Annotated in this window: 56 protein-coding genes and 1 riboswitch (1 of these 57 cut by a window edge); of the genes, 46 read left to right on the top strand and 10 right to left on the bottom strand. The window is 62.0% G+C overall.

The genetic code is table 11. The features are described from left to right. The first annotated feature begins 149 nt into the window (after nt 1-149). A riboswitch (glycine riboswitch) is annotated at nt 150-239 on the top strand. Between the two features lie 156 nt (nt 240-395). From gcvT to GOB87_RS02945, 4 genes are all read left to right on the top strand, one after another. After that, nucleotides 396-1,529, top strand: coding sequence for a glycine cleavage system aminomethyltransferase GcvT (gcvT, locus tag GOB87_RS02930; protein WP_166313062.1), 1,134 nt, complete (start codon nt 396-398; stop codon nt 1,527-1,529). A gap of 82 nt (nt 1,530-1,611) precedes the next feature. Continuing rightward, nucleotides 1,612-1,977: a glycine cleavage system protein GcvH gene (gcvH, locus tag GOB87_RS02935; protein WP_166313063.1), complete on the top strand. Its 366-nt coding sequence runs from the start codon at nt 1,612-1,614 to the stop codon at nt 1,975-1,977. A 72-nt stretch (nt 1,978-2,049) separates the two neighbouring features. Next, nucleotides 2,050-4,914: an aminomethyl-transferring glycine dehydrogenase gene (gene gcvP, locus GOB87_RS02940; protein WP_166313064.1), complete on the top strand. Its 2,865-nt coding sequence runs from the start codon at nt 2,050-2,052 to the stop codon at nt 4,912-4,914. 56 nt (nt 4,915-4,970) lie between these two features. Beyond that, nucleotides 4,971-5,354, top strand: a complete 384-nt coding sequence (locus tag GOB87_RS02945; protein ID WP_166313065.1) for a helix-turn-helix transcriptional regulator — start codon at nt 4,971-4,973, stop codon at nt 5,352-5,354. A gap of 21 nt (nt 5,355-5,375) precedes the next feature. Here GOB87_RS02945 and GOB87_RS02950 read toward each other — a convergent pair whose 3' ends face one another. After that, nucleotides 5,376-6,266 carry an NAD(P)-dependent oxidoreductase gene (locus GOB87_RS02950; protein ID WP_166313066.1) on the bottom strand — a complete coding sequence of 297 codons (891 nt, stop codon included), beginning with the start codon at nt 6,264-6,266 and terminating at the stop codon, nt 5,376-5,378. Nucleotides 6,267-6,471: 205 nt separating this feature from the next. On the opposite strand from GOB87_RS02950, the gene GOB87_RS02955 reads away from it, so the two are divergent. Then, the gene (locus tag GOB87_RS02955; RefSeq protein WP_166313067.1) at nt 6,472-7,083 is read left to right on the top strand and encodes a protein-methionine-sulfoxide reductase heme-binding subunit MsrQ; all 612 of its coding nucleotides are present in this window, start codon (nt 6,472-6,474) and stop codon (nt 7,081-7,083) included. A 2-nt stretch (nt 7,084-7,085) separates the two neighbouring features. On the opposite strand, the gene GOB87_RS02960 is transcribed toward GOB87_RS02955, so the two are convergent. Then, on the bottom strand, nt 7,086-7,751 hold the full coding sequence (locus tag GOB87_RS02960; RefSeq protein ID WP_166313068.1) for a uracil-DNA glycosylase family protein: 666 nt from the start codon (nt 7,749-7,751) through the stop codon (nt 7,086-7,088). A gap of 82 nt (nt 7,752-7,833) precedes the next feature. Beyond that, nucleotides 7,834-8,427: a LabA-like NYN domain-containing protein gene (locus GOB87_RS02965; protein WP_166313069.1), complete on the bottom strand. Its 594-nt coding sequence runs from the start codon at nt 8,425-8,427 to the stop codon at nt 7,834-7,836. A gap of 120 nt (nt 8,428-8,547) precedes the next feature. On the opposite strand from GOB87_RS02965, the gene folK reads away from it, so the two are divergent. The 20 genes from folK to gloA all read left to right on the top strand — a co-directional run bounded on the left by folK (nt 8,548) and on the right by gloA (nt 27,971). Further along, nucleotides 8,548-9,060 (top strand): 2-amino-4-hydroxy-6-hydroxymethyldihydropteridine diphosphokinase, encoded by a 513-nt coding sequence (gene folK, locus GOB87_RS02970; protein WP_166313070.1) that lies wholly within the window; start codon nt 8,548-8,550, stop codon nt 9,058-9,060. Nucleotides 9,061-9,126: 66 nt separating this feature from the next. Beyond that, a complete protein-coding gene (rpoZ, locus tag GOB87_RS02975; RefSeq protein WP_166313071.1) occupies nt 9,127-9,513 on the top strand; it encodes a DNA-directed RNA polymerase subunit omega in 387 nt (128 codons plus the stop codon). A gap of 197 nt (nt 9,514-9,710) precedes the next feature. Next, nucleotides 9,711-11,918, top strand: coding sequence for a RelA/SpoT family protein (locus GOB87_RS02980; RefSeq protein ID WP_166313202.1), 2,208 nt, complete (start codon nt 9,711-9,713; stop codon nt 11,916-11,918). 13 nt (nt 11,919-11,931) lie between these two features. Next, nucleotides 11,932-12,342 (top strand): holo-ACP synthase, encoded by a 411-nt coding sequence (gene acpS, locus GOB87_RS02985; protein ID WP_166313072.1) that lies wholly within the window; start codon nt 11,932-11,934, stop codon nt 12,340-12,342. Between the two features lie 110 nt (nt 12,343-12,452). After that, nucleotides 12,453-13,244, top strand: a complete 792-nt coding sequence (gene lepB / locus GOB87_RS02990; protein ID WP_194303183.1) for a signal peptidase I — start codon at nt 12,453-12,455, stop codon at nt 13,242-13,244. Further along, the gene (gene rnc / locus GOB87_RS02995) at nt 13,231-13,998 is read left to right on the top strand and encodes a ribonuclease III (RefSeq protein WP_166313074.1); all 768 of its coding nucleotides are present in this window, start codon (nt 13,231-13,233) and stop codon (nt 13,996-13,998) included. The genes lepB and rnc overlap by 14 nt, the downstream gene beginning before the upstream one ends. Next, nucleotides 13,995-14,891 (top strand): GTPase Era, encoded by an 897-nt coding sequence (gene era / locus GOB87_RS03000; RefSeq protein WP_166313075.1) that lies wholly within the window; start codon nt 13,995-13,997, stop codon nt 14,889-14,891. Before rnc ends, era begins: the two co-directional genes overlap by 4 nt. Nucleotides 14,892-15,042: 151 nt before the next feature. Then, nucleotides 15,043-15,780 (top strand): UMP kinase, encoded by a 738-nt coding sequence (gene pyrH, locus GOB87_RS03005; RefSeq protein ID WP_166313076.1) that lies wholly within the window; start codon nt 15,043-15,045, stop codon nt 15,778-15,780. Nucleotides 15,781-15,900: 120 nt separating this feature from the next. After that, nucleotides 15,901-16,422, top strand: coding sequence for a ribosome recycling factor (frr, locus tag GOB87_RS03010; RefSeq protein ID WP_194303189.1), 522 nt, complete (start codon nt 15,901-15,903; stop codon nt 16,420-16,422). Between the two features lie 97 nt (nt 16,423-16,519). After that, on the top strand, nt 16,520-17,194 hold the full coding sequence (gene uppS / locus GOB87_RS03015; protein WP_242006133.1) for a polyprenyl diphosphate synthase: 675 nt from the start codon (nt 16,520-16,522) through the stop codon (nt 17,192-17,194). Next, on the top strand, nt 17,191-18,066 hold the full coding sequence (locus GOB87_RS03020) for a phosphatidate cytidylyltransferase (protein ID WP_264805615.1): 876 nt from the start codon (nt 17,191-17,193) through the stop codon (nt 18,064-18,066). The genes uppS and GOB87_RS03020 overlap by 4 nt, the downstream gene beginning before the upstream one ends. Nucleotides 18,067-18,135: 69 nt before the next feature. Beyond that, a complete protein-coding gene (dxr, locus tag GOB87_RS03025) occupies nt 18,136-19,293 on the top strand; it encodes a 1-deoxy-D-xylulose-5-phosphate reductoisomerase (RefSeq protein WP_166313079.1) in 1,158 nt (385 codons plus the stop codon). Between the two features lie 58 nt (nt 19,294-19,351). Continuing rightward, entirely contained in the window at nt 19,352-20,458 is a 1,107-nt protein-coding gene (rseP, locus tag GOB87_RS03030) for an RIP metalloprotease RseP (protein ID WP_166313080.1), read from the top strand. Between the two features lie 244 nt (nt 20,459-20,702). Further along, complete coding sequence (gene bamA / locus GOB87_RS03035; protein WP_242006135.1) at nt 20,703-23,138, top strand: outer membrane protein assembly factor BamA; 2,436 nt, start codon at nt 20,703-20,705, stop codon at nt 23,136-23,138. A 7-nt stretch (nt 23,139-23,145) separates the two neighbouring features. Beyond that, the gene (locus tag GOB87_RS03040) at nt 23,146-24,027 is read left to right on the top strand and encodes an OmpH family outer membrane protein (protein WP_194303190.1); all 882 of its coding nucleotides are present in this window, start codon (nt 23,146-23,148) and stop codon (nt 24,025-24,027) included. A 17-nt stretch (nt 24,028-24,044) separates the two neighbouring features. Further along, entirely contained in the window at nt 24,045-25,154 is a 1,110-nt protein-coding gene (gene lpxD, locus GOB87_RS03045; RefSeq protein ID WP_166313083.1) for a UDP-3-O-(3-hydroxymyristoyl)glucosamine N-acyltransferase, read from the top strand. 66 nt (nt 25,155-25,220) lie between these two features. Next, on the top strand, nt 25,221-25,688 hold the full coding sequence (gene fabZ / locus GOB87_RS03050) for a 3-hydroxyacyl-ACP dehydratase FabZ (protein ID WP_166313084.1): 468 nt from the start codon (nt 25,221-25,223) through the stop codon (nt 25,686-25,688). Nucleotides 25,689-25,808: 120 nt separating this feature from the next. Beyond that, nucleotides 25,809-26,657, top strand: coding sequence for an acyl-ACP--UDP-N-acetylglucosamine O-acyltransferase (lpxA, locus tag GOB87_RS03055; protein WP_242006127.1), 849 nt, complete (start codon nt 25,809-25,811; stop codon nt 26,655-26,657). Nucleotides 26,658-26,670: 13 nt separating this feature from the next. Next, a complete protein-coding gene (locus tag GOB87_RS03060; RefSeq protein WP_166313086.1) occupies nt 26,671-27,513 on the top strand; it encodes an LpxI family protein in 843 nt (280 codons plus the stop codon). A gap of 59 nt (nt 27,514-27,572) precedes the next feature. Further along, nucleotides 27,573-27,971, top strand: a complete 399-nt coding sequence (gloA, locus tag GOB87_RS03065) for a lactoylglutathione lyase (protein WP_166313087.1) — start codon at nt 27,573-27,575, stop codon at nt 27,969-27,971. A 3-nt stretch (nt 27,972-27,974) separates the two neighbouring features. Here gloA and GOB87_RS03070 read toward each other — a convergent pair whose 3' ends face one another. Next, nucleotides 27,975-28,352: a hypothetical protein gene (locus GOB87_RS03070; RefSeq protein ID WP_166313088.1), complete on the bottom strand. Its 378-nt coding sequence runs from the start codon at nt 28,350-28,352 to the stop codon at nt 27,975-27,977. Between the two features lie 148 nt (nt 28,353-28,500). On the opposite strand from GOB87_RS03070, the gene rpmH reads away from it, so the two are divergent. From rpmH to argB, 6 genes are all read left to right on the top strand, one after another. Then, on the top strand, nt 28,501-28,635 hold the full coding sequence (gene rpmH, locus GOB87_RS03075) for a 50S ribosomal protein L34 (protein ID WP_166313089.1): 135 nt from the start codon (nt 28,501-28,503) through the stop codon (nt 28,633-28,635). Between the two features lie 15 nt (nt 28,636-28,650). Next, complete coding sequence (rnpA, locus tag GOB87_RS03080) at nt 28,651-29,031, top strand: ribonuclease P protein component (protein WP_166313090.1); 381 nt, start codon at nt 28,651-28,653, stop codon at nt 29,029-29,031. Beyond that, nucleotides 29,028-29,291, top strand: coding sequence for a membrane protein insertion efficiency factor YidD (gene yidD / locus GOB87_RS03085; RefSeq protein WP_306415893.1), 264 nt, complete (start codon nt 29,028-29,030; stop codon nt 29,289-29,291). The genes rnpA and yidD overlap by 4 nt, the downstream gene beginning before the upstream one ends. A 120-nt stretch (nt 29,292-29,411) precedes the next feature. After that, complete coding sequence (yidC, locus tag GOB87_RS03090) at nt 29,412-31,166, top strand: membrane protein insertase YidC (protein WP_166313091.1); 1,755 nt, start codon at nt 29,412-29,414, stop codon at nt 31,164-31,166. Nucleotides 31,167-31,168: 2 nt separating this feature from the next. Then, complete coding sequence (gene yihA / locus GOB87_RS03095) at nt 31,169-31,846, top strand: ribosome biogenesis GTP-binding protein YihA/YsxC (RefSeq protein WP_166313092.1); 678 nt, start codon at nt 31,169-31,171, stop codon at nt 31,844-31,846. A gap of 53 nt (nt 31,847-31,899) precedes the next feature. After that, nucleotides 31,900-32,820 carry an acetylglutamate kinase gene (argB, locus tag GOB87_RS03100; protein WP_166313093.1) on the top strand — a complete coding sequence of 307 codons (921 nt, stop codon included), beginning with the start codon at nt 31,900-31,902 and terminating at the stop codon, nt 32,818-32,820. A 218-nt stretch (nt 32,821-33,038) separates the two neighbouring features. Here the strand turns inward: argB and GOB87_RS03105 are convergent, their stop codons facing one another. Then, entirely contained in the window at nt 33,039-34,469 is a 1,431-nt protein-coding gene (locus tag GOB87_RS03105; RefSeq protein ID WP_242006128.1) for a cytochrome c, read from the bottom strand. 54 nt (nt 34,470-34,523) lie between these two features. Beyond that, the gene (locus GOB87_RS03110; RefSeq protein ID WP_166313205.1) at nt 34,524-36,755 is read right to left on the bottom strand and encodes a PQQ-dependent dehydrogenase, methanol/ethanol family; all 2,232 of its coding nucleotides are present in this window, start codon (nt 36,753-36,755) and stop codon (nt 34,524-34,526) included. Between the two features lie 514 nt (nt 36,756-37,269). On the opposite strand from GOB87_RS03110, the gene GOB87_RS03115 reads away from it, so the two are divergent. The 5 genes from GOB87_RS03115 to cyoD all read left to right on the top strand — a co-directional run bounded on the left by GOB87_RS03115 (nt 37,270) and on the right by cyoD (nt 42,384). Next, complete coding sequence (locus tag GOB87_RS03115; protein WP_166313095.1) at nt 37,270-38,028, top strand: Bax inhibitor-1/YccA family protein; 759 nt, start codon at nt 37,270-37,272, stop codon at nt 38,026-38,028. A gap of 496 nt (nt 38,029-38,524) precedes the next feature. Beyond that, nucleotides 38,525-39,448 (top strand): ubiquinol oxidase subunit II, encoded by a 924-nt coding sequence (gene cyoA / locus GOB87_RS03120; RefSeq protein WP_166313096.1) that lies wholly within the window; start codon nt 38,525-38,527, stop codon nt 39,446-39,448. A 7-nt stretch (nt 39,449-39,455) separates the two neighbouring features. Beyond that, on the top strand, nt 39,456-41,447 hold the full coding sequence (gene cyoB, locus GOB87_RS03125; RefSeq protein ID WP_166313097.1) for a cytochrome o ubiquinol oxidase subunit I: 1,992 nt from the start codon (nt 39,456-39,458) through the stop codon (nt 41,445-41,447). Beyond that, the gene (gene cyoC, locus GOB87_RS03130) at nt 41,447-42,052 is read left to right on the top strand and encodes a cytochrome o ubiquinol oxidase subunit III (RefSeq protein ID WP_166313098.1); all 606 of its coding nucleotides are present in this window, start codon (nt 41,447-41,449) and stop codon (nt 42,050-42,052) included. Before cyoB ends, cyoC begins: the two co-directional genes overlap by 1 nt. Continuing rightward, the gene (gene cyoD / locus GOB87_RS03135) at nt 42,052-42,384 is read left to right on the top strand and encodes a cytochrome o ubiquinol oxidase subunit IV (protein WP_166313099.1); all 333 of its coding nucleotides are present in this window, start codon (nt 42,052-42,054) and stop codon (nt 42,382-42,384) included. The genes cyoC and cyoD overlap by 1 nt, the downstream gene beginning before the upstream one ends. A 308-nt stretch (nt 42,385-42,692) precedes the next feature. Here cyoD and fdxA read toward each other — a convergent pair whose 3' ends face one another. Next, nucleotides 42,693-43,025, bottom strand: a complete 333-nt coding sequence (fdxA, locus tag GOB87_RS03140) for a ferredoxin FdxA (RefSeq protein ID WP_166313100.1) — start codon at nt 43,023-43,025, stop codon at nt 42,693-42,695. Nucleotides 43,026-43,206: 181 nt separating this feature from the next. Further along, nucleotides 43,207-45,783, bottom strand: a complete 2,577-nt coding sequence (locus tag GOB87_RS03145; protein WP_166313101.1) for a helicase-related protein — start codon at nt 45,781-45,783, stop codon at nt 43,207-43,209. A 128-nt stretch (nt 45,784-45,911) separates the two neighbouring features. Here GOB87_RS03145 and GOB87_RS03150 point away from each other — a divergent pair, with 128 nt between their 5' ends. The 3 genes from GOB87_RS03150 to GOB87_RS03160 all read left to right on the top strand — a co-directional run bounded on the left by GOB87_RS03150 (nt 45,912) and on the right by GOB87_RS03160 (nt 48,576). Next, a complete protein-coding gene (locus GOB87_RS03150) occupies nt 45,912-47,327 on the top strand; it encodes a leucyl aminopeptidase family protein (RefSeq protein WP_166313102.1) in 1,416 nt (471 codons plus the stop codon). A 157-nt stretch (nt 47,328-47,484) separates the two neighbouring features. Beyond that, nucleotides 47,485-47,907 (top strand): MarR family transcriptional regulator, encoded by a 423-nt coding sequence (locus GOB87_RS03155; protein WP_166313103.1) that lies wholly within the window; start codon nt 47,485-47,487, stop codon nt 47,905-47,907. A 219-nt stretch (nt 47,908-48,126) separates the two neighbouring features. After that, entirely contained in the window at nt 48,127-48,576 is a 450-nt protein-coding gene (locus tag GOB87_RS03160; protein ID WP_166313104.1) for a hypothetical protein, read from the top strand. A 94-nt stretch (nt 48,577-48,670) separates the two neighbouring features. Here GOB87_RS03160 and GOB87_RS03165 read toward each other — a convergent pair whose 3' ends face one another. Continuing rightward, entirely contained in the window at nt 48,671-49,708 is a 1,038-nt protein-coding gene (locus GOB87_RS03165; protein ID WP_166313206.1) for an MraY family glycosyltransferase, read from the bottom strand. 104 nt (nt 49,709-49,812) lie between these two features. Here GOB87_RS03165 and GOB87_RS03170 point away from each other — a divergent pair, with 104 nt between their 5' ends. The 5 genes from GOB87_RS03170 to GOB87_RS03190 are packed head-to-tail and all read left to right on the top strand — an operon-like array spanning nt 49,813 to nt 54,258. Then, nucleotides 49,813-51,855, top strand: coding sequence for a polysaccharide biosynthesis protein (locus GOB87_RS03170; protein ID WP_166313207.1), 2,043 nt, complete (start codon nt 49,813-49,815; stop codon nt 51,853-51,855). Continuing rightward, nucleotides 51,852-52,991, top strand: coding sequence for a DegT/DnrJ/EryC1/StrS family aminotransferase (locus tag GOB87_RS03175; protein WP_166313105.1), 1,140 nt, complete (start codon nt 51,852-51,854; stop codon nt 52,989-52,991). The genes GOB87_RS03170 and GOB87_RS03175 overlap by 4 nt, the downstream gene beginning before the upstream one ends. 15 nt (nt 52,992-53,006) lie before the next feature. Continuing rightward, entirely contained in the window at nt 53,007-53,477 is a 471-nt protein-coding gene (locus tag GOB87_RS03180; RefSeq protein WP_166313106.1) for a hypothetical protein, read from the top strand. After that, nucleotides 53,477-54,076 (top strand): HAD family hydrolase, encoded by a 600-nt coding sequence (locus tag GOB87_RS03185; RefSeq protein WP_166313107.1) that lies wholly within the window; start codon nt 53,477-53,479, stop codon nt 54,074-54,076. Before GOB87_RS03180 ends, GOB87_RS03185 begins: the two co-directional genes overlap by 1 nt. Then, complete coding sequence (locus GOB87_RS03190; RefSeq protein WP_166313108.1) at nt 54,073-54,258, top strand: hypothetical protein; 186 nt, start codon at nt 54,073-54,075, stop codon at nt 54,256-54,258. Before GOB87_RS03185 ends, GOB87_RS03190 begins: the two co-directional genes overlap by 4 nt. Here the strand turns inward: GOB87_RS03190 and GOB87_RS03195 are convergent. Further along, nucleotides 54,239-54,478 (bottom strand): sulfurtransferase TusA family protein, encoded by a 240-nt coding sequence (locus tag GOB87_RS03195; RefSeq protein WP_166313109.1) that lies wholly within the window; start codon nt 54,476-54,478, stop codon nt 54,239-54,241. The genes GOB87_RS03190 and GOB87_RS03195 overlap by 20 nt on opposite strands. A 248-nt stretch (nt 54,479-54,726) precedes the next feature. On the opposite strand from GOB87_RS03195, the gene GOB87_RS03200 reads away from it, so the two are divergent. Next, the gene (locus GOB87_RS03200; protein WP_242006138.1) at nt 54,727-55,167 is read left to right on the top strand and encodes a Fur family transcriptional regulator; all 441 of its coding nucleotides are present in this window, start codon (nt 54,727-54,729) and stop codon (nt 55,165-55,167) included. Further along, nucleotides 55,164-55,900 carry the 5' portion of a GNAT family N-acetyltransferase gene (locus tag GOB87_RS03205; protein ID WP_166313111.1) on the top strand. Its footprint extends 112 nt past the window's final position, so the window shows 737 of its 849 coding nt (coding positions 1-737); the start codon lies at nt 55,164-55,166; its stop codon lies off the right edge, out of view. Before GOB87_RS03200 ends, GOB87_RS03205 begins: the two co-directional genes overlap by 4 nt.

Here is a 55,900-nt window from a genome sequence, read left to right on the forward strand (position 1 = left end):
ATCTGCCTCCAGAGGCAAAATGCCGTTGTCATTCCAGATCAGACGCACAGGACACAGCTCTCAGAACAGAGAATAACACTCTTCAGACAAAATGTGAGAAATCCGCGTCGAAGATTCGTTTGACAGCGTAACGGCGGAATGCAAGATCAGCCTGTCGCAGCGGGAGAGACTGGCCCTGTGCCAGCGCCGAAGGAGCAACCGCCCTGGAATCTCTCAGGCAGAAGGACCCTGCGACGGAAATTTCTGGAGAGTGGTGCATCAGGCACCCGCCGACGGGATAGCGATCTCAGGCAAACGGACAGAAGGGGCGCGCAACTGAGCCGGATTATCCGGTAAGTGAGGAGCGTTCCCATGTCGTCGAATCTGTTCGTTTTCCGTTTTGCCGAGGTGTCCGCATGAGCGAGACACTTCACCATACTCCCCTCTTTTCCCTGCATGAGACGCTTGGTGCGCGCATGGTGCCGTTCGCGGGCTATGCCATGCCGCTGCAATATGCCGACGGCATCATGGCCGAGCATCTGCATACGCGGGCGCATGCCGGTCTGTTCGATGTCTCGCATATGGGGCAGGTGATTGTCCGCCCCAGAGACGGCGATATGGCGAGTGCCGCGCGCGCACTGGAACGGATCGTTCCTGTGGATGTGCTCGGCCTGAAACGTGGCCGTCAGCGCTATGGTTTTCTTACGAATGCGCAGGGCGGCATCCTCGACGATCTCATGATTGCCAATCTGGGCGACCGGTTCCTCGTGGTGGTGAATGCTGCCTGCAAGGCGCAGGACATCGCGCTGATGGAAAAGGCGCTTGTGCCGGACTGCGCGGTTGACGTGCTGACGGATCGTGGCCTTCTGGCCCTTCAAGGACCGGAGGCGGAGAAGGTTCTCGCGCGGTTGCTGCCGGTGGTGGCCACCATGAAGTTCATGGATGTGCGCAACGAAACACTGGAAGGCGTGGACGTGATCGTCGCGCGTTCGGGTTACACGGGAGAGGATGGTTTCGAGATCAGCGTGCCGGCTCTGGCGGCCGATCACATCGCTCGACTTCTGTTGGCGGAGCCGGAAGTAAAGCCCGTGGGTTTGGGCGCGCGTGACAGTCTGCGGCTGGAAGCGGGCCTGTGTCTCTACGGCGCCGATCTGGACACGACCACCACGCCGGTCGAAGGCGCGTTGGAGTGGGCCATCCAGAAGGCTCGTCGGCATGGCGGTGCGCGGGAGGGCGGCTTTCCCGGTGCGGAAGTGGTGTTGAGACAGCTTGAGGAAGGCGCTGGACGCCGCCGCGTCGGCTTGCTGGCCGAAGGGCGTGCCCCCATCCGTCACGGTGCGGCATTGTTTGCCGCGGCCGAAGACGGAGAGCCGGTCGGTCTCGTTACGTCGGGTGCGTTCGGACCGTCTCTGAAGGCGCCGGTCGCGATGGGCTATGTGCCAACCGCCTTGGCCGCTCCCGGCACGCAACTGTTTGCTGAACTGCGTGGGCGACGGGTGCCGGTGAAGGTGGCGGCCATGCCGTTCGTGCCGGCGGGATTCAAGCGCTGAAGCTATGTGGTTGGGAAACATCCTGACTCAATAATGATATTTCCAGCTCTGCTTATGGGGCTGTGGCAAGGGGAGGTGGGGAATGACACTTTATTTCACCAAGGAACATGAATGGCTGCGCGTCGAAGGCGATGTGGCGATTGTGGGAATCACGAAGCACGCGGCGGAGGAGTTGGGTGAAATCGTGTTCTTTGAACTCAATGTTTCCGCAGAGGATGTGCAGCAGGGCGATTCCGTCGCCGTGGTGGAATCCGTGAAGGCCGCGTCGGATGTCTACGCGCCGGTGGATGGGGTCATTGTCGAGGGCAATCCGGATCTTGCGAACAATCCTGAACTCATCAGCAGCGATCCGGAAGGAAATGGCTGGATGCTCAAGCTGCGCCTTACCAATGAGAGCCAGCTTGCCGGGTTGCTCGACGCGGATGCCTATGCGGCCCTGATCGGCTGACGGTTCTGGAACGCGGCAGATACGCCGCGTTCCACCTGCATATAAAATACCCTGTCTCTGTGAGGATGAATCGTGACCGTCTGGACCAGCCTCAAGCCGTCTGCCGATGCTTTCGCTTCCCGTCATATCGGCCCGCGTGAGGCCGAGATCGTGGCCATGCTGTCCGCGCTTGATGTCGGCAGCGAGGCGGAACTGCTCGATCAGATCGTGCCCTCCACGATCCGTTCCGAGCGCCCGATGGGGATTGGTTCCGGCTGGTCGGAGGTCGAGGTTCTGGCACGGCTTCGCGAACTGGCCGGGCGCAACACGGTCATGACCTCGCTGATCGGGCAGGGCTATTACGGCACGGTCTTGCCGGGCGTGATCCAGCGCAACATCTTGGAAAATCCAGCGTGGTACACGGCCTACACGCCGTATCAGCCCGAGATCAGCCAGGGGCGTCTTGAGGCGCTTCTGAACTTCCAGACGCTAGTGTGCGAACTGACGGGGTTGGATATCGCCAACGCCTCCCTACTGGATGAGGCGACGGCGGCGGCCGAGGCCATGGCGCTGGCCAAGCGTGTGGCAAAGTCGAAGTCGGACGTGTTCTTTGTGGACGCCGATACGCATCCACAGACGCTCTCGGTTCTGAAAACCCGTGCCGAGCCATTCGGGTTCCGCATTGTCGTCGGTGATCCGGCGACGGATCTCGATCCATCCGCCGTGTTCGGCGGGCTGTTTTCCTATCCCGGTAGCTCCGGGGCAATCCGCGATCCGCGTGCGGCCATCAAGGCTCTGCACGCGGCGGGGGCGATTGCCGTGATGGCGGCAGACCCGCTGGCGCTGACGGTGCTTGCCGCGCCGGGCGATCTGGGCGCTGATATTGCTGTTGGCTCCATGCAGCGTTTTGGCGTGCCGATGGGTTTTGGCGGCCCACATGCGGCCTATATGGCCGTGCGCGATGCTTACAAGCGCAGCATGCCCGGGCGTCTGGTGGGCGTATCCATTGATGCGTCCGGGCAGCCCGCCTATCGGTTGGCCCTCCAGACCCGTGAGCAGCACATCCGCCGTGAAAAGGCGACATCGAATATCTGCACGGCACAGGTGCTTCTGGCCGTTATTGCCAGCATGTATGCGGTTTATCACGGTCCTGAAGGGCTGGTGGCAATCGCAAAACGTGTGGCGGGATTGACGGCGGCTCTGAGCGCGGGCCTGCGTTCGCTTGGCGTGCATGTGGATACGGAATGTGTGTTCGACACGTTCACGGTGCGTGTCGCGCCTGAGGAGGCGGAAACGATTCATGCTCGCGCCGTCGCGGCCGGGATGAACTTCCGTCGCGCGGGGACGGGTGTGATCGGTCTGTCACTGGATGAGACGACGACGCCCGAAGTGGTGGAAGCCGTGTGGCGTTGCTTCGATCCGGAGTGTCCGGTGGGTGCGCTGGCCGCTGCCGCGAACGGATGTCCGGAACTCTCCGCTGCGGTTCCACCCGAACTGCGTCGTGAAAAGCCGTTCCTGTCTCAGGAGGTGTTCAACACGCACCGATCTGAGACGGACATGCTGCGCTATCTCCGTCAGCTTTCCGACAAGGATCTGGCGCTGGATCGCTCCATGATCCCGCTCGGCTCCTGCACGATGAAACTGAATGCCACGGTGGAGATGATGCCCATCACATGGCCCGGTTTCTGCGATCTTCACCCCTTTGCGCCTGCCAGCCAGACGCAAGGATATGCCGAACTGTTCCGCGATCTGGAGGGCTGGCTCTGCGCGATCAGCGGTTATGACGCGGTTTCGCTCCAACCCAATTCCGGTGCGCAGGGCGAATATGCCGGCCTTCTGGCCATTCGCGGCTGGCAGCGCGCACGTGGGCAGACGCAGCGCGATGTGTGCCTGATCCCGGCCTCCGCCCACGGCACCAACCCGGCTTCTGCCCAGATGGCGGGAATGAAGGTGGTGGTCGTGCGGTGTGACGCCAGCGGCAATGTGGACATGGAGGATCTGAAGGCAAAGGTCGCGCAGCATGCGGACACGCTGGCGGCCATCATGATCACCTATCCCTCCACGCACGGCGTGTTCGAGGAAAACGTGCGTGACATCTGCGCGCTGGTGCATGAGGCGGGAGGGCAGGTCTATCTCGACGGTGCGAACATGAACGCGCAGGTCGGACTGTCGCAGCCGGGCAAATATGGCGCGGATGTCAGCCATTTCAACCTGCACAAGACGTTCTGCATTCCTCACGGCGGCGGTGGTCCCGGCATGGGGCCGATTGGCGTGCGCGCGCATCTTTCTCCGTTTCTGCCGGGACGCCCGGAGGAAGGAGAGGCGCTGGCTGTGTCGGCTGCCCCCTTCGGTTCCGCGTCCATTCTGCCGATTTCATGGGCCTATATCCGCCTCATGGGCGATGCCGGACTGGCAAGGGCGACGACGCTTGCGCTTCTGAACGCCAATTACATCGCAACCCGTCTGTCGGGGGCGTATCCGATACTGTATCGGGGTGTGAACGGGCGTGTGGCGCATGAGTGCATCGTGGATCTGCGGCCCATAAAGGAGACATCGGGCGTCACGGTGGATGACATCGCCAAGCGCTTGGTGGATTTCGGGTTTCACGCGCCGACGGTGAGTTTCCCGGTGGCGGGGACTTTCATGATCGAGCCCACCGAATCCGAAGGAAAACGCGAGTTGGACCGGTTCTGTGCTGCCATGCTCGCGATCCGTGAGGAAATCCGTCAGATCGAAGAAGGGCGTATCGCTGTGCAGGATGCGCCTCTGCGTCATGCGCCGCATACGGCCCGCGATCTGGCGTCCGAGTGGGAGCGGGTGTATTCACGCAGTGAAGGGTGCTTCCCGCCCGGAGTGGATCCTGCGACGAAATACTGGCCAGCGGTCGGGCGTATCGACAACGCGCATGGGGATCGCAATCTGATCTGTTCCTGTCCGGAACCTTCCTTTTACGAATGAGTTTGAAGTCGCAGGAAGCGCCGTCCAAACGGCGTAATCTTCGAACAGGACATGCAATGGCACGAGCGCCGTCCGCTCTGAAGGCGGAGTTGGGGAGTCATGAAACGCTGGGACAGCGTATTCGCGCGCTGCGGCAATATGCGGGCATGACGCAGGCCAAACTGGCCACGGTGCTTGGGCTTTCACGCAGTGCGATTGCGCATTGGGAGACGGACCGGGACGGGCGTGTGCGTCAGTATCTGCCGCGTCTGGCCGAACTTTTCGAAGTGCCGCTCGAGGTTTTTCTCAATGGCATGGCTACGCAGGAAGCCGTGGTCGAACTAACCATCGATGAGGTGGATCTTCTGCGTCTCTACCGCAGCCTCGATGTGGGGGAGCGGCTTTCCGTGCAGCGCTCGATCATGCGTCTTCTTCGGCGCAGGCAGAAGGCGGCCCCGTAGGCCGCCTTTCCTGGACTGATGTCAGCCGTCATTGGCGACTGTGTGTTCCATCACGCGGATCAGACTGGAATAATCCTCATTGGGTGACAGGCGGCGCGTCAGTGAAAGCTGCTGTGTAGTGGCGGCGAGCGTTGGCACCGGCACGGCTTCGCGGGCCGCTGCGTCGAGCAGGAGGCGCATGTCTTTCTGCATCAGGCGTGCGGGGAACTGCGGCGCGAAGTCACCCTCCTTCGCTGCTTTGAGCTTGCGCTTGTGGTGAGGGGAAATCACTGCCACCTGATCGAGCGCGTCGAACAGCATGGACCGATCGAGACCTGCGGCCAGACCATAGCCCACGGCTTCAGCCAGAGCGGCGAGACCGGCTCCCATGATCCCGTTGATGACGAGCTTGAGTCGGGCGCCGCTGCCTGAAGGGCCGGTGTGAATCGTGATCTTTCCGATGGCGTCGAAGATGGGTGCTGCGTTCGTCACGTCTTCTTCGCTGCCACCCGCCAGCACGACCAGAGTGCCCGATTGCGCTTCCGGTGTGCTGCCGGAAACAGGCGCATCGATGACGGTGACGCCGGCTTTCTTCCCGGCTTCAAGCAATTCCGAGGTGGCTTCGGGGGAGACGGACGAGGTGTTGATGAGCACGCTGCCGCGCTTCATGCCTGCAAGCGTGCCATCCGCGCCATACATGGAGGCCGCTAGCGCCTCATCGTCCGGCACGCAGGCAATGACCACATCGGCCTGTTCTGCCAAAGCCTTTGGGGAGGGGAGCATGGCGACGGCAGGGTCCGGGCTTTTCCCCGAGGGTGTGTAGGCGGTGATCGTATATCCGGCGGTGCGCAGATGTGCGCCCATGCGGCTGGCCATGGCGCCAAAGCCGATGAAGCCGATCCGGGGCGTGTTGGCGGGCGAGAGTTGGGGCATGGGGGAGGTGTCCTCCGAAGAAGGGAAGCGGCAGGCGAGCCGGTTACGGATCCGTTCCTGTCCGTGATGAGGAAAGACTGAAAGCTGCGTAGGAAAGGGTCAAGGGAGAGAAGGCTTCTGAAAACGCAGGCGTGATCGCGCTCTTGCCTGTTCCTACAAGCGTGAAAGACGATAGACAGGATATTCAGGACGGAGGACCGCCTTCATGAAAGCCCGCAACCGTCGCCAGCGTTTCCTTTCGCGTCCTGTGGAAGAATGTCTGGTCTGGCTGCTTTTTCTGGTGCCGGCCGCGTCAGAGTGGTGGGCGGCCCGGACGGGGGAACTGGGCGCGCATCCCGTGACGCAGGCTGAGAAAGATCTTGGCCTGTGGGCCTTTCGTTTCCTGTTGCTGACGCTGGCGATTACGCCTTTGCGCCGTTACGCTCGTATTGATCTTATGAAGTGGCGTCGTGTGGCAGGGCTACTGGCGTTTACCTATGCCGTGTTGCATGTGGGCGTGTATGCTGTGGGAGAGCGTCAGGGCGATCTGGCAAGAATTCTTCATGACCTTGCCAATAGGCTTTTTCTACCGTTCGGATTGGCGGCCTTCCTGATCCTTCTAGCCTTGGCGGTCACATCCCAACAGTTTTCCATGAAGCTACTGGGACGTCGCTGGCGGATCCTACACCGAGGCATTTACGCTGCGGCCATTCTGGTGACCGTACACGACCTTCTTGGACATAAGCACTGGCTTGGGGCGCCGCTGGTGTATGCTTTTATCGCCTGCGGACTGGTCGCCATGCGATCCGTTCGACGCCCGCCGGTCCGACTGCTCTGAAATCAGAAGACGGCGCTGTGCGTGTCGATTTCCTGACGGATGTCGCCAATCAGCCGACGCAGCCCCTCGCGCGTGACCAGTCCTGTGGTGAGATTGCGGGCGGAGAGATGGTGCGTGTCCGCAATTCTGAGGCCATCGGGCATCGTTGTGAGCCGGTTATGGCGGAAACTTACGCGTGAAAGAGGGATGCCGCAGGCCGCCACGGTGGCGTTGTGGGCGAGCAGACCAAGCGCCAGAACGACCCGCAGATCGGCCATGGTCTGGAGTTCCGAGCGCAGGAACTGGTTGCATGTGGCAATTTCGGAGGGTTGGGGCAGCCCGGCTGGTGGGGCGCAGCGCATGGCTGAGACCATGCGGGCGGCGGTGGGTGTGAATCCCTGCGCGTTCCCACTCTGCGTTGCGCGCGTCCCGAACGCGAATTCTTCCAGAATCTCGTGCAGTAACTCTTCCGCCTGAAGATCGGGAAGCAGGGTGGTCGTGCCATCGGCGTGAGGAGCGGGTGCAAGTCCTACGATGAGGAGGGGAGCGTTTTGCGGTCCGCGTGGCGGCCGGGGGGCATGTCCCGGTGACAGAGCGCGGCTCTGAACGATCCGAGGGCAGAGTGGGCAGTCCGCCGCAGGCTCATGAGCGAGGGCGGTGTCGATGACGGGAGAGGGAAGGACGCTCATGATGAGATGGGGCTCCGGTGTCGGGAAGCGGTGCTCCCGCCTCGGCGAGCGTCAGTCGGGCCGAGGGCAGGGGCAGGCCGGATCATTCCTCTTCGCTGGCCTGATCGGCCGGGTGGCGAATCGGCGCCTGTTTCGGGCGGGGCTCGGTCTGGCGGCGGGTGATGTCTTCGGCAATGTCGGCCAGTTCGATGAACTGATCGGCCTGACGGCGCAGGTCATCGCCGATCAGTGGCGGTGAGGAGCGCATGGAGGAAATGACCGACACGCGCACACCCTGCCGTTGCACGGCTTCCACCACACGGCGGAAATCGGAATCGCCCGTGATCAGGATGGCATGGTCGATGTGCGGGGCAGCCTCCATCATGTCCACCGCGATTTCGATGTCCATGTTGCCCTTCACGCGGCGGCGACCGCTCTGGTCGGTGTATTCCCGTGCCGTCTTCGTGACGAGGAAATAGCCGTTATAGGACAGCCAGTCCGTGAGCGGCTTGATGGGCGAATATTCATCGGTGTCGAGAATGGCGGCGTAATAATGGGCGCGAAGCAGATGCGTGCGTTTGGTGAAGAAATCCAGCATCTTGCGGTAATCAACGTCGAATCCGAGGCCGCGGGATGCGGAATAAAGACTTGATCCGTCAATGAAGAGGCAGGTGCGTTCGGTATTGTGAATGATCATGCAGTTGTGTCTTCCTTGAATGCGCTGGAGTTTTTGATAAACAGGTTAAGTTTCCGTTATATCAGTCCACTAATCGTTGTTTTTTGACGCGAGGACGGTGAGGAAGAAAGGGGGACTTCCGTGGAGGTTGTCATCGCCATCGGCGCCAACCTGGCTGGTCCAGACCCTCTGACCGGTGCCCTTGTGTCGCCGTCCGCGACATGTGACGCAGCAGTGGAAGCCCTGCGCGCCACGCCCGGTCTGAAAATCGTTTCGGTTTCTCCATGGTACGAGAGTGAACCGATCCCTCCATCCGGCCAGCCTCCCTACATAAATGGGGTGGTGGTCGGCAAGACCTCTCTCTCTCCTCTTGTCCTCCTTGATACACTTCATCACATTGAAGCGCAGTTCGGACGCCAGCGCAGTGTCGTTAACGCGGCGCGTACGCTCGATCTCGACCTTATCGATGCGGGTGGCCTGATTCGTACGGAGGGCCGTCCCCTGCTTCCCCATCCACGCGCGACCCAGCGCGCTTTCGTGTTGCTTCCCTTGCGCGATGTATGGCCGGATTGGCGCGATCCGCTCACAAAACGCACGGTGGAGGATTTGGTTTCCGCTCTGCCGCCCCAGACAATCCGCCGTTTGATGCCATGATCGCTTCCCTCGGGCGCTATGGGGTGCTATGAAAGGCCTCTTAATGGATTTCCTGGAGGCCACTTCATGGCGCGCGTCACGGTCGAAGATTGCGTCGACAAGGTACCGAACCGCTTCGAACTGGTTCTTCTGGCCGCTCAGCGGGCGCGTAATCTCGCTCGCGGCGAGGAGTTGACGGTCGATCGCGACCACGACAAGAACCCCGTCGTCGCCCTGCGTGAAATTGCGGACCAGACCGTTCCGCTCGAGTCGCTGCGCAACGATCTTGTCCGCTCGCTCGCCCGTGCGCCAGAACCTGAGCCTGCCGATGAAGAGGTTCTTGACCTCATTCCCACCGAGCAGAACATCTTCGGACTGCAGGAAAGCTCGGCCGAAGAGGAAGTGACCGATCTTTCCCCTGAGGAAATGAAGGCCGCGTTCGAGGCCGAGATGTCAGGTCGCGGCAAGCGCTGACACTCTGAATTTGCCTCCGGGCTTTCGGGTTCGGAGCATGAATCTGGAGATGGCGTCATCCCCGTGAGCGTTCCCGTTCCGTCTCTCTTCCGCTTCTGTCTTTTGGATGGAGTGCGGTTGTGAGCGGCGATCAGGAACTCTTCCCGGGAGGGCGTGGCAGCCCCCTTCTTCCGCCGGTTCTGGCGCAGGATGAAGGGATGGATATTACGCCCGATCGTCTGATCCGGCGGATACAGCGATATAATCCCACTGCCGACGTGGCGCTCGTGGAACGTGCCTTTGCCGTGGCACGGGACGCGCATGAAGGTCAGCTGCGTGACGCAGGTGATCCCTACATCACGCATCCTCTGGCGGTCGCGATGATTCTGGCGCGTTTCCATATGGACGTGCCTTCCATTGCCACCGCTCTGCTCCACGACACGATCGAGGACACGGGCATTACGGTGGAGACGCTGCGCGAGCAGTTCGGTCCCACCATCGCGGAACTGGTGGACGGCGTCACCAAGCTCACCCGTCTCGAACTCCAGTCCGACCGGACGAAGCAGGCGGAAAACTTCCGCAAGCTCGTGCTGGCGATGTCGCGTGACATTCGCGTGCTCATCGTCAAGCTGGCGGACCGTCTGCACAACATGCGCACGCTGCATTTCGTGCAGCGCGAAGACCGTCGCCGCCGCATCGCGCGCGAGACCATGGATATCTATGCGCCGCTGGCCGGGCGCATCGGTATGGATCGGGTCAAGACTGAGTTGCAGGGTCTTGCCTTTGCGCAACTGGAGCCGGAGGCCGATGCCACCATCCGCGCCCGCCTGAACTATCTGCGTGGGCAGGGTGCGGACATCATTGAGGATGTCCGGCGTGAACTGATCCGTTTGTGCCATGAGGCGGACATCAAAGATGTCGAGGTGAAGGGGCGCGAAAAATCGCCCTATTCCATTTGGGAGAAGATGCAGCGCCGCAACGTGGCGTTCGAGCAGCTTTCCGACATCATGGCGTTCCGCATCATCGTGGACACGCGCGAGGAGTGCTATGCCGCTCTCGGTGCGATCCATGGCGCGTTCCCCATGATCGCGGGACGGTTCAAGGATTACATCTCCACACCAAAGGCCAACGGTTATCAGAGCCTGCACACGGGCGTGACGTTGCGCCACCCGCGCAACCAGAAGATTGAGGTGCAGATACGCACCCACGAGATGAACGACATCGCGGAAAACGGTGTCGCGGCGCACTGGGCCTACAAGCAGATGCCCGCCGGGGATGCCGCCATCGAGGCCGCGCAGGGCATGAAACGGCCCCGCTGGGTGCAGGATCTGCTCGAAATCCTTGAGGATTCGGCGGCGCCTGACGAGTTCCTCGAAAACACCAAGCTGGAACTTTATCAGGATCAGGTCTTCTGCTTCACGCCGAAGGGTCAACTCATTCCCCTGCCGCGTGGCGCCACGCCCATCGACTTTGCCTATGCCGTGCACAGTCAGGTCGGCGATGCCTGCGTAGGCGCGAAGGTGAACGGGCGGCTGGTGCCTCTGCGCCACGAACTCCAGAACGGCGACCAGGTCGAGATCATGACCGCGCGGGGCGGTGCGCCGTCGCCGTCATGGGAACGGTTCGTCGTCACCGGCAAGGCCCGCGCGCGCATCCGGCGCTATGTGGCGCAGCAGCAGCGGCAGGTCTCGCTCGATTCCGGCAAGGCGACGCTCGCCAAGGCTTTCCGGCAGGAAGGTGTGGACGGGTCCGAGAAAGTGCTGGAGACGCTGCTCAAGGATCTCAAGCAGGCATCGGTCGAAGACCTGTATGTGGCGGTGGGCACCGGCAATATCGGTCCGCGCGACGTCGTGCACGCGGCCTATCCAGAACTCAAGCGTACCACTCGCGGCCCGCGCATGATCCCGGGACTGGCGGCCCGTCCTCCTGTCGCCCGGCAGAAGGCGACAAGTGGCGGCAGCGCGCCACTTGTCGGGTTGGGATCGGGCATTGCAGTGCATTTCGCCGGGTGCTGCCATCCACTGCCGGGCGACAAGATCGTGGGTGTCGTAGCGACAGGTAAAGGCGTGACCATTCACGCGGCCAACTGTCAGACGCTGGAAGCCTTCGCCGCCACGCCCGAGCGGTTTCTGGATGTGGACTGGGATTATGCGGCGCTCGGCAAAGGGGGCGCATCGTCCGCTGGACCTTTCATCGGGCGGGTGACGGTGATCGCGGCCAACGAACCGTCCACGCTTGCCGCCATCACCAATGCTGTCTCCAAGCAGGACGGCTCGATCGTGAATCTCAAGATCGTACACCGGCAGCTCGATTTTATGGAAGTGCTGGTGGATGTGGAGGTGCGTGATCTCAAGCACTTGTCCAGCGTCATTGTGGGGCTGCGGTCGTCCGAGGGAATCTCGCAGGTCGAGCGGGCGCGGTCGTGAGCCGGAGCGCGGCATGATTATCGGCACCGGCATGGATCTGTGCGACATGCGTCGCATCGAGCGGGCCATCGAGCGCTTTGGGGAGCGGTTTCTCCTGCGCGTCTTTACGGAAACCGAGCGCGCGCGGGCCGAGCGGAGGCATGGCGCGGCCCGCATCGGGGCCTATGCCAAGCGCTGGGCGGCCAAGGAAGCCTGCGCCAAAGCGCTGGGCACCGGCTTTGCCGCAGGCGTGTTCCATAGCACGATCGGCGTGAGCAACCGGCCTTCCGGGCAACCCGATCTCACCCTGACCGGAGGGGCCGCCGCCCGACTGGCGGATATGGTGCCGCCCGGTCATGTGGTGCACCTGCATCTCAGCCTTACGGATGATACGCCCTATGCGCTGGCACAGGTCATCATCGAGGCCGTGCCGTCCGTGGGTTGACAGCGGGGCAGGCGGGCGGCTTCATCCGCCATCCCCGATGGCACCTCTTGCTGGCATACGCGCCGACGGAGCCTGATGGGATGGCGGAGATAACGGACAGAATGACGCGGATGAACGACACCACTTCAACGGAAAAGCCGCAGCGGCAGGGCGAAAGCCTCTTCCAGATGGTCCGTTCTTTCGTGAGCGTGGTGCTGCTTGTGCTGGTGGTGCGGACGTTCCTCTACGAGCCGTTCAACATTCCTTCCGGTTCCATGATACCCACGCTTCAGGTGGGGGATTATCTGTGGGTGTCCAAATACAGCTACGGGTATTCGCGCTATTCCTTTCCGCTTTCCCCGCATCTGTTCGACGGGCGCATCTGGGGTGCCGAACCGCACCGGGGCGACGTGGCGGTGTTCCGTTTCACCAAGGACACGTCCATCGATTACGTGAAGCGCATCATCGGCCTGCCCGGCGATCATGTGCAGGTGCGTGAGGGGCAGCTCTATCTCAATGGCGCGCCGGTGCCGTGCGTCCCGCAGGGCGGTTACACGGAGGTCGATGAAAACCATCTCCAGACCGAAGGGCGCGAATGCCGGGAGACGCTTCCGGGCAGCGCGGGTGCTCCGCCGGTCACGCACGGCGTACTGCGTTTCACCAATGAGGGTATGCAGAACGACACGCCGGAATATGTCGTGCCGCCGGGTTATTTCTTCGCCATGGGCGACAACCGGGACCACAGCGCCGACAGCCGTTTCATGGGGGAAGGCAGCGAGGATCTGGGGTTCGTGCCCATGGAGAACCTCGTCGGTCGCGCGGGGATGATCTTCTTCTCGGTGGATTCGACGCATCCCTTCTGGCAGTTCTGGACGTGGCCCACGGAGATCAGGTGGGCGCGTCTTTTCCATGTCGTGCATTGACCGGTCGGGAGACGGAAACGTGGAAACCCCGGAACTGGGCGCGCTTGAACACCGCATTGGGCATCGCTTTGCGAAGCCGGATCTGTTGCGTGAGGCTTTGACACACCGCTCGGCTGCGCATCAGCAGGCCACATCGCGGCGCGGACGCCGCAGCGGCACCAAGGGCGAAGGTTCCAACGAGCGTCTGGAGTTCATTGGGGATCGTGTGCTCGGGCTGCTGATGGCCGAATGGCTGCTGGAGCGTTATCCGGGCGAGCAGGAAGGCGCGCTCGGATCGCGGCACGCGCACCTCGTCTCGCGCACGGCTCTGGCGGAGATCGCGCAGCGCATGGGGCTGCCGGAAGCCCTGAACGTGGCGGCGCACGAAGAGCGTATCGGCATCCGCGAGACGGCGAATGTTCTGGCCGATGCGCTGGAGGCCATTCTGGGGGCTCTCTATCTGGACGCGGGACTGGCCCCCGCGCGGGCGCTCGTGCGGAGATGGTGGGCAGATTTTATTCAGGCGCAGGCGAAGCCACCCAAAGACCCCAAGACGGGCTTGCAGGAATGGGTGCTGGCGCGGGGCATGGGGTTGCCGGTCTATGAAACGATCAGCGCCGATGGCCCCTCCCATGCGCCGCACTTCGTCATGGCCGTGAAGGCGGCCGGACTGGTGGGCGAGGGGGAAGCAGGCAACAAGCGTGCAGCGGAAAGCGCAGCGGCGGCGGATCTGCTGGCGCGCCTGATGGCACAGCGGGGAACGGGATCGAAATGACCGAGACACGATGCGGCTTCGCGGCGCTGGTGGGCGCACCGAACGCCGGAAAATCCACGCTGCTCAACCGGATGGCGGGCGCGAAACTCTCCATCGTCAGTCCCAAGGCGCAGACGACACGCTTTCGGGTGCTGGGGATTTTGATCCGCCATCACACGCAGATCCTGATCGTGGACACGCCGGGTATTTTCCGTCCGCGCCGCAAGCTCGACCGCGCCATGGTGGCTGCCGCGTGGACCGGCTCCGATGACGCGGATGTCACGGTTCTGCTGGTGGACGCGAAAGCCGGTCTGGATGAGGCTGCGACGGCGGTGATCGACCGTCTGGCGCAGTCGAAGCGGCGTGTGTGGCTGGCTCTCAACAAGACCGATCTGGTGACGCCGCAGGCGCTTCTGCCGCTCACCGCCGCCATTGCGGAGAAACTGCCGGTCGAGCATGTGTTCATGATCAGCGCCCGCTCGGGCAGCGGTGTGGACGATCTTCTCGACAAACTGGCCGAGAGCCTGCCTGTCGGGCCGTTCCTCTACCCTGAAGACGACATGACAGACCTGCCCGACCGTCTTTTGGCGGCGGAACTGGTGCGTGAGCAGATCTTTCTTCAGACGCATGAGGAAGTGCCCTACGGCGCCACGGTGGAGACTGAAAGTTTTGCCGAGCGGCCCGATGGTTCCGTACGCGTCGATGTGACGATCTATGTTGGTCGCGCGAGCCACAAGGCCATCCTGATCGGGGAGAAAGGCCGGCGCATCCGCGAGATCGGACAGAAGGCGCGGCTCCAGTTGGCCCGGCTTCTGGACCGTCCCTGTCACCTGTTTCTCAACGTGAAGGAGCGGGCCGGATGGGACGAGGAGCGGGCCCGTCTGCGCGCGCTCGGGTTGGACGACAACGCCTGACAATTTCGCCAGCGGGACGGGGAAAGACCTGTTCCGTTCTTGTGGGATGGGGCATCGGGCGATATGAGGGGGCCTCGGACCCTGTGGGTCACGGTCCGCTTGGAGCGTGGCGGATGCGGGGCATGTCCGATCGTCCGTGCATTGAGGCAAGATGAATACCACCGCTCAAGGCTCCGCCGCACCGCGCCGCGTCCTCCTGAAACTCTCCGGTGAAGCGCTGATGGGTGGCGCCCAGTATGGCGTCGATGCCCAGACGGTGGACCGCATCGCCAGCGACGTGGCCGAAGTGTTCCGCAGCGGCGTGCAGATCGGCATCGTGGTCGGCGGCGGTAACATTTTCCGTGGCCTCACCGCTGCCGCGCGCGGCATGGACCGCGCGCAGGGCGACGCCGCCGGGATGCTGGCGACTGTCATCAACGCGCTGATGGTGCAGAACGCGCTCGAACGTCAGGACGTGCCCACGCGGGTGCTTTCGGCCATCGAGATGTCGTCCATCGCCGAGCCTTACATCCGTCGCCGCGCCGTGCGTCACATGGAAAAAGGCCGCGTCGTAATCTGCGCCGCCGGCACGGGCAATCCCTTCTTCACGACGGATACGGCGGCGGCGCTGCGTGCGGCTGAACTGGATTGCGATCTGCTGCTCAAGGGCACACAGGTGGATGGCGTGTACAGCGCCGATCCGCGCAAGGATCCCGATGCCGTGCGTCATGACAGACTGACTTACATGGAAGTCCTTTCGCGCGACTTGAATGTCATGGATGCGGCCGCCATCAGTCTGGCACGTGAGAATCGCTTGCCCATCGTGGTCTTCAATCTTCACGAAGATGGATCTTTCCAGCGCGTGATGCGTGGCGAAGGCCCCTATACCCGTATCGAGGAAACCGATTGATTCAGCGCAAGGACGCGCGCTGAGCGTTGTGATTGAACCGGAGCACCGGTTGCTTCCGGTCTGTTTGGGAGAACCGTCGTGGCGGAACTGAATACGCTTATCGAGGATCTGACGCGCCGCATGGATGGTGCGCTGGACAGCCTGCGCCGGGATTTCGCCGGACTGCGTTCGGGACGTGCGAATGCCGCCCTTCTGGAGCCTGTGCGGGTCGAGGCCTATGGCGGTGAGGTGCCTCTCTCGCAGGTGGCGACGATCGCCGTGCCCGAAGCCCGTATGCTGAGCGTGCAGGTGTGGGACCGCGCGCTGGCGGCCGCCGTGGAAAAGGCCATTCGGGATTCGGGGCTCGGCCTCAATCCGGCTGGTGAAGGCCAGACGATCCGCGTGCCTATTCCGCAGTTGACCGAAGAGCGGCGCAACGAACTCGCGAAAGCGGCAGCCCGTTATTCCGAAGGCGCGAAAGTGGCGGTGCGCGGCGTGCGGCGCGACGGCATGGACAAGACGAAAAGCTTCGAGAAAAAGGGCGATATCAGCCAGGACGATGTGAAGGTCTGGTCGGACGCCATTCAGAAGTTGACGGACCGCTACGTGAAGAGCATCGACGAAATGCTCGCGGAGAAAGAACGCGAAATCAAGCAGGTCTGATTCCACGATGCCCCTTCCTCTGGGAGCCGTAGCACAGGGTGCGGTCCCGGCCGGAACATCCACGGATGGTTCGGTGCCCCAGCATGTCGCCATCATCATGGACGGAAACGGTCGCTGGGCCGCGTCGCGCGGACTGCCGCGCATCGCGGGGCATCGGGCAGGGGCGGAGGCGGTGACGCGTTGTCTGAGGGCGGCGCGCAGGCAGGGGGTGGAGTATCTGACGCTCTACGCCTTCTCTTCCGAGAACTGGCGACGCGGCCCTGATGAAGTTGCGGATCTCACGGGTCTGCTGCGGTTCTATGTGCGGCACAAGGTGGCGGAACTTCACCGCGAGCAGGTTCGTATCCTGTTTGTGGGAGAGGTGCACCGTTTCGGGTCGGATCTGTGCGATGAATTGGCGCGGGCCGAGCAACTGACGGCTCACAATACGGGCCTCACGCTGCTTCTGGCGCTGTCCTATGGCGGTCGCAACGACATCGTGCAGGCGACGAAAGCCATCGCGCGGGCCGTTCAGCGCGGCGAACTCGATCCCGATACGATCGATGAGAACATGATGTCGCGGCACCTGCTGACGGCAGGTATTCCCGATCCCGATCTGGTGGTGCGCACCAGCGGCGAACACCGCATTTCCAATTTTCTTCTGTGGCAGAGCGCTTACGCGGAGTTCGTGTTTCTCGATTCGCTGTGGCCGGATTTTGATGAGACGACCTTCGCGCAGGTGCTGGAAATCTACGGTCGCCGGGAACGCCGCTTCGGCGCGCGTCCGGCGTGAGTGAAGCGTCCCGCCTGCGTTCTTCTGGATCGAACTGGAAGGATCTGCGCCCCCGGCTGATTTCGGCTGTTGTGCTGATCCTTGTGGCCGGGGGCGCCATCTGGGCCGGTGGTCCGTTTTATGAAGTGCTCATTCTTCTGGCCATGTGTGGCCTCGCTTCCGAAATGGCGGCTCTGTTTGGCCTGTCGGTGCGTTCGTGGCGTGGCGTGCTGTATCTCGGATGGGCTGTCTGTGCGGGGCTAGCCGCCTGTGCTGGACGCTGGAGCGCCATCGCGGCCTTTCCCATGACCGCTTTCCTCTTCGGGACACCGCTTTGGCTCGGTAACGCGGCCATCGTGGCGGCGGGTTCCGCGTTGCTGTGGCTCCGGCTGCACACTCTGCCGGGGGCATGGTCGGTGGTCTTCCCCATCGCTGTGGTGGTGGCCAGCGACAGTTCGGCCTATCTGGTCGGGCGGCTTGTGGGTGGACCGAAGCTGGCGCCGCGCATCTCTCCGGGCAAGACCCGCTCCGGGGCTGTGGGCGGTCTGTGCGGGGCGATTCTGGCGGGGATGCTGGTGGCGTCGCTGGCAGGAGTGGACGGCATGATGGAGCGGACATCCTTGCTTTTGCGAAGCGGTGTCTGGGCAGCCCTGTTGGGTGTGGTGGCGCAGGCAGGCGATCTGGCGGAAAGCGCGGTCAAACGTGCAAGAGGCGTGAAGGATTCCGGCACGCTGCTGCCGGGCCATGGCGGCCTGCTGGACCGCTTCGACGCGATGCTGGCCGTGATGCCGCTTGCGGCTGTGCTGTCACTGGCGGCGCAGCCGGGGTTTGGGTTCTGGACAGTTGGGCTGGCCGATCTTGTGGAAGCGATCAGTCACGTATTCGGACAATGAGAATGGGGGCGCAGGGACGCCTGAGATGAAGGCGTGTGTGCGGATGTTGGCAGTCAGGATGAAACAGGCATGAAGACGGTTACGGTTCTGGGCAGCACGGGCAGCATCGGCTGCTCGACAGTCGATCTTCTGCATCAGGCAGGCGAAGACGTTGCGGTGAAAGTGCTTGTGGGCGGGCGCAACGCGAAGCTGCTGGCCGAACAGGCCCGTGCTCTGCGTGCCGAACAGGCCGTGATTGCCGATGAAAGCCTTGTCGGGGAACTGAAGGCGCTTCTGGCGGACACGGATGTGAAGGTGAGCGGTGGCCGCTCTGCCGTGATCGAAGGGGCGGCTGTGCCGGCGGACTGGACCATGGCCGCCATCACGGGTGCAGCCGGTCTTGAGCCGACGCTTGCGGCCGTGCGCAATGGGGCGACCGTGGCGCTGGCCAACAAGGAAGCGCTGGTCTGTGCAGGTGACGTGATGCTGCGCGCCATCGCGGAGGCGAAGGCGACCCTGCTGCCAGTGGATTCCGAGCACAATGCGGTCTTTCAGGCGATGGCGGATCGTCAGGAAGCACAGGTCGAGAAGATCATCCTTACGGCATCGGGCGGTCCGTTCCGCACCGCTACGCTGGAGGCGATGGAGGCCGCAACGCCTGCGCAGGCGCTCAAGCACCCGACATGGAGCATGGGGGCCAAGATCAGTATCGATTCCGCCTCCATGTTCAACAAGGGGCTGGAGGTGATCGAAGCGGCGCGTATTTTCGATCTGCCTGAGGAGTGCATTGATGTGCTCGTGCATCCGCAATCGGTCGTGCACGGCATGGTGCAATACACCGATGGCAGCCTGATCGCGCAGATGGGTTCGGCGGACATGCGCATTCCCATCGCGCACTGTCTGGCATGGCCCGAGCGGATGCCCACCACGTCGCCGCGTCTGGATCTGGCGCAGTTCGGCACGCTGGTGTTCGAAAAACCCGATCTCGCGCGGTTCCCGGCTCTCCGCCTCGCGCGGCAGGCGCTGCGGGAAGGCGGTGCTGCCTCCACTATTCTCTCGGCGGCCAACGAGATTGCGGTCGAGGCCTTTCTGAACAACCGGATCGGATTTCTGGATATTCCGCGCATCGTCGAGAACGCGATGGACACGCTGGGCGCGCCGGTCATTGAGGATCTGGCCGCCGTGCTGCATTGGGACGCGGAGGCGCGTCGTGTGGCGCGTGAAGGGATTGTCAGGAAGGCGGCCTGACGCCAAAGGCCTGACGTGTCTATATGTAAAGCGGGCGTGAAGTGAGGAGAACCCGGCCATGCATGACCTGATTCGAACGATACTGGCCTTTTGCGTGGTGCTGGGTGTGCTCGTCTTCATCCACGAACTCGGTCATTACCTCGCCGCGCGGTGGCGCGGTGTGAAGGTGGACACGTTCTCCATCGGCTTCGGTCCGCCGCTGTGGCGCTGGACGGACAAGGTGGGGACGGAGTGGCGCATCGGCCCGATTCCTCTGGGCGGTTACGTCAAGCCGCACGGGTTCGAAGGGCCGGAAGACGCCACCGAGGAACAGAAGGCGGCGTGGGAGCCGGGGCGGACGTTCCATGACAAGCCCGTCGGTTCGCGCATGATCGTCATTGCCGCCGGGCCGGTGTTCAATTTCGTGCTCGCTTTCGTGCTGTTTTTCCTCCTTTTTGCCTTCTGCGGTCAGCCAAGTGTGCGCAACACCGTCGCTGCGGTGATGCCCAATGGGGCTGCGGCGACGGCGGGAGTGAAACCCGGCGATACAATTCTTGCTCTGGGGGAGCAGGCCACGCCTGACGCGCAGAGTGTGCAGAAGCTGGTGGCGGGTGAGCCGGGGCAGGCCACGACCCTGCACGTCAAGCGTGACGGCAAGGATGTGACGCTGCCTGTCACGCTCGGACGTATCACGCCATCGGGGAATGCCGCGCCCATCGGGCAACTCGGGATCGAGTTTGCGACACAAGCCGGTAAGCCTCAGCCGCTTCCGCAGGCTGTCGTCAGCGGCGCGAAGGCCACGTGGAACACCATCACGCAGACGCTCGACGGGCTGTGGCAGATGGTGACCGGACGCCATACGCCGCGCGATCTTGGCGGCCCGCTGCGGATTGCCCAGCTTTCCGGGCAGGTGGCGCAGTACGGTGTGGCCAGCATCCTGTCCTTCATGGCTCTTCTGTCGGTCAATCTTGGCCTGATCAACCTGTTCCCTATCCCGATCCTTGATGGCGGACGGCTGGTTTTTTATGTTCTGGAAGCGATTCGCGGACGTCCTGTGCCGAGGAAAATACAGGAGGTGGGTTTTCAGGCCGGATTCGCATTGATTGCGGGGCTTTTCCTGTTTTCCACTTTCAACGATCTTTCCAGCTTCGGCCTGTTTCACTGGATGGCCGCACTCATGGGGTGAGGCGTGGCGTCCCGGTGCCGGTTCTGGCGGCACGATCTGGAGGGAGGCACGAGGAAAACCCATGAGACGACTTGCAGAATGACCGGAAGTTCGGATAGTTCCCCTCTTGAGGCGGAGTGTGTGTCCGGGGTCGTGAACCGTAAATGGAATGTGTTCCGCGTTCTTTCCCGGCGGTGTGTTCTGTCCGCGCCGCGGGGCAGGTCTGGTCGTGCAATATGGTTCCTGGACGGAAAGGGTGCTGGTGTTGAAGAGTAAACGTTCGGCTCTGCTTGCGTCGGTCTTCGTACTGCCGACGCTCGTATCCCATGCAGCCGAAGCCCAGTTCGCTCCCCGTCACCAGACTCCTGTGGCTGCCAGAGCAGCGCTTGCTGGCGAAGGTGTGGTGCGCGGCAGCCGTATCGAGGACATTCAGGTCCACGGCAACGACCGTATCGAAGAAAGCACCATCCAGTCCTACATGGTCTCCCGTGTGGGAGACCCGTTCAGTCAGGACGATCTCGATCGTTCTCTGAAGACGCTCTATGCCACCGGCCTGTTCAAGGACGTGACTATCAAGCGGTCCGGCACCACGCTGATCGTCAACGTGGTGGAGAATCCGGTCGTCAACCGCATCGTGTTCGAAGGTAATCATGCGGCCAAGGATGAAGACCTGAACAAGGTTATTTCCCTGCGACCGCGTGCGGTGTTCTCGACGGACGAGGCATCGGCCGATCGGCAGAAGATTCTTGAGGTTTATGCGCAGAAGGCCCGTTATGGCGCGGATGTGACGCCCGAGATCGTCAAGCTCGCGCATAACCGCGTGGACGTCGTGTTCCGCATTTCCGAAGGGCCGCAGACGCTCGTCAAGCGCATCGCCTTCGTGGGTAACAAGTTCTACAGCGAAGCCCGTCTGGCCAGCGTTGTCTCCTCGAAGGAGACGGCGTGGTATCGCTTTTTCTCCTCGGCCGATCAGTACAATCCCGAGCGCCTGAAATACGATGGCGAACTTCTGCGTCGGTTCTATCTGGCAAACGGTTTTGTCGATTTCCAGATGGTCAACGCCACGGGTGAAATGTCACCGGATCGCAAGTCCTTCTTCGTGACGTTCACGATCAAGGAAGGGCCGCGTTACCGGCTTGGCAAGATCGATATCCGCTCCAGCCTGCGTCATGCGCCAGCCGTGTCGCTGCGTAAGTATATCGAGCTGTTCCCCAATCAGTGGTACGACGGCAACGCGATCCAGCAGAACGCGACCAATATGGAGGAAAGCCTTCAGGCCGACGGCTATCCGTTCGCGGTCGTGCGTCCGTCCATTGCGCGCAATCCCGAGAAGCACATCGTCAACCTGCTCTTCGATGTGAGCGAAGGACCACGCATGTATGTCGAGCGTCTCGACATCAACGGCAACACCGTCACGCGGGACGACGTGATCCGTCGGCAGTTGCCGATGGCCGAGGGCGACCCGTACACGCCGGTTCTGCGTAAATACGCCAAGCAGTCGATGGAAGATCTGGGCTACTTCAAGTCCGTGAACATCTCCCAGTCGCAGGGTTCGGCGCCGGACAAGGTCAATGTGTCCACGGGTGTCGTGGAAAAGCCTACGGGTGAATTCTCGCTCGGTGGCGGTTACTCCACGGACGTTGGCATCATCGGCAATATCGGCCTCAAGCAGCACAACCTGCTGGGGACGGGTGTCGATGCCGGTATCTCGGGCACGATGGCCTATTATGAGCGTCAGGCCGATATCTCGTTCACTGATCCGTACTTCCTGAACCGCAATCTCGTGGTTGGCGCGGATATTTTCTACATCAATAACCGTTACCAGACGTATCAGAACTATTCGGAAGGCCGGTACGGCATCACACTCCGTATGGGCTATTCCTATACGAACCATCTGTCGCAGTCCTTCAACTACTCCCTGATGGAACGTCACGTTGGCGGTGTGTGGGATCACTCGTCCCAGTACGTGTTGGACAATCAGGGACATTCGCTGCTGTCGCAGCTCGGCACCACGATTCAGTATGACACGCGTGACCGTCGCATCATGCCGCACAAGGGATTCATCCTGCGATTGGGTGGCGATTTCGCGGGTATCGGCGGTGACGCCAAATATGTCCGTGGCAAGTTCGATGCGGCCTATTATCTCCCCCTCGATGACCTGATGGGCAATCATGACTGGACCGTCGAGTTCAAGGCCGGCACCGGCTACATGACCGACTGGGGCGGTGGCAAGCAGTGGATCATCGATAACTTCTATCTCGGTGGTAACAACCTGCGCGGCTTCCTCGACGGTGGCGCCGGTCCGCGTGCGATTGGTCAGACATGGCCGGAACTCGGGCCGAACGGGAAGGTCCGTGGCGGTGAAGATCTGCTTGGTGGCCGCTTTATTTATACAGGATCGGCCACGGTTCACTTTCCCATCCCCTATGCATCTTCCATGGGTCTGCGGGGGCGTGCATTTGTCGATACGGGTAGTCTTGCCGGATTGCGTGTGGCGCATCGTTGGACCAATAAAGCCAAGGACGGCGATTACTATCAGGGCGTGAGTGGTAACACGCTGACGCCGCGTGTGAGTGCCGGTGCCGGTATCTCATGGCAGAGTCCGTTCGGCCTTCTCAATATCGACGCAGGCTTCCCGATCATGCGCAGTCGCAATGACCGCACGCAGGTTCTGCGCTTCGGCTTCGGCCAGCAATTCTGAGGTGACCATGTTTCGTTTCTCCCGGGCCACACTGCTGGCCTCCTCTCTGCTTCTCGCGGGCAGTTCACTGATATCCGGAGAGGCCTTCGCGCAGGCGGCGGGTGGTGGCAGCGGGTGGTTCGTGCCCAAGACGGCGCATCAGGTGCCGCCGCCGGTTCATGGGCCGTCCCATGCGACACGTCCCGCGCCTGCGCCGCAGCCTGATGCGGACGAGGGTGGCGATGAGGGTGGTGGTGATGAAGGTAACGGGCGTCCGCCTCCGGTCCTTCCGCAGCCGGCCATTCCGCCCGCTGCCGATGTGGCGAAAGAAGCGGCTCCTCCGACAGCCGTCATCGGCCTGATCAGCGTGGGTGACGTGATGCGTCAGTCCCTTGCGGGCCAGCAGGTCGAGCGCGAACTGGGTGGCCGCCGTGACGAACTGGCGCGTGATGCGCAGCACGCGCAGGCGGGTTGGCGTGAGGAGCAGCAGAAGCTGCAGGCCAATGCCAAGAGCATGACCGCCGATCAGATCCAGACGCAGGAGCGCAATCTCCAGTCCAAGGTAATGCACGCGCAGCGGCAGTTCCGTGATCGCAACCGCATCATTCAGGAAGCGGCTCAGGTTGCGCTGGGGCAGATCGAGCGTGAACTGGTGCAGGTCATCCAGAAGGTGGCCGGCGCCCACGGCATGAATCTCGTGCTGCACAGCGAGCAGGTCGCTCTGCATGTGGATGGGCAGGACATCACCAACGAGGTGGCGTCGCAGCTCAACGCCGTGTTGCCGAAGGTCTATATCCCGGCGGCTGGCGAGGATCCTGAGGTTCTGGCGAAATCGGGAAAAATGCCCACCACGGCTTCCCCGCCGCCGGGCCCGCAGGCGACGACCAGCCAGGCCGCGCCGCAGAAATGACGGGCGAGACGCGCTGAATGGCCCGTCGTCGCGAAACTCCGGGTGAGCGCTCTGCGTCGGGCAAGGTCGCGGATGCGCGTTTCTTCGGTCGTAGCGGGCCGTTCACGGGCGAGGCGTTGGCCGACGTCGCGGGCGGGGAGTATCTTCCGCCGCGTGACGGCGGGGATGTGAACCGCTTGTATGGCGGGATCGGTCCGCTTCAGGCCGCGCAGGCCGATGAGGTCAGTTTCCTCGACAACCGGCGCTATGCGGCGCTTCTGGATGGAACACAGGCCGGACTCATCATTGTGGGACCGGCTTTTGCCAAGCGTGTGCCCGCTGGCAGTGCGGCCATTGTCTCTTCAACGCCCTATCTGGCGTGGTCGCGCGTGGCCCGGATGTTCCACCCGGCTCCTTCCGCGCGTCCGGGCATCCATCCTTCTGCCGTGATCGGGGATGGGGCGGTTATCGATCCGTCCTGCGAGATCGGTCCCTTCGCCGTGATTGGCGAGAGCGCTGAAATCGGCGCAGGCACGATCATTGGCCCTCATGCGGTCATCGGGGATGGCGTGGTGGTTGGCAGCCACTGCCGGTTGGGGGCGCATGTGAGCGTTTCCCACGCAACACTGGGCGACAGGGTGACGCTGTTTCCCGGAGCGCGGATCGGTCAGGACGGTTTCGGCTTCGCGGTCGGGCCTGAAGGTTTCGAGACGGTGCCGCAGCTTGGGCGTGTGGTGCTGGAACACGATGTCGAGGTGGGCGCCAATTCCACCATTGACCGTGGCTCGGTGCAGGATACGGTCATCGGCGCAGGGTCGCGGCTCGACAATCTGGTTCAGATTGGCCACAACACCCGGCTCGGTCGGTGCTGCATCGTGGTGTCGCAGGCAGGAATCTCCGGTTCGACGGAACTGGGGGATTTTGTGACGGTCGCGGCGCAGGCAGGTCTGATCGGGCATATCCGCATCGGCTCCAAGGCGCGTATTGGCGCGCAATGCGGCGTGATGTCGGATGTGGAGGCTGGGGCGGATGTGATCGGCAGTCCGGCCATGCCGTTTCGGGAGTTCTTCCGTAACGTGGCGACATTGCGCAAGCTGTCGAAGCGTCCGGGGAAGGATGACGAGACGTCCGGCTCGGGCGGAGAGTAGAGTTGAAGCAGCGCCGTCCGGGCGCGTGGCAAGGGTGGTTTCAGGAACGTGGATCAGAAACACGACATGCAGGAGCGCACGAGCGAAGCGACGCACATTGACGCCGTGGATATCATGCGCATCATGGAAGCGATTCCGCATCGCTACCCATTTCTGCTTATTGACCGGATGGTTGACGTCGAACTTGGTGAGTCGGCTGTCGGTGTGAAGAATGTCTCGGTCAATGAGCCGTTCTTTCAGGGACATTTTCCCGCACGCCCCGTCATGCCGGGTGTGCTGATTGTGGAGGCAATGGCCCAGACGGCGGCAACGCTCGTCGTTCTGACCCTTGGTAAGGCCTTCGAAGGCAAGCTCGTCTATTTCATGACGATCGAGAACGCCAAGTTCCGCCGGCCTGTCGGGCCGGGCGATCAGCTCCGTATTCATGTGGAGAAAGAGCGCCAGCGTGGGAATGTCTGGAAGTTCAAGGGTATGGCACATGTGGATGGGGTCTCGGTCGCGGAAGCGACTTTCGGCGCCATGATCATGGACTGAGGCGGCGCATCTGGATTTTGCGCAACCAGAAGATGCCGCAGGGAGCAGCAAAAATGCCTACAGGCGGCAATGGGGGCAGTTCTGGCTGAAGCGACGAAAGCAGGGGCATCGGCTCTTTCCATGAAAGATCAGGATGTCCCGACGGTGATCCATCCGACAGCCATCGTGGCGTCCGGCGCAAAGCTGGGTGCAGGCGTGAAGATCGGGCCATGGTGCATGATCGGTCCTCATGTCGAGGTGGGTGACGGCGTCGAGATGATCGCCAATGTCATCGTCGATGGTCGTACGCGACTCGGTGCGGGTTCGCGGTATTTTCCTTTCACGACGATCGGGCTTGCGCCGCAGGATCTCAAATACGGCGGAGAACCGACGCGCTGTGAAATCGGAGCGCGGACGGTCGTGCGCGAGCATGTGACCATCCATCGTGGCACCGCCACGGGGACCGGGCTGACGCATGTGGGTGCGGACTGCCTCATTATGGCCAATGCCCATGTGGCTCATGACTGCACGTTGGGCGATCGCGTGATCATCGTGAACAACGTGGTCATGGGCGGTCATGTTTCTATCGATGACGATGCGCGGGTGATGGGAGCTGCGGCCATCCATCAGTTCGTGCGCATTGGGCGTGCGGCGCTTGTCGGGGGCGTGGCCGGTGTGGAAGCGGACGTCATTCCCTATGGCAGCGTGCTGGGCAATCGGGCGCGGCTTGTCGGGCTGCACTGGATCTGGCTGCGTCGCCACGGAGTGAAACTGGAAGAACGTCACCGGATGCGGCAGGCCTTCCGTCTGCTTTATCCGCGCGATGGAGAAGGCGGCGTCTTCACGCAGAGGCTGGGACTCGTGCGCGAACAATTCGGAGACGATCCGCGCGTGGCCGAAATCCTCGCCTTCATTGAAGGGGAAAGTCGCCGCGGGCTTGTGCGGATCGCGCAGGCGGGCTTCACCACGAGCGAGACCGAAGCGGGCTAGGGATCGCGGGATCATGACGCCCCGTGTGGAGCACGCCTCCGGGTGTGTCGGTATTCTCGCTGGAGGCGGCCCACTGCCGGGGCAGGTGGCGGCGGCCGTTGCTGCACAGGGGCGACCTGTGTTCATGATTGCCTTTCAGGATTTTGCTGAGCCTTCCGTTGTCGCGCCGTGGCCGCATGCCTGGGTGCGGTTGGCGGCGGCCGGTCAGATACTCTCCGAGCTGCGTGCGCACCGATGTGGAGACATCGTTCTCATTGGCCCGGTGCGGCGGCCGTCTTTTCGCGATTTGAGACCCGATGCGGAAGGTGCGCGAATCCTCGCGCGACTCGGTCGCGCGCTTTTCGCGGGAGATGATGGGCTGCTCGGGGCGCTTGTGCGTGTGCTGGGTGAGGAAGGCTTCACCGTGCGGGGCGCGCATGAGTTTCTTTCCCGGTCTCTGGGAAAAGTCGGCGCGCTTGGACGTTACACACCCGATGAGGGAGCGCAGAGCGATATTGCGCGGGGTCTTGAGGTGGTGCGGGCGCTGGGGCGGCTGGACATCGGGCAGGGCTGCGTCGTGCAGAACGGCGTGGTGCTGGCGGTCGAGGCCATGGAGGGCACAGATGCGATGCTGGAGCGGGCGGCTGGCTGTCGTCAGCCCGGTACTGGTGGCGTACTGGTCAAGCTGTGCAAGCCGGAACAGGAACGGCGAGCGGACATGCCCACGATCGGGCCAAAAACCATCGAGGGAGCCGCAAGAGCGAAACTGTCCGGCATCGCTTTCGAGGCGGGTGGCACGTTGTTGATCGACCCACAGGCGTGCGTCGCAGCAGCGGATGCGGCAGGACTGTTTCTGTGGGGACTCGCGGAAAGCTGAGTTCAAAGATGTTGAAGGATCGTCGGGTAGGTGACGGTCTCACTGAATCGGAGAGAAAAATGGGCACGTTCCTGCACACGATGCTGCGCACGAAGAATCTCGACGCCAGCCTTGCGTTCTACAAGCTGCTCGGCATGCACGAACTTCGTCGTCGCGAGGTGCCGGATGGACGTTATACGTTGGTGTTCATCGGGTACGCCGACAATGCGCATGGGCAGGCGGAAGTCGAACTGACGTATAATTGGGGTGAAGACGACGGTTATGACGTTGGCACCGGATTCGGTCATCTTGCCGTAGGTGTGCCGGATGTGAAGGCCGCTGTAGAAAAGGTTCGCGCGGGGGGCGGTAAGGTCACACGCGAGGCGGGACCGGTGAAGTTCGGCACGACCGTGATCGCCTTCGTGGAAGATCCCGATGGTTACAAGATCGAGTTGATCGAGCGTCCTGAAGCGGCCTGAGACTCAGCTTTTTGAGGATTTGAGGCGTTCTGTCATCCGGTCGAGAGCGGCGAGAATCTGCTCGGCACGGGCGCGTGTGGTCTCATCCGGGCTGAGCGCGAGTTGATCGGCGGTCAGCATGGCCGGAGCGATGAGACCACGCAGATCGTGGCGCAGGCGCGGGGAAATCTCGGGGGCGACGGCGGAGGCGGGCGCGACCGTGCCGTGCGGGTCTGGCAGGGCTGGCGGCTGGGTCAGGCACATCAGCGCGCCCGTCGCAACGAAAGCTGACGCCGCGATGAGCAGCACGCGGCCGAAAAGCGGAAGTGGCACGAACAGCGCGACAAGCCCGCAACCGAGCACGAGGGTGAAGACCGTAAGGGCGGGCAGGACACGGGGCACATCGGTCTCCTCGGAGCGCGGGCATGTCCCGCAGACGTTGACGCAACAGGGCCACATGACTATAAGCCCGCGATCCAGGCAAGGTCGGGAACGAATCCGGATAGCCTGCTTTCGTAATTGATTTGAGAATCATCCGAGGAGTGTCGCCGTGAAGCGCACGTATCAACCGTCCAAGCTGGTCCGTAAGCGTCGCCACGGCTTCCGCACCCGTTCCGCCACCGTTGGTGGCCGCCGCGTTCTCGCGAACCGCCGCACGAAGGGCCGCAAGCGCCTTTCTGCCTGAGCCGCGGGCTTAGACATGACAGGACGGGTCGAAACGGATGTCAGCGACTCCGGGCACCAACGCTCGACCCGCCTGAAAAAACGCAGCCAGTTCCTTGCCCTTGCGTCCAAAGGGCGCAAGGCGCCTATGCCGGGGCTGGTTTTGCAGGCGCTCCGTCGCGATGACGATGGAGTGGCCCGCGTTGGTTTCACCGTGACAAAAAAAGTCGGCAACTCCGTGGTGCGCAACCGCACGCGCCGTCGTCTGCGTGAGGCGATGCGGATGGTGGAGCGCGAAACCTCGTTGCAAGGCGTGGATCTTGTGCTGATCGGTCGTGACGGCACGCGGCGTCGTGTGTTCACCGATCTGGTGGACGATCTTCGTCGCGCCCTGCGCAAGACGGATGTGATTGCGTGAGCGGTTCGCTGTCGCGGCTGGTGTCCGGCGGTCTCGTTGGTTTTATGAAGATCTGGCAGGTGGTCTTCCGGCCAGTGGTCGGTCCGAACTGCCGTTATCACCCTTCTTGCAGTTGCTACGGCATCGAGGCTGTGCAGCGTCATGGTCCCTGGCGTGGTGGCTGGCTGACGTTTCGCCGCATCCTGCGCTGCAATCCATGGGTAAAAGGCGGTTACGATCCGGTGCCGCCCGTTCGTGAGAAAGATCCCACACGCACATAGTTTGCCCCGGCATCTGGCAATCGTGCGCAATTGAGGTATGAGAGAGCGCGATCATGCCGGACCCTTGCGTGGGGGCTGGCTCGGAGTGTCACGAGAAGCAGAGAAGGCCAGCCGCTCGGTATGGATATCAGACGCGTAATACTGGCGACCATCCTGTCGGCGCTGGTGCTGATCGGTTTCGACTACTTCATGCCGGAGAACAAGACCCCGGCGGCCATTCAGGGGCAGACCGCCACCCAACAGGGTGCGCCAGCGTCGCCCACTGCGGTGACGGCGGCCACGCGCCAGCCGGAAGATGAAGCGAACGCGACTCCGGCCCGTCTGCCAATCGATGCGGTGGATGTGAGTGGCTCGATCAATCTGCGTGGTGCGCGGCTCGATGATCTCGTGCTGCGCAACTATCATGAGACGGTAAAGCCCCACAGTCCGCTCGTTCGCGTGCTTGAAGCGCATGGCGAGAAGGAGCCGACTTACGTCGAGTTCGGTTGGTATGCCTCTCCCGGCGCCACCGTGCGCCTGCCGGACGCACATACGCTGTGGACGGCGACGGCCCCGAAGCTTGGCTCCGATGCTCCGGTTGCCCTGACCTGGGACAATGGCGCGGGCCTGACGTTCGAGATCGATCTCGCGATCGACCGTGATTATATGTTCACCGTGACGCAGAAGGTTCGCAACGTGACCGGCAGCGCCGTGGCTCTGGTGCCGTATTCGCGCGTCGTGCGGGGATACACGCCGGAAGAGACAGGCGGGATGCTGGTCCATGAAGGCCCGATCTCGGTCATCGGCGGACGTCTGGGCGAAGAATCCTACAAGTCGCTGCGTGATGGTTCCACGGCGCCGAACTATGTGTCGTGGACCAAGGCGGGCACTGGCGGCTGGGCCGGTATCACGGACAAATACTGGCTGGCGGCTGTTGTGCCCGATCAGACCAGCGAAGTGACCGGCACTTATGGTTTCGATACGCCGGATGGAGCGTATCAGGTCGGCTTTACGGCACGTAATCCGCTGGTGGCAGCACCCAATGCCGAGGCGCAGAGCGTCTCGCATGTGTTCGCGGGCGCCAAGGAAGTGCGGCTGCTGGAGCGCTATCAGCACGATCTGAACATTCCGGACTTCTGGAAGGCCGTGGATTTCGGCTGGTTCTCGTTCCTCACACGGCCCGTCTTCTTCGTGCTGGATACGCTGTATCAGTTCTTCGGCAATTTCGGTCTGGCGCTGCTGACCTTCACTCTGATCGTCAAGGCGGTGTTCTTCCCGCTTGCCTCCAAGGGCTTCCGTTCGGCGGCCGCGATGCGCGACGTCGCGCCGCGCATGAAGGAGATCCGCGAGCGGTATAAGGACGATCCGGTCCAGATGAACCAGCGCATCATGGCGCTGTACAAGGAAGAGGGCGTGAACCCGGCCAGCGGCTGTCTGCCGCTGCTGATTCAGGCGCCCGTATTCTGGTGTCTCTACAAGGTGCTCTACGTCACCATCGAGATGCGTCACGCGCCGTTCGTGGGATGGATTCACGATCTGTCCGCGCCGGACCCGACCAACCTGTTCAATCTGTTCGGACTGCTGCCGTTCGATCCCACGCATATCTCATCGTGGCTGTGGCTGGGCGTATGGCCGATCCTCTACGGTCTGACCATCTGGCTGATGCAGCGGGTCAATCCGGCGACGATCGATCCGGCGCAGAAGACCGTGTTCATGATGATGCCGTTCGTCTTCACGTTCTTCATGGCGCGTCAGCCGGTCGGTCTGGTGATTTACTACTGCTGGAACAACCTTCTCACGGTGGTTCAGCAGTTCGTCATCAAGCGCGCGCATGACCGCAAGAAGGGGCAGCCCGAGATCATTCCACCGCCGAAGAAGACCGGAAGGAAAGGCTGAGCATGGGAGAAGCCGACGGACGTGATTTCTCGGCCTCGCTGACGCTTTCGCCCGAGCAGATCGAGGCGGGACGTCTGCTGTTCGCGCGTCCGTGCGAGTTCTTTCACGGCGCGCAGAACATTTCCCAGTTGCCGGTGTCCGATGCGCCGGAGGTGGCGTTCGCGGGCCGCTCGAATGTGGGCAAGTCCAGTCTCATCAACGCGCTGACAGGACAGAAAAGCCTCGCGCGCGCGTCGTCCGAGCCGGGGCGTACGAAGCAGCTCAACTTCTTCGACCTGGGTGGTCGTCTCGTATTGGTGGACATGCCGGGTTATGGCTACGCCAAGGCCGCGAAATCGGTGAAGGAAGACTGGCAGGGGATGATGTTCGATTATCTCCGTGGCCGACCGAACCTGCGGCGTGTTGTGCTGCTACTGGACGCGCGTGTCGAGACGAAAGCGTCCGACCGTGAGGTGATGGACCTGTTCGACAAGGCGGCCATCAACTTTCAGGTTGTGCTGACCAAATGCGACGATGTGAAACCGAAGGCTGAAGAAGCCCGGTATCGGGAGGTTGCGGCGGAAATGAGCCGCCATCCGGCGGCGCATCCGGTGGTCCTGCCGACAAGCAGTCAGACCGGACGCGGTATTCCCGAACTGCGGGCGGAACTGGCGGCGTTTGCCGAGGAACCGGCGAACTGATTGTTTTCTCCGGGAGCACGGCTCTTCCCGGATCGAGGTGAAGGAAAGACAACATGACGCAGGAAGGTCTTCCGATGGCGGATGCCTTGCAACAGGCGACCACGCTGGCTGGAGCGTTGCCATTCCTGCGCCGCTATGCGGGCGACACGATTGTCGTGAAATATGGTGGTCATGCCATGGGCAATCCCGAACTGGCCGAGACATTCGGCAAGGACATAGCGCTGCTCAAGCTGGTGGGGATCAATCCCGTCGTCGTGCATGGTGGGGGCCCGCAGATCAATCAGATGCTGGAGCGGTTGCAGGTGAAGTCGTCCTTTGTGGACGGCCTGCGTGTGACGGACGCGTCCGCTATCGACATCATCGAGATGGTGCTGTGCGGATCGGTCAACAAACAGGTGGCGACGCTCATCAATGAAGCGGGCGCGCTGGCTGTGGGTATTTCCGGCAAGGATGGTGGTCTTGTTCGCGCCAGCAAGCTGGAGCGGAAGGTGAAAAACCCTGCCACAGGCAAGTTCGAGACGGTGGATCTGGGGTTTGTGGGCGAACCGGACGAGATCAACCCGCAGGTTCTGTATGCTCTTTCAGGTTCAGGTCTGATTCCTGTGATCGCGCCGGTTGCGGGTGGGCATCATGGCGAGACGTTCAACGTCAACGCCGATACGGTGGCGGGTGCGATTGCCGGTGCCGTCCATGCGTCCCGTTTGTTGATGCTCACCGATGTGCCGGGCGTGCTGGATGAGAAGGGCAAGCTCATCCCCGAATTGACGGCGGAGGAAGCGCGTAAGGGCATCGAATCCGGTATGATCTCGGGCGGCATGATCCCCAAGGTGGAAACCTGTCTCAAGGCTGTGCAGGCAGGAGCCAGGGCGGCAGTGATCGTCAACGGCAAGGTGCCGCATGCGTGTCTGCTGGAACTGTTCACGCAATCTGGGTCTGGCACGTTGATCCGTAGCGAAAACGCTGGCCGACGCTGACAGCGGCAATCGATTTCATGAAAAACGGCGCTCCTGAATGGGAGCGCCTTTTTTCATGGGGAGAGCGGATAGGGGGTATAGGGACGGCGTCCCTGTTTGCGGTGCCTCATGCCAGTCGCGAATGCATGGTGAAGCGGCCATAAAAAAAGCCACGGGAACGGTCCCGTGGCTTTTCCTTGTGGCTGCCGAGGAAACCGACAGCCGAGAGTTCGTAAAGCTTACTTCGCCTCGTCCACACCCGTATGGGTCTGGGGTGCGAAGCTCCAGCCGTTACCGTAAGGCTGCGGCGGGAACAGGCCCCAAGAGGAGTAATTGGTGGAGGAGGCCGTCCATCCACGCTGCGTGCCAAGCGGCTGATTCGACGTGCGCAGCTTGGTGATGCCAGCAGCGGTCACGTTGGCTGGTGCCTTGTTGCCCCACGACGTGCGGATGAAGTTCACGACATCGGCCACCTGCTGATCGTTGAGCAGCTTGTGATAGGCCGGCATGGCGATGGCGGAGGGCGCCCAGTTGGTCGGCGGCAGCACGCCACCGGCGACGACGACATGAGCCAGCGACGTCGGGTCATCCGTTGCGACAACTGGGTTCCCTGCCAGCGGCGGGAACATACGGGCGACACCACCACCGTCATTACGGTGACAGATGGCGCACTGTTCAATGTAGATGTCTGCGCCAGTCATGCCAGCGGTCTTGCCGGAATCCAGAGCTTCAGCCGTGGAGGCGTCGTAGGTGTAGTCACCCTTGGCCTTCGGTACGGGTGGGAGACTCTTGAGGTAACGGGCCGTGGCGCGAAGATCGTCCTCGGTCCAGTACTGCGTGCTCCATGCCACCACATCGGCCATGCCGCCGAAGACGGCGGAGTGGTCGATACGGCCAGAGCGCAGGAACTGCACAAGGTCATCTTCTGTCCAGCGTCCCAGACCCACCACCGGATCGTCACGCAGGCTCGGTGCGATCCAGTTGTCGATCACGCCACCACCGGCGAGAAATTCTGCGCCACCAGCGCCGTCATAGGCCTTTTCCTGCATGGAGAAGCCGCGCGGCGTATGGCACGCACCGCAGTGACCCGGACCCGTGACGAGGTATTCACCACGCGCAACGACCGGATCAGACCCCGGAGCGGGTGTGAATGCCTTGGCGGCTGGCGCGAACATCTTGGCCCACAGGCCAAGCGGCCAGCGCATGGAGAGCGGCCAGGAGATATCCACCGGCTTGTCGGGCTGCTCGATGGCTGGCACGCCCTGCATGAAGTAAGCGTACAGCGCCTTGATGTCGTCGTCCGTCATGCGAGCAAAGGACGGATACGGCATTGCCGGATACAGATAGGATCCGTCCTTGCGGATACCACGGCGCACCGCGTTGTCGAAATCCTGCAGCGTGTAATTGCCGATGCCGTTTTGCTTGGACGGCGTGATGTTGGTCGAATAGATCGTGCCGACCGGGGTCTTGATTTCAAGACCACCGGCGAACGTCTGGCCGTGCAGGCCGGTATGACAGGCCACGCAGTCACCGAGGCGCGCGATATACGCACCCCGTGTGACAAGGTCACTGTCTGTGCTTTGAGCCGCAGCAGGAGAGGCACCGAGAGCCGTTCCCGCCAGAAGCCCGAGGGTGGCTGCACCAAGTGCAGCCTTGAGTCCCTTGATCATGGTTTCACCACCGCGTCGCTTTTGTTCGGATGAGGTCATTGCTGGAACGGCCGATCACTGCGTGATGCCGAGCGTCGGATTGACGGGAATGTTCGCGTCATTTTTCCGGGCATCGACTTCGCGCTGATAGGTCTCGTTGGCGCGCTTGAGGAGATACTGGCGGATTGACTCGATCTCATCTGGCGTCATGGAGGTGTCGAAACGGTCCATGCCATAGGCCGTCAGAGCACCGCGGCCGACCACATTATAGAACGCGTCCTTGTGACGGATGGAGCCGGACCAGCGCAGATCGGGCAGCACACCGGCGCCTTCCGCGTTGTCGCCATGACAGGTCTGGCAATAGGTCTGATACTGGAAGTAGCCGTTATCGACCTGCTTGGTGTCGTAGTCTGCCGGCGGCTTCACGGGCAGGAAGCCCATGTTGTTCATCGGCGGCAGCTTGGCCGTTCCATCGAGCGAGAACACCGCGAGGTAGGAGTGGTTGACCGTCCAGCCGGAGGTACGGCCCACGCCACCCATCGAGATCGGGTAGATGCCGCCCCAGCCCACTTCGACCGCAACATACTGCTTGCCGTTCACGCTGTAGGTGACCGGAGGCGCGATGATGCCGCTCTGTGCGTTGAAGCTAAACAGATCCTTGCCGTTCGTGGCGTCGTAGGCGTGGAACTCACCGTTGGCGAGACCCTGGAACAGAAGATCACCGCCCGTTGCAAGCAGACCACCGTTCCACGGACCCTTGTGGTCGATCTTCCAGACGGTTTCCAGCTTCACCGGATCCCAGGCCAGCACCCACCCGTGCAGATCCTTGATGTAGGCCGTGCGGGCTTCCGGCGTGTCGGGCAGACCGTTCTTGGTCATGTCCAGGCCGACGTTCCAGGAGTCCGGGTGGGCCTTGAAGCCACCGACCTGGTTCTTGTAGCCGAACGGAATCTGATGCGCCGGGATGTAGACCAGACCCGTCTTGGGGCTGTAGGCCAGCGACATGAAGTTATGGGCGCCCAGCGGGCCGGGAATGCCGTACCACCACTTGCCGTTGAGCGTGTAAAGCGCTTCGGGGTTGAAGATCGGGCGGCCGGTCTTGGGATCGAGGCCATAGGCCCAGTTCTCATAGACGTAGTTCTTGCCCTGAATGAACTGGCCGGTCTTCGCATCGATCACATAGAAGAAGCCGTTCTTCGGAGCGTGAATGATGACGTGGCGCTTCTCGCCATTGATCGGCAGATCAAGCGTCATGATCTGCTGGACCGAGGTGTAGTCCCACTGGTCCATCGGCGTGGCCTGGAAGTGCCAGACATACTCGCCGGTGTCCGGCTTCACGGCCACGATGCTGCCAAGGAACAGATCGTTGCCCCGGCCTTCGGAGCGGTATTTGTAGTTCCACGGTGAGCCGTTGCCGACCGCGATGTAGACCAGATCGGTCACAGGATCATAGACGAGCGAATCCCAGACGGTGCCGCCGCCGCCCTGCTGCGTCCAGTAGCCCTTCGGTCCCCACGTCTTGTAGGCCTTGCTCATCAGGATGCTGTCGGAGGCCGCATGGTCCGGCTCGTTCTTCGGGTTCGGGACCGTGAAGAAACGCCAGTCCAGCTTGCCGGTCTCGGCATCGAACGCGGAGATGAAGCCACGTGCGCCGAATTCCGCGCCGCCATTGCCGATCAGCACACGGCCCTTGGCGATACGCGGAGCGATATCGACCGTATAGGAACGCTGCTTGCCCAGCTGGGCTTCCTTGGGGATCGTGTTGACCTGCCACACGAGCTTGCCGGTCTTCGCGTCAAGCGCGATCAGACGGCCGTCGAAGGTGCCGACATAGATCTTGCCGTTCCAGTAGGCTGCGCCACGGTTGACGCTGTCACAGCAGCCCTTGTCGGCGATGTTGCCTGGTACTTTTGGGTCATAGGCCCACAGAAGTTCGCCGGTGTCGGCTTTCAAAGCCTTGACCTTGGACCAGTTGGTCGTGGCGTACATCACGCCGTCCACGATCAGGGGCGTGCCTTCCTGACCGCGGTTGCTGTCGAACTCATAGGTCCAGGCGAGCTTGAGGTTGCCCACGTTGTCGCGGTTGATCTGGTCGAGCGGGCTGTAGCGCTGCTCGGAATAGGTGCGACCGTAGGTCAGCCAGTTCTCGGGATGATCGTCGGCATGGATGATGGCTTCACCGGTCGCGCCCTGAGGGTCGTCGGCGCGGGCCGGACCGGAAGGCTGGCCCATGGCTGCGGCAAGGAAGGTTCCTGCCGCGAGGAGGCCAAGGAGGGAGAACCTCTTGGCGGATGCGGGGCGGATCATATCGTCTGTCCTCGACAAGTCACTGATTGCGGCTTCAGTCGGCAAATCAATGCGGAATTACCGTTGTGAGCCAGACAGCCCGCATGACCCAATGATGTCAATCGTGTCATGTGGAAGCGCCCATGCATCAAATGAGGGGCGGAAACCTGCGAATTATGCTGTTCCGGCGTTCCGAAGGGGTGTCGCAAAGATGAACCGACCCGTTTCATCCAAGGTGTATCGCGGATTCAGACGAAGCGGCGGGGAATGATGGCGTGGGTCAGTCGTCGGGCAGGGAAAAGGTCGTGGTCAGGGTTTTGGAAACGGATGTCACGAAAAGGTGATTGTATGTGAGCACTTAGGGACCGGCTGTGAGGGTGTCGGATGAATGACTCCTCTTTAACTGGCGGTTGGGCCGTGGGCCGTGTATTGGAGTCTAAAATGATACGGATGGTTGAAGCCGTCGTGGTACGTTTCCATATGGTACCTACCAGACCGCAGTTGAGACCTCTGGTGATCTAGCAGGGAGCAATACATGTCATTCAGTCGCGACTTTCAGTCGTCGCCGTTTGCCACCGGAGCCCAGTCGTCGGCCATTGATGCAGGCATGCGTGCCTACATGCTCCGGGTCTACAACTGGATGGCGTCGGGGCTGCTGCTGACGGCGCTCGTAGCGTACCTCATCGTGAACACGTCGGTGCGGAACGCTTTCTTCCATGTGCAGGGCTATAACGTGGCACCGACCGGCCTCGGTTGGCTGGCGATGATCGCGCCACTTGGCTTTGTCATGGTGATGTCCTTTGGTGTGAATCGCCTTTCCCGGCCTGCGGTGCAGGGCCTCTTCTGGGCGTTTTGCGGCGTGATGGGGGCCAGCCTGTCGAGTATCCTCCTGCTTTATACGGGTGTGTCCGTTGCGCGGGTGTTTCTGGTAACGGCCATCACATTCGGTGCCACCTCTCTCTGGGGCTACACAACCGGCGCGAATCTGATGCGGTTCCAGTCCTTTCTGATGATGGGCCTGTTCGGTTTGGTCATCGCGGGGTTGGTGAACATGTTCCTTGCCAGTCCGGCGGTGTATTTCATCTACAGCGTAGTGGGTGTGTTCCTGTTCATCGGGCTCACCGCTTTCGATACCCAGCGTATCAAGGCCACCTATCCGCAGTTCGCGATGTATGAAGGGCCGGAAGGCGCTGCCAAGCGTGCGGTTTACGATGCGCTGGGCCTGTACCTGAACTTCATCAACCTCTTTCAGTTCATGCTCCAGTTCATGGGTACACGTAACAACAATCAGTAAGGCTTTGGTCTTGTACCGAAGGGCGGAAGCGCCATTCGGATGTCGGAAAACCCGTCTCTCTCACGAGAGGCGGGTTTTTTGTTTGAGGGAGTCGGATGCTTCGTAAAGGGGCAATGAACGTAAGATGGCACCGGACGCATGGCTGTGTCGAAAAATATGGGCATGAGGAACTGAGGGGTAGTGCGGTGTCGGAAGCGTGAGGTGAGGATTTTCGAAAAGCCGCATCCACGCGCCGAAATTGGAAAGACCTGTGAGTATTGAAATCAACTGAAACATTACGTGAGGTGTGGTGGGGGCGGTTTTTGACGGTCTGATAGGGAAGATCGCCCATACCGAAGGTGTTTCGTGCATTGTGGTAACAGGCTTGTGGGATTATTGATTTGTCGTAATGCAGCGTGGCCCGCAGACCGTCAGCGGTTGGTGGCTGTCATTGAGCTGTGAAGCGCGGGCCTAATGTCGAGGCTTGAACGAGTATGTCAGAATCGAGGGACGTACGATGAGAAACAAGTACCTGAAGGGAACAGCCAGATTGGCTGGTCTTGCTTCGGTGCTTCCACTGGCAGGATGTGACTGGGACATCCTGAACCCTAAGGGGCCGGTGGGAGACCAGCTCAAATTCCTGATCGTCGAGTCGGTGATCGCCATGCTCATTGTGGTTGTCCCGACAATCATCATGGTATGCGTCTTCGCTTGGAAGTATCGGGCCTCCAATACGTCGGCCGAGTATCTGCCGAAGTGGAGTCATTCCAACAAAGTCGAGGCGATGATCTGGGGTGTTCCCACGCTGATCGTCATTTTCCTGGCGATCATCACCTACCAGACCTGCCACTCGCTGGACCCGTATCGTCCGCTTGATGCAGAGGCGAACACCAAACCGCTGGATGTCGAGGTTGTGGCGCTCGACTGGAAGTGGCTGTTCATCTATCCGACCGAGGGTATCGCCACGGTCAACCAGCTTGCTATTCCGGTGAACACGCCGGTCCATTTCGTGATCACGTCCGATGCGGTGATGAATTCTTTCTTCATTCCGCAGCTCGGTTCCATGATCTACGCAATGGCGGGCATGCAGACGCAGCTCCATCTGATGGCGACCGAAGCGGGCGACTATCTGGGTGAATCTGCGAACTACAGCGGTCGCGGCTTCTCTGACATGAAGTTCCGCACGCTGGCCATGCCGCAGGATCAGTATGCTGCATGGGTCGAGAAGGTGCGGGCTTCGTCCGACCAGCTCGACAACCCGACTTACGCCAAGCTGGCCGCGCCGAGCGAAGCTGAGCCGGTTCGTTACTTCTCTCACGTCGAGCCGAACCTCTTCGACGAGATCGTGGCGAAGTACAATAACGGCATGGTCATGGACAAGAGCACGGGCAAGATGATCCACATCCAGTCCGCGATGTCCGACATGAACATGAAGGAGTAGGATCCAAATGCTAGGGAGATTATCATTCGCGGATATCCCGCTGGATGTGCCGATCCTAGTCGGCACGTTCATGGGTGTCGCGATCGTGGGCATCGCCGTTCTCGGCCTGATCACGTATTACGGAAAATGGGGCTATCTCTGGAAAGAGTGGTTTACCAGCGTTGACCACAAGCGGCTGGCGGTGATGTACATCGTGCTGGCGCTCGTGGCCCTGTTCCGCGGTTTCGCGGACGCCATCATGATGCGTTCCCAGCTTGCGCTGGCATACGCGGGGAATCCCGGCTATTTGCCGCCCCATCACTACGATCAGATCTTCTCCGCTCACGGAACGATCATGATCTTCTTCCTGGCCATGGCGTTCATGACCGGACTGTTCAACTTCATCGTGCCGCTTCAGATCGGTGCGCGTGACGTGGCCTTCCCGTTCCTGAACAACCTGAGCTTCTGGATGACGGCCGTTGCGTTCATTCTGGTGAACATTTCCCTGTTCATCGGTGAGTTCTCGCAGTGCGGCTGGCTGGCGTATCCGCCTCTGTCCGAGATGCAGTTCAGCCCCGGCGTCGGCGTCGATTACTATATCTGGGCCATCCAGATTTCAGGTGTCGGCACGCTGCTTACGGGTGTGAACTTCTTCGTCACCATCGTGAAGATGCGTGCGCCCGGCATGACCTGGATGAAGATGCCTGTGTTCACCTGGACGGCCCTGTGCTCGTCCGTGCTGATCATGGTCTCGTTCCCGGTCCTGACGGTGGCTGTCGCCCTGCTGGGTCTCGACCGCTATTTCGGCATGCACTTCTTCACCAATGATGGTGGCGGCAACCAGATGCTGTACCTCAACCTGATCTGGGCGTGGGGTCATCCGGAAGTCTACATTCTCATCATTCCGGCCTTCGGTGTGTTCTCGGAAGTGGTTCCCGCTTTCTCGGGCAAGCCGCTGTTCGGTTACGCGACGATGGTCTATGCGACCTGCGCCATCATGGTGCTGTCGTTCGTCGTCTGGGTGCATCACTTCTTCACCATGGGTGCGGGTGCTGACGTCAATGCCTTCTTCGGCATCATGACGATGATCATCTCCATCCCGACGGGCGTTAAGCTCTTCAACTGGCTGTTCACGATGTACAAGGGCCGCGTGCAGTTTCACGCCACCATGTACTGGGCCGTCGGCTTCATGATCACCTTCACGATCGGTGGTATGACCGGTGTGATGATGGCCATTCCGGCCGCCGACTTCGTTCTTCACAACAGTCTCTTCCTGATTGCTCACTTCCACAACGTCATCATCGGCGGTGTGTATTTCGGCTATATCTGTGGCATGAACTTCTGGTTCCCCAAGGTGTTCGGCTTCAAGCTGAACGAAACATGGGGCAAGCGGGCGTTCTGGTTCTGGTTTGTCGGCTTCTACGTGGCCTTCATGCCGCTCTATGTTCTCGGCTTCGAGGGCATGACCCGTCGTCTGAACCACTACGACAATCCGGAATGGTATCCGTGGCTTCTGGTTGCCGAAGTCGGTGCGGTGCTGATCCTGTTCGGTATCGTTTGCCAGTTGACGCAGCTCTATGTCTCGGTTCGTGACCGTAATCTGGTCGAAAACCGTGATCTCACGGGTGATCCGTGGAACGGTCGTTCGCTCGAGTGGTCAACGTCCTCCCCGCCGCCGCCGTACAACTTCGCGATCGTGCCGCATGTGCATGAGCTCGATGCGTACTGGCACGACAAGGAGAACGGCATCGACACACGTCATGCGGGTGGGCCTTATCAGCCGATCCACATGCCGAAGAACACGGTTGGCGGTATTGCCGTTGGCGTGCTCAGCCTTGTGCTCGGTTTTGCAGCTGTCTGGTATATCTGGTGGCTTGCGGTCATCGCGCTTGTGGGCATCTTCGCAACGGTGATCGCACGCAGTGCGAACCAGGATGTGGATTACTACATCCCCGCCGAAGAGGTTGCCCGTATCGAGAACGAGCACACCCGCAAACTCATGGCACAGGCGGCTGAGTAATGGCGCAAGACACAACTCTTAACGACGCGCACGCGGAGCACGAACACCACGAACTTCCGACGGTGTTCGGGTTCTGGGTCTACCTGATGACGGACTGCATCATCTTCGGATCGCTGTTCGCCGTCTTCGCAGTCCTCCATGACCAGTTCAATGGAGGACCCACGGGCAAGGAACTGTTCGAGATTTCGGGGCTGGCGCTGGAAACGGCGCTCCTCTTGATCTCGAGCATCACCTATGGTTTCGGTATGATCGCGGCCCATAAAGGTCAGATCAAATCGGTCCAGATGTGGCTGGGCCTCACGTTCCTGCTTGGCCTTGGGTTCGTGTTCCTCGAAGTCCGTGAATTCGCCGGTATGATTGCAGAGGGAGCCGGTCCGGACCGGAGCGCGTTCCTCTCGGCATTCTTCACGCTGGTTTCGACCCATGGTCTGCACGTTTCGTGTGGTCTGGTGTGGATCATCACGCTGATCGTGCAGCTCTCGGGCGTTTCCGCGATTTCCGAGCGCATGATGAACAAGCTCACCATGTTGAGCCTGTTCTGGCACTTCCTCGACATCGTGTGGATCTGCGTGTTCACCTATGTCTATCTGGCGAGCATGATCTGATGAGTACTGACCATTCCGCCCATGAGGGCTCAAGCCATGGCAGTGTGAGCTCGTACGTTATCGGGTTCATTCTTGCCGTTGTTCTGACTGTCGCGTCGTTCATGATCGTGATGGGCCACAGCATGTCGCCTTCCGGCACGCTGACGGCCATCTCGGTGCTGGCTGCAGTTCAGGTGGTTGTTCACCTGATCTTCTTCCTGCACATGAACACGTCATCCGAGAACAAGTGGAACAACAACGTGTTCCTCTTCACACTGATGTTCGTGGCGATCTTCTTTGTCGGCACGATCTTCATCATGACGAACACCGCCGAACACATGATGTCTCGCTGACATCCTGCGTGGGCTGAAGCTGCTCTGGTGGCTTCAGTCGGTGCGATGATTGCGGAAAGCCCCTTGCCGGAAACGGTAAGGGGCTTTTTCGTTTGTGAGATGTGCGCCGTTAAGGATGGGTGTCTCGTTTGGAGCGGGCAGCCGTCAGAAATGGCCAGCCAAGTCGGGCAATCGGCTCCATGACTCAGTAACAAAAAAGACGGAAGACCGACTGTTGCCAGCGGTCATTCCGTCCTTTGTGGTTCTGTCGGCCTCTATGCAGAGAGCCTACGGAAAGTGTCCGATCACAGGAACCGGACGCCGGAAAATCAGTCTTTCTGAGGCTCGGGAGACAGCATTGCCGCTTTGCCCGGCTTGTCTTTCCATTCCTCGGCGTCCGCCGGGGGCGTTCCCTTGCGGGTAATGTTGGGCCACGATGCCGCATATTTGGCATTGACCTCGGCCCAGGCCGTGGAACGGTCATCACTGTCCGGGAAGATCGCTTCTGCCGGGCATTCCGGCTCACACACACCGCAGTCGATGCACTCGTCAGGGCTGATGACGAGGAAATTCTCGCCAGCGTAGAAGCAGTCCACCGGGCAGACTTCCACGCAATCCATGAACTTGCAGCGAATGCAGTTTTCAGTGACCACGTAGGCCATCGTCATCTCCGATACTGTGGGCTCGACATGATGCCAGAGCCGGGTGGGCGCAGGCTGTCTCCTTGGACTCTTCCTCACGCTTGATGTGGGGGCACGTATGGGGCGGTTTGCAGGCAGACGCAAGGCCATGTTGAGGACAGGAGAGTCGCAATCCTCAAATGCCGGTCCGTGTCGCGCGTTGTCAGGCGGATTGGCGCGCCAGAAGCGGGGCGAGAGCGGAGAACGGACTGTCTTTCAGGCGCGCTGGCACCACCGGATGGGGGCGGTGCCGGGAACGGCGAGGACGAGCGCGGGCCAGCATCCACACCGGCAGCGGCCCCGCCATGTCTTTGGATAATGGTCGGGGTGTCGAGAGATGCAACCCCAGAGCCTTGAGAATGGGCGGCACATCAGCGGTGCGGACGCCAAGCCATGGCGCGAAATCGGCACGTAGCGCCACATCATGACGTTGGGCGCGTTGGGCAAGATCATGGGTCAGTCGGTCCGCCATGTCGATCCGCAGGCGCACACCACCGCATACCGGCCAGCCAAGACGTTCCAGCAACGGAGAAAGGAAATCCCGCGCGATCACGGATACGGCGGCGGTTGGAGGGAGTTCCGGGACGTTTTCGCCAGTCTGCACGGCCAGCAGCAGGGCGCGCAGACGCAGGGGGCGAGGTTTGAGCAGGGCTGGAAGGTAAAGCTGCCCAAGACAGGTGCGCACGCCCAGTCGGCAGAGCGGGTGTCGGCCCGTCACGGGGAAACGGGCGCTCGCCTGTCCGCCGCCCTCCATCATTTCGTGCAGGGCGCCCCGCGCTTCGGGGATGTTCATCGCCGCTGCCTGTATGCGGAAAAGAGGAGCCAGTTCACGCGCGATGAGATGGGCCATGAAGCGCTCAAGCCGGGTGCGGATCGTGTCACGCTGACGTGGGCTCAGAAGATCGTCACCGCAGGGCGCAACGGTGGGGCGCAGCACCTCCTGTCCGGCGCGCAACCGACCGATCACCACATCGTCCCAACTGATGTCTCCGGTGCCCTCATTCAGTCTGAACGCCGTATCGGGAGCATCGTGACAGGCTTGTACGCGGCGCGGGATCTCGGTGCGCAGGGCACGTCGCGCCGCCCGGGCGAGTGTGGTGCGATCGGAAGAAGGCAGACTCGGATCGAGATGGAGCAGAAAGCCTTCCATGCGGCCAACGGGGTGGCCTTCCACGATCACCTCGCCATCCGTCTTTACCGCGGAGAGCAGGGGCGCGTGCGCTTCGTTTTCCAGCAGGCGAATCAGGTGAGCCGAACGGCGGTCCACGAAGCGTGCGGTCAGACGCTCGTGCAGCGCATCCGAAACCTTGTCCTCCACGGCGCGTGTGCGGTCCTGCCACATCGGCGCGTTGGCGATCCACTGATCCCGGTTGGCGATGTAGGACCAGATGCGGATGCCGGCGAGACGCTGCATCAGCGTGTCCACATCGCCATCCACGCGGTCGAGACGGTCGAGCTGTTCCTTGAGCCATGCTGGCGGCAGGCGGCGTTGCTCGACGAGGAGATGGAACACGCGCGCGCAGAGCTGGGCGTGGCTGCGCTCCCCGAGCTTGCGGAAATCGGGGATCTGGCACGTCTCCCACAGCAGCTTTGTGCGGGAACGGGTGGAAGCCGCAGCGAGCGTGTCGGGATCGAGCACCAAAGCCCCAAGAATGAGGGCGTCGCTGGTGGGTTCGCTCGCTTGAAGCCCGCGCAGGGGCGGCGGACGGGAAAGACTGGCAAGGAGGGCGTGGGGGGACGAGAAATCGAGTTCGTCATTGCGCCAGATCAGGCGTTCGAGCGGATCGAACTGATGGGTCTCGACCGCTTCGATGATGGGCTCCTCGATGGGAGGACATCGTCCTGTGGTGCCGAAGGTGCCGTCACGCGCCCCGCGTCCGGCGCGTCCGGCAATCTGCCCGATCTCTGCTGCGGTGAGAGGGCGGCGACGCCGACCGTCGAACTTGGACAGGCCCGCGAAGGCGACATGGGCGATGTCCATGTTCAGGCCCATGCCGATGGCGTCCGTCGCCACGAGATAATCCACCTCGCGGTTTTGATAGAGCGCCACCTGTGCGTTGCGCGTGCGGGGCGACATTTGCCCCATGACCACCGCACAGCCGCCACGCCGGGTGCGGATCAGTTCGGCGATGGCGTAAAGCTCGGCGGCAGAGAATGCGACAATGGCCGAACGCGCGGGAAGTTTGTCCAGCCGCATCGTCCCTGTGCAGGTGAGGGCGGACAGACGCGGGCGTGTGTCAATGGTGATGCCCGGCAGGAGGCGGCGCAGCAGGGGCGCTATGGTCTCCGCGCCAAGGAACAGGGTCTCTTCGCGCCCCCGGGCGTGCAGCAGGCGCGTGGTGAAGATATGTCCACGCTCCGGGTCCGCGCAGAGCTGGATTTCGTCCACGGCGAGAAACGCGACGGAGCGATCCACGGGCATAGCCTCGACCGTGCAGGAAAACCATTGCGCGTCGGGCGGGACGATCTTTTCCTCGCCGGTGATGAGCGCCACGCGCGACGCCCCCTTGAGGGCGACCATGCGCTCGTAGTTTTCACGCGCAAGCAGACGCAGGGGAAAGCCGATGATGCCGGAGGGATGGGCCAGCATCCGTTCGAGCGCGAAATGCGTCTTGCCGGTGTTGGTGGGGCCGAGAATGGCGTGAAGATGATGGTCCGCGTCGTGCCGGGGCATGACGAAGGACACATCGGCGTCCGCGGGCAGGCGAGCCGGAGGCGGGCGGGCAGGGAACCCTGTCATGACAATGATGGTCGGACGGTTCCATGCCAAATGCAAGGCCCTGTTGGCGTTGTCAGGGCATTGCATCCGTACGGGTTCGGACGCAGCCTTGTTTTTATACGACATGCTCACGCGCAGGAGAGACGCACATGGCACGCAAGGGACTGGACTGCATCGTCACGACGGGGCGCGTGAAGGGAACGGTTGGGGTGGTGTACGGCGTGCGTGCGACGGATGACGCGACCCTCGTGGCGCTGATCGGCAAAGCCGGTGCGGCGTTCGCACGGCGCACCGGGTTCACGGCAAAGCCGGGTGAACTGGCGCTGGTGCCCGATGCGTCGGGTGCTGTGGTCGGGCTGCTCGGGCTGCCCGAAGCGAAGCGGGTCGATCCGTTCGTCTTCGGTGGACTGCCCCGTGCACTGCCGGCGGGGCTGTGGCGGCTGGAACTGCCCAAGGATGTGAAACGGACCGACGCGGTGCTCGGGTTTGCCTTGGGGGCTTACCGCTACACTCTTGGCAAGGCGCCGGCGGAACTGGCGCGTCTGCATGAACCCAAGGCGGATGCGGCCACGCTGGAACTGGCGCAGTCCATCTGGCTGGGGCGCGATCTCATCAATATGCCCGCCAATCTGCTCGGGCCGTCCGAACTGGCGCAGGCGGCGGTGAAGGCGCTCGATCCGTTCGGCGCGAAGATACGGGTCGTCAAGGGCAAGACGCTGGAGGCGGAATACCCTCTGGTGGCCACCGTCGGACGGGGATCGGATCGTGGACCGCGCGTGGTGGTGGCGTCATGGGCGGGTTCGAAAGCACCCACCAATGCACCGCTGCTGTCGCTTGTGGGTAAGGGCGTGTGCTTCGATTCCGGTGGCTACGACATCAAACCCGCTTCGGGCATGTTGCGGATGAAGAAGGACATGGGCGGGGCCGCGACCGCGCTGGCGTTGGCGCGGCAGATCATGGCTCAGGATCTGCCCGTGCGGCTGGAAGTGCGACTTGGCTGTGTGGAAAATGCAGTTTCGGGATGCGCCATGCGACCGCTGGACGTGGTGACGGCCCGCAACGGGTTGACCGTGGAAATCGGCAACACGGACGCAGAAGGCCGTCTGGTGCTGGCCGACCTTCTGACTGAAGCCAGCGAGGCAAAGCCTGCGCTCCTGCTGGATGTCGCCACCCTTACGGGCGCGGCCCGCGTGGCGCTGGGGCCGGATATTCCGGTGATCTTCAGTCGTGACGACGGGGTGGCGGAAACTCTTCTTGCGGCCGGAATGCAAGTCTCCGACCCCTTGTGGCGTCTGCCGTTGTGGGATGGATACCGGGAATGGCTGAAGAGTTCAGTGGCCGACATGAATAATGTGTCATCTAAACCGTTTGCAGGGGCAGTAACGGCGGCATTGTTTCTTGATCGTTTTGTTGAGCCTGACGTGCGTTGGGTGCATATCGACAGCTACGCTTGGAACGATGCGACACGGTCCGGACGGCCGGAAGGCGGGGAAATCCTTGGCTTACGGGCCGTTCTCGCCTCTTTGGGGCGCCTCGTGGGCGTGAACAGTTTATTAAATTCGTGAGAATAACGATTCCTCACCGCAACTATTGGATTGTTTCGGGTTTAAATCGGCCAAGGACAGGTTATATGTCCCGGCAAGCGAAATTCGAAGAGCCGGCGTAATCCGGCGGCAGGGCACATTGCGTGCCCTGCTTTAGGGCAAGCGGGGAATCGCAACGATGGCACAGACCAGAACGCTCAAGGCCGCCAAGGCCTCGGCAGTGAAGAACACCGATGTAGCAGACCAGTTGGTCAATACGCTGCGTGAGACGATGGTGTCTCTCGTGCGGCGCGATGGGCCGGATCTTTCCGCGCGTCAGCTTGCGGTGTTCCTGACCTGCTATTTGCAGGAAGAGGGGCACACCGTGCGTGGTCTGGCCTCGGAATTGAACGTGTCCAAGCCCGCCATCACCCGCGCGCTCGATCGTCTCGGTGAACTGGATCTGGCGCGCCGCAAGGTGGACCCGCTGGACCGTCGCTCGGTGCTGGTGCAGCGCACGCTGAAGGGTGCGGCCTATCTGCGTGAGATCCGTTCCATCATGGGTGAGAGCGGTGCGAAGAAAGCGTCTTCCGAGACCCGGGCAGCCCGTCGCGCCGCCTGATTTTTCTTCAGGGCGTATTTTGAAAAAGCCGCGTTCCCTTGGGCGCGGCTTTTTTGTGCCGGGATAGAGCGGCAGGTCATCCATGCGCGGATGAACGTAGTGAAGGACGTCATGTTGCCGCAATGTCGTGGGATGAACCGACAGGGTCATGCGACGTTAGAGACGTGACATGACACGACAAGGTGTCCGGTCCGTATTGATTAAAACGGGAGTTTCCACATGCGTTTTGCTCCGATTGCCGCTGTTGCTGCGCTGTCGTTCGCATCCTTTGCCGCAGTTCCGGCTGCCATGGCGGCCGATACAATGGGAAGGCCCAGCGGCACCGTCACCATTCGCACCAAGTCGGCGGATGTGGGCGTGGGCTATACGTGGGGTGAAGCCACTCTGCGTTTTGCAGGTCACACCTATCGCTACAAGGTAACGGGCGGCCAGATCGCGGCTGTCGGGTTTTCCGAGGTCGTGAGCAAGGGTGAGGTTTACAACCTGCATCGCGCCGCCGACATGGCGGGCACATTTGCTCAGGCTGCGGGCGAAGCCACGCTGGGCAGCGGTCTCGGTGGCGGCGTGTATGAGAACAAGAATGGCGTGCGCCTGAAGATCGAAAGCTCGGCCAAAGGCGCGCGTCTTTCGGCTGGAGCGGGTGGCCTGACGTTCGAACAGATCAAGTAATCGGTTCGAACAGTTCTGAAAAACGGAACAACGGGTCGGAGCCTAAGGCTTCCGGCCCGTTTTTTGTTTGTGCGGGTATCAAATAAAAGAGTGCTTACCAGCGACCGACGGGATGGTGCCGCACCCGGCGCACGACAAATGCCGTCCAGACAAACTGCGGCAACAACACGACCAGAATGAGTGGCAGCAGAGTGGGAAGCCTTCCCAGCAATGCGTAGGCACCCACTCCCCATGCGACGAAGCCCCAATGGAGGAGCGTCACCATGGGCATCGGGAGGCCCGCACGGAAGGCGACCTGATAGAGATGCCCGCGATGCGCCTGCAGCAGTTTTTCGCCAGCGAATGAGCGCCGCATCAGTGTGACGGCCACGTCATAGAGCAGACCGGCGATCAGGCAGGGCACGAGCGCCGCTGCGTGCAGATTCGGCAGTTCCTGCGCAACCGGACCGCCTTGCGCCAGCATGAGTGCGGCTGTGGCGATCAGCAGGCCGCAGGGCTGGCTCCCCACATCGCCAAGGAAAATGCGGGCGTGGGGGAAATTAAGTGGCAGGAACGCCAGCAACCCGAACGCCAGAAGGGCGCTGTTGCCGCGCAATTCCACGCCATCCGCTGGCCAAAAAGGGAGGGCGAGGCACAGGAGGGACAGACACAGCACGCCGCCGACCAGCCCGTTGAGGCCGTCCATGAAATTCACGGCGTTGGTGACGAACACTGTCCACGTCACGGCGCAGAGCATGGTGACCGCCAGCATGAACCCCGCGTCGCCCATCGGCAGGGTCGCAAGGGTGACGAGCACGGCGGCCACAACCTGCGCTGCCAATTTGATGAGGGGCGGCCACTGATACACGTCGTCCAGCCATGACACCGTGCCCAGCAGCATCGCCGCACCCCATATCGCGATCCCTTCAGGCGCGAAGGTGTCCAGACCGCAGAGCATATGCAGGGGAAAGTACAGCAGCCCGAACGCTCCCATGACGCCCACGCCGCCGCCCTTGGGGGTCGGGCGCGTGTGCGAGCTGCGGTGGCCCGGCGTATCGAGCACCGCCACACGGATCATGCTGCGCGTCAGCAGGGCCGACAGCGCGTAAGCGCCCAGCAGCACAAGAAGGGAGGGAGAAAACACATGGAACATGGGCAACGGCAGCGGTGATCCCAAGGCGGAAGGGGAACGGAAGGAAAGAAACCTCGGCTTCGTTTCTTCTAGCCGACGCGCAGGTGGGCTATAGGGCGAGCGTGATGGTCCCGCAACGCCCGGATGTCGCGCCGAGAAGCACCCGGCTGCGGCCGTTCAATCGGATTCTGGTCAACGTCCTGCTCGATGGCAGCGTGGCCGCTCTGGCGGCGCCTGTCGCCCGCTGGCTGGCTGCACCGCGTGACGGGTTGATTCATCCCTTGTGGTTTCTGGCCAGTGGCGCGATCACGCTGCTGGTCAGCGGTCTGCCGTTCCGAATGCCGCAGCAATACTGGCGCTTTTCCGGCACGTCCGATCTACTGGGGATTGTGGGCGCGTCGGTCGCCAGCGCCATTTTGTTCACGCTCGGGCTGAAAGCCACCGGTTTCCCGCTGCCCAGCCCGACATTCCCCCTCATTTACGCCATGACACTGGTGGCCATGCTCGGTGGCCTGCGCCTGTCCTATCGTCTGAGCAACACGCTCGCCCGGCGGCGCGCCCTGTTGCGTCCCATCGTGCTGGTGGGCGCCGATCAGGTGGCGGATCTTTATCTCCGCGCCATCGACCGTAACCCGGAGGCGGGTGTGCGTGTGACGGGCCTGATCGGCCAAGGCACGCATCAGGCCGGACGGCGTATTCACAATGTGCCGATCCTCGGTCATGTGACCGATATTGCCGCTCTGCTCGATGGGATGGCGGAGCGCAACGCCCTGCCTGAGAGCCTCGTCGTGACGGATTCGAACTTCCGGGGCGAAGCCTTGGGGCGCGTGCTGGCGGCGGCCGAGGCTCATGGAATCGAGGTCATGCGTGCGCCGGTGCTGACCGCGCTGACGCCCGCCTCGCGCATCGAACTTCGGCCCGTCATGATCGAGGATCTGCTCAACCGGCCGCAGGTGCCGTTGGACCGGGCGGGCATGGACCGGATGATCCGCGATCAGGTTGTGCTCGTCACGGGCGCGGGGGGCACCATCGGCTCCGAACTCGCCCGGCAGATCGCGGGATTCGGGCCGCGCCGACTGGTGTTGCTCGATCATGGCGAGTTCGCGCTGTGGCAGATCGACGTGGAACTGGGCGAGCTTGCGCCAAAGGTGCCCCGCAGCGTCGTGGTGGCGGATGTGCGTGACGTTGGGCGCATCGACGAGGTGTTCGCGGAGTGTCGTCCGGCGCTCGTGTTCCATGCCGCAGCCCTCAAGCATGTGCCCATTGTAGAAGCCAATGCCTGTGAGGGGCTACTGACCAATGTGGTCGGCACGCGCATTGTGGCGGACGCTGCAAGACAGCACGGCGCCCGCGCGCTGGTGATGATTTCCACCGACAAGGCGGTCAATCCCTCCAGTCTGATGGGAGCGAGCAAGCGCGCGGCGGAGATGTACTGTCAGGCGCTCGACATCGCCGCCCGCACGTCCGGCGATCCCGCCGCCCTGCGCTGCGTGACGGTGCGGTTCGGCAATGTGCTGGGATCGACCGGCTCCGTGGTGCCGCTTTTCCGTCGCCAGCTTGAGCGCGGCGGCCCGCTGACGGTGACGCATCCTGACATGCAGCGCTATTTCATGACTGTGCCGGAGGCCGTGGGGCTTGTGCTTCAGGCCAGCGTGCGCGGGACGGACGGGCGTGGTTTCGATGCGGACATGATGCCCGTTCTTGAACCGGCGCGGGTGGCGGGCACCGACCGCCTGCTGCGCGATGGTGGGATTTTTGTGCTCGATATGGGCGAGCCGGTGAAGATCGTGGATCTTGCCCGTCAGATGATCCGGCTTGCGGGCCTGCGCCCCGACGAGGATGTGGCCATTCGTTTCACGGGGCTGCGGCCGGGTGAGAAGCTGTTCGAGGAGTTGTTTCACGGGCGTGAGGCACCTGTGCCGACGGACGCGCCCGGCCTGCTGATGGCCGCCCCCCGTGTGGTGGAACTGGCCGGAATGGAGCGGGCTGTGGACCGCATTGCGGCACTGGCGCATGCCGGAGATGCGACGGCGGCGATTGCGGTGCTCAAGACACTCGTGCCCGAATTCGATCACAATGCGACCGGCGAGATGGACCTATGCGTGCGGGCGGGGCCGGGGCGCGCTACAACCGCCGCCATCGGTGAGGGAGAGGAACGGACGTCATGAGTGCGACATCAGGGGAAAAGCCCATCGCGTTTCTCGATCTGCCCGCTCAGCAGAAGCGACTTGGACCGGCCCTGAAAAAGCGGATCGACACGGTGCTGGAGCATTGCCGTTTCGTGCTTGGTCCCGAGGTGACGGAGCTTGAGGAGCGACTGGCCGCGTGGTCCGGCGTGGGGCATTGCGTGGGCGTCTCGTCCGGCACGGACGCGCTTCAGATCGTCATGATGGCCGAGAATATCGGACCGGGAGACGCGGTGTTCCTGCCCGCTTTCACGTACACCGCCACGGCGGAAGTGCCGCTGGTGCTGGGAGCGACACCCGTTTTCGTGGATGTGGATCCGCAGACGTTTCAGATTGATCCCGCCAGTCTGCGCGCGCGGATCGCCGCTGTGAAAGCGGCTGGCAAGCTGACGCCACGCGCCATCGTCGGTGTGGATCTGTTCGGCCAGCCTGCGCCGTGGGAAGAGTTGCGGGCGATTGCCGCGGAAGAGAGGCTGTTTCTTCTGGACGACTGCGCGCAGGCTTTCGGTGGTGTGTATCGGGGACGGCCTCTGGGTGGGGAGGCCGTCGCCACGACGCTGTCCTTCTTTCCGTCCAAACCGCTGGGTGGTTACGGCGACGGCGGAGCGATCCTGACGGACGACGCGGAGCGTGCCGAGCTTTACCGCTCTCTGCGCACGCATGGCGAAGGCAAGACCCGCTATGAGGTGCTGCGCACCGGCATGAACGGGCGTCTGGACACGTTGCAGGCGGCGGTGCTGCTGGCCAAGCTGGATGGTTTTCGTGAAGAACTGGCACGGCGTGAAGCCATTGCTTGCGCTTATGACGCTGGTCTTGCAGGTGTGGCGCAGGTGCCGGTCCGCGTGCCGGAGAGCGCCAGCGCATGGGCGATCTATTCCATTCTGCTGAAGGACGAGGCACAACGCGCGGCGACGCAGGCCCGCATGAGGGACGCTGGCGTGCCTTCGGCCATCTATTACCCGTTGCCGCTGCATCATCAGCCGGCCTATCGGGATCACCATGACGGGGTGGCGCTGCCGGTATCGGAGGCGCTGTCGAAGCGCATCCTCGCGCTGCCCATCCACCCGGAATTGACGGATGCGGAGGTCGCGCGCGTGATCTCCGCTGTCCGAGGCTGAAGGACTGACAAGACGATGAGGAAGGAAACGGTGTTCATCATCACCTTTCTGGTGTTCACGATGGGCACGGCGCTGGTGATCTGGCTGTTCGCGCTGCCGAATTTCGTGTCGATGACTTTTCCGCAGGTGACGGCGGGCAAGGTGGTATCCGGTCCAATGCGCAACACACGCGATCTGACGCAGGCGGAAGTGGCGACACTCAACGACTGGCTCCAGCATCACACCAGCGGCTGGGGACCGCTGAGCCAGACACCACCGTCCAGCGGTGACGCCCGGCTGGAGCTTCAGGCCACGCGCGACGGCAAGCCCGATCCGATTGTGCTGACCTTGTGGACCGGTATCAGCGCTGCCGACTGGAACAACACGGTGTTCGTGGAAACGCCCGACGGCTCGAAGGTCCGCACCGAGAGCTTCAAGGACAAGGACTTTCAGCCTCTGCGCAAAATGGGGGATGGCGCGGCGTTTCCGCGTTCGGCTTTCCCCTGATGGGAGAGCTTCCCGCTGGGACGCAGGCTCTGATCTTCGATTGTGACGGCACGCTGGTGGACAGTCTGCCGCTCTATCTCGAAGCGTGGCTGGACGCATTGAAGACGAAAGGTGGGATCGAGGTCGCGCCTGAGTGGTTTTTCAGCCGCCGTGGCTATTCGGAAGAAATGGTGCTGGCGGCACTGGAGAAAGAGCGCGGGGTGGCTCTCGACCATGCGGCGATCAAGGCCGCGACTCGTGCGGGCGTTCTGGCGCGTCTGCCGCAGGTGAAGGCGAATGTGCCGGTCGTGGAGATCGTGCGGGAATGGGCAGGGAGGTTGCCCATGGCTGTAGCCTCAAGCGGTTCCCGCGCGGTGGTGGAGGCTTCCCTCGTCGCGGTCGGGATTCGCGATGTGTTCGAGGCGGTCGTTACGATTGACGATGTGGAACGACCCAAGCCCGCTCCGGACCTCTATCTTCTGGCGGCCCAGCGGCTGGGCGTGGAACCGGCCCATTGCGTGGTGTTCGAGGACAGCGCGGAGGGGCTGGACGCCGCGCTTGCGGCTGGGATGAACGCGCGGGACGTGCGCCCGTGGTCGATGTTCCGGCATCTCTCATGAAGACGGTGACGCGGTGCGCACAGTGCGGCGCGTCACTGGAATGTCTGGCTTCCGAGTCCTGCTGGTGCATGAAACAGCCTGCCGTATTGCCGGTGCCGGCTGAGGGCGAGACCGTGGGATGCCTGTGCCCTACCTGTCTGGCCGCTGCTGCGAAGGGTGATCTCAGTTCTTCCGGATCGTGAGAGTGTGTCGATTGTCCGGACCGTTTTCGGTAGCAAGCACGGTATGACCGAGCGCCTGCGTCGAGCGGGTGACGTTGCGCAGAGGTTCCTCGCCTTTGAGTGTGACATGCAACAGATGTCCTTTTGCCAGCGCGTCGAGTGCGAGACGGGTTCGCACGAACGTCATGGGACAGGTCTCGTTGGTGATGTCGAGGGCTGTGGCTTCGGTCGAATCGGGCATGGTCACAAGGTGGAGCCGGGACATCCGTTCTTCAAGAGACGGCGATCAGTGTGCATTTTCGTCACTCTCTGACGTGACATCCCGGTAACGAGTGGACAAGATGCGTGAGAATCAGCTAGGCGATGGCGTATGGTGGTGAACATGCAGCCTGCAGGAAACAATCCGTGAGTCCGGTGCGGACCTCCTCTCCCCCCCGTTCCGCGTCGGCGGCGAAGTCGGCCGACCTCTCCGATTCCCGAATCGCGCGGATGTGCATCGACCGTGGTCTGAAAATGACCGGTCAGCGTCGCGTGATCGCGCGTGTCCTTTCGGACGCGGAAGATCATCCCGATGTGGAAGAGTTGTATCGGCGGGCGTCCGCGCTCGATCCCAAGATTTCCGTGGCGACGGTCTATCGAACCGTCCGTCTGCTGGAAGAGAAGGGCATTCTCGAACGACGGGACTTCGGTGGTGGGCGCGCCCGTTACGAAGCGACCGAGCATGGCCGGCATTATCATCTGATCGATGTGGACAGCGGCAAGGTCATTGAGTTTGAGGATGAGGAGCACGAGGCGCTGATGCATCGCCTGGCCAAGCGCCTTGGCTTTGAACTGGTTTCGCTCCGACTGGAACTGTTTGGACGGCGTCTGCCGGAGGTGGGGACGCCTGCCAAAAAAGGTAAAACCGCGCGCAAGGATGAGACGCCATGAGCGTCGAGACACAGCGAAACGGAGGCCTGTCCACACTTGAACTCGAACGCAACGGGTTCAGGGAACTGCGCGGCGGCAATCTCGGCGTACGGATTGCCTCTACACCCGAAGAGATCGATGCCGCGCAGGCGCTTCGCTATCGCGTGTTCGTCGAGGAAATGGGGGCGCAGCCGAGCGAAGAAGCGTTTCGTCTCAAACGGGACGTGGATGAGTTCGACGCCTATGCCGATCATCTGCTGGTGATTGACCATGCCATTTCATCCGGGCCGGAAGGCGTGGTGGGCACATATCGTCTGATGCAGGACGACGCCGCTGCGCGTCTGGGTCGGTTTTACAGCGAGAGTGAGTTCGATCTCGCTCTGCTGCACAAGTTTTCCGGCAAGCTGCTTGAGGTCGGCCGTTCCTGCGTGGACGCACGTTACCGTGGACGTGCGGCCATGCAGTTGTTGTGGCGTGGCATCGCGTCCTACATCTTCCTGCACCGTATCGATGTGCTGTTTGGCTGCGCCAGTCTGGCCGGGACCAATCCGGACGAACTGTCGGAAGAACTGACCTATCTCTATCATAACCATCTCGCGCCTCCGGCCCTGCGGGTAAAGGCTCTGCCGGAGCGGCGTGTGGAGATGCTGCGCTGCGATCCGCTGACGATCGACCGACGTCGTGCGCTCGCGCGTCTGCCTCCCCTCGTCAAGGGCTATCTGCGACTTGGCGGTTATGTCGGTGACGGGGCTGT

Origin of the sequence: Acetobacter estunensis (genome assembly GCF_011516945.1) — a bacterium.
Taxonomy (GTDB): domain Bacteria; phylum Pseudomonadota; class Alphaproteobacteria; order Acetobacterales; family Acetobacteraceae; genus Acetobacter; species Acetobacter estunensis.

Excerpts from the sequence above, each read along its gene's own strand:
- gcvT (WP_166313062.1), top strand. The coding sequence starts at position 396 with ATGAGCGAGACACTTCACCATACTCCCCTCTTTTCCCTGCATGAGACG.
- gcvH (WP_166313063.1), top strand. The coding sequence starts at position 1,612 with ATGACACTTTATTTCACCAAGGAACATGAATGGCTGCGCGTCGAAGGC.
- GOB87_RS02945 (WP_166313065.1), top strand. The coding sequence starts at position 4,971 with ATGGCACGAGCGCCGTCCGCTCTGAAGGCGGAGTTGGGGAGTCATGAA.
- GOB87_RS02950 (WP_166313066.1), bottom strand. The coding sequence starts at position 6,266 with ATGCCCCAACTCTCGCCCGCCAACACGCCCCGGATCGGCTTCATCGGC.
- GOB87_RS02955 (WP_166313067.1), top strand. The coding sequence starts at position 6,472 with ATGAAAGCCCGCAACCGTCGCCAGCGTTTCCTTTCGCGTCCTGTGGAA.
- GOB87_RS02960 (WP_166313068.1), bottom strand. The coding sequence starts at position 7,751 with ATGAGCGTCCTTCCCTCTCCCGTCATCGACACCGCCCTCGCTCATGAG.
- GOB87_RS02965 (WP_166313069.1), bottom strand. The coding sequence starts at position 8,427 with ATGATCATTCACAATACCGAACGCACCTGCCTCTTCATTGACGGATCA.
- rpoZ (WP_166313071.1), top strand. The coding sequence starts at position 9,127 with ATGGCGCGCGTCACGGTCGAAGATTGCGTCGACAAGGTACCGAACCGC.
- GOB87_RS02980 (WP_166313202.1), top strand. The coding sequence starts at position 9,711 with ATGGATATTACGCCCGATCGTCTGATCCGGCGGATACAGCGATATAAT.
- acpS (WP_166313072.1), top strand. The coding sequence starts at position 11,932 with ATGATTATCGGCACCGGCATGGATCTGTGCGACATGCGTCGCATCGAG.
- lepB (WP_194303183.1), top strand. The coding sequence starts at position 12,453 with ATGAACGACACCACTTCAACGGAAAAGCCGCAGCGGCAGGGCGAAAGC.
- rnc (WP_166313074.1), top strand. The coding sequence starts at position 13,231 with ATGTCGTGCATTGACCGGTCGGGAGACGGAAACGTGGAAACCCCGGAA.
- era (WP_166313075.1), top strand. The coding sequence starts at position 13,995 with ATGACCGAGACACGATGCGGCTTCGCGGCGCTGGTGGGCGCACCGAAC.
- pyrH (WP_166313076.1), top strand. The coding sequence starts at position 15,043 with ATGAATACCACCGCTCAAGGCTCCGCCGCACCGCGCCGCGTCCTCCTG.
- frr (WP_194303189.1), top strand. The coding sequence starts at position 15,901 with ATGGATGGTGCGCTGGACAGCCTGCGCCGGGATTTCGCCGGACTGCGT.
- uppS (WP_242006133.1), top strand. The coding sequence starts at position 16,520 with ATGGACGGAAACGGTCGCTGGGCCGCGTCGCGCGGACTGCCGCGCATC.
- dxr (WP_166313079.1), top strand. The coding sequence starts at position 18,136 with ATGAAGACGGTTACGGTTCTGGGCAGCACGGGCAGCATCGGCTGCTCG.
- rseP (WP_166313080.1), top strand. The coding sequence starts at position 19,352 with ATGCATGACCTGATTCGAACGATACTGGCCTTTTGCGTGGTGCTGGGT.
- GOB87_RS03040 (WP_194303190.1), top strand. The coding sequence starts at position 23,146 with ATGTTTCGTTTCTCCCGGGCCACACTGCTGGCCTCCTCTCTGCTTCTC.
- lpxD (WP_166313083.1), top strand. The coding sequence starts at position 24,045 with ATGGCCCGTCGTCGCGAAACTCCGGGTGAGCGCTCTGCGTCGGGCAAG.
- fabZ (WP_166313084.1), top strand. The coding sequence starts at position 25,221 with ATGCAGGAGCGCACGAGCGAAGCGACGCACATTGACGCCGTGGATATC.
- lpxA (WP_242006127.1), top strand. The coding sequence starts at position 25,809 with ATGAAAGATCAGGATGTCCCGACGGTGATCCATCCGACAGCCATCGTG.
- GOB87_RS03060 (WP_166313086.1), top strand. The coding sequence starts at position 26,671 with ATGACGCCCCGTGTGGAGCACGCCTCCGGGTGTGTCGGTATTCTCGCT.
- gloA (WP_166313087.1), top strand. The coding sequence starts at position 27,573 with ATGGGCACGTTCCTGCACACGATGCTGCGCACGAAGAATCTCGACGCC.
- rnpA (WP_166313090.1), top strand. The coding sequence starts at position 28,651 with ATGACAGGACGGGTCGAAACGGATGTCAGCGACTCCGGGCACCAACGC.
- yidC (WP_166313091.1), top strand. The coding sequence starts at position 29,412 with ATGGATATCAGACGCGTAATACTGGCGACCATCCTGTCGGCGCTGGTG.
- yihA (WP_166313092.1), top strand. The coding sequence starts at position 31,169 with ATGGGAGAAGCCGACGGACGTGATTTCTCGGCCTCGCTGACGCTTTCG.
- argB (WP_166313093.1), top strand. The coding sequence starts at position 31,900 with ATGACGCAGGAAGGTCTTCCGATGGCGGATGCCTTGCAACAGGCGACC.
- GOB87_RS03105 (WP_242006128.1), bottom strand. The coding sequence starts at position 34,469 with ATGATCAAGGGACTCAAGGCTGCACTTGGTGCAGCCACCCTCGGGCTT.
- GOB87_RS03110 (WP_166313205.1), bottom strand. The coding sequence starts at position 36,755 with ATGATCCGCCCCGCATCCGCCAAGAGGTTCTCCCTCCTTGGCCTCCTC.
- GOB87_RS03115 (WP_166313095.1), top strand. The coding sequence starts at position 37,270 with ATGTCATTCAGTCGCGACTTTCAGTCGTCGCCGTTTGCCACCGGAGCC.
- cyoA (WP_166313096.1), top strand. The coding sequence starts at position 38,525 with ATGAGAAACAAGTACCTGAAGGGAACAGCCAGATTGGCTGGTCTTGCT.
- cyoB (WP_166313097.1), top strand. The coding sequence starts at position 39,456 with ATGCTAGGGAGATTATCATTCGCGGATATCCCGCTGGATGTGCCGATC.
- cyoC (WP_166313098.1), top strand. The coding sequence starts at position 41,447 with ATGGCGCAAGACACAACTCTTAACGACGCGCACGCGGAGCACGAACAC.
- cyoD (WP_166313099.1), top strand. The coding sequence starts at position 42,052 with ATGAGTACTGACCATTCCGCCCATGAGGGCTCAAGCCATGGCAGTGTG.
- fdxA (WP_166313100.1), bottom strand. The coding sequence starts at position 43,025 with ATGGCCTACGTGGTCACTGAAAACTGCATTCGCTGCAAGTTCATGGAT.
- GOB87_RS03145 (WP_166313101.1), bottom strand. The coding sequence starts at position 45,783 with ATGACAGGGTTCCCTGCCCGCCCGCCTCCGGCTCGCCTGCCCGCGGAC.
- GOB87_RS03150 (WP_166313102.1), top strand. The coding sequence starts at position 45,912 with ATGGCACGCAAGGGACTGGACTGCATCGTCACGACGGGGCGCGTGAAG.
- GOB87_RS03155 (WP_166313103.1), top strand. The coding sequence starts at position 47,485 with ATGGCACAGACCAGAACGCTCAAGGCCGCCAAGGCCTCGGCAGTGAAG.
- GOB87_RS03160 (WP_166313104.1), top strand. The coding sequence starts at position 48,127 with ATGCGTTTTGCTCCGATTGCCGCTGTTGCTGCGCTGTCGTTCGCATCC.
- GOB87_RS03165 (WP_166313206.1), bottom strand. The coding sequence starts at position 49,708 with ATGTTCCATGTGTTTTCTCCCTCCCTTCTTGTGCTGCTGGGCGCTTAC.
- GOB87_RS03170 (WP_166313207.1), top strand. The coding sequence starts at position 49,813 with ATGGTCCCGCAACGCCCGGATGTCGCGCCGAGAAGCACCCGGCTGCGG.
- GOB87_RS03175 (WP_166313105.1), top strand. The coding sequence starts at position 51,852 with ATGAGTGCGACATCAGGGGAAAAGCCCATCGCGTTTCTCGATCTGCCC.
- GOB87_RS03180 (WP_166313106.1), top strand. The coding sequence starts at position 53,007 with ATGAGGAAGGAAACGGTGTTCATCATCACCTTTCTGGTGTTCACGATG.
- GOB87_RS03185 (WP_166313107.1), top strand. The coding sequence starts at position 53,477 with ATGGGAGAGCTTCCCGCTGGGACGCAGGCTCTGATCTTCGATTGTGAC.
- GOB87_RS03190 (WP_166313108.1), top strand. The coding sequence starts at position 54,073 with ATGAAGACGGTGACGCGGTGCGCACAGTGCGGCGCGTCACTGGAATGT.
- GOB87_RS03195 (WP_166313109.1), bottom strand. The coding sequence starts at position 54,478 with ATGCCCGATTCGACCGAAGCCACAGCCCTCGACATCACCAACGAGACC.
- GOB87_RS03200 (WP_242006138.1), top strand. The coding sequence starts at position 54,727 with ATGTGCATCGACCGTGGTCTGAAAATGACCGGTCAGCGTCGCGTGATC.